A 55085-nucleotide genomic window follows, 5' to 3' on the forward strand; every position below is an offset into this window, starting at 1 on the left:
CGGACGTAAAAGTCCAAGGCCGCATCAACACCTCACGGATCCGGGAGCCTGCGTATACGCAGGCTCCCAAGTGAAAAGAGGCACGAACATCATAGCAAATGTTCGTGCCTCTCAATGTATAAGGCCGCCAAACTGGCGGCCTTTGTCTTTATATTGTTTTGGTATCGAACCAAAAGCAATATGATGGGGTCAATCAGGCGTTGCCAGCCGGCTGACCTTCCATCTTTTTGGCAAATTTCTTGCGGAAAAGATCAGCAAAATCAATCTGCTGCATCATCAGCGGCGGGAAGCCACCATCTGCAGTCAGGTCAGCGATGATCTTGCGGACATACGGGAACAGCAGGCGCGGAACTTCGATCATCAGAACCGGCAGGCGGTGTTCGTCAGAAACATTCAGCGTTACCACAGCGCCATACTGCAGTTCGGCGATGAAAGCCACCTTGTCGGCAACGTCGGCTTTGACATTGATCTTGATGGTGACTTCGTGAAGTTTCTGGTCCTGCGTGGTGCGGGCTTCAACATCAACGTCGATATTGATTTTCGGCTGCTGCTGCAGGGCAACGCTTTCCGGTGCGTTCGGGTTCTCGAACGACAGATCCTTGATGTACTGGGTGTGGATCGTGATCGGATTTGCGGCCGGCTGCTGCTGTTGTTCTGCAGCGCCTTCTGCACCGGTGGTATTCTCGTCGGCCATTAAAGTCTAGCTCCCTTAGAGGTCATTTCGTCTTGATCAGAAAAAAGCTTTCAGTGCGGCCATTGGCCGTGGCTGAAATGCTTGTTACTGACGCCGCCCCGTTGCGGCAGTTGAATTGGACTTGTTGGCCTAGCACGTCTGACACGGACGGGCAAGCCAATCAGAAGAGGCGCAAAGCCCTTATTTCTGCGGGTTTGCCTGATGTGATCCGGTCCCAGCCCCCCGGAATCAAAGAAGGTTGACTAGAGCACATCGCGTTTAATTTGCATCATTTTGTTTGATTTTGGCGTGCCGTTTGGCAAGGCACAGCGTGCAGAGCGATGCGGCGCATCGGTCAAACGTTGTAACACCGCGAAACGCCGCCAAAATCAAACCCTTCGGGCCGGGACAGTCTTTCGCCCCACTGCGTCAGGATCCTTGACCGTAGCCCCGCTACGCTCTGCGGATCTTTTCTTGTGCGACAGAAGACTGTCTCCGGCAAAATGGCGCAGATTAAACGCGACGTGCTCTAACATCTCGGTCAACCTTCTGATTTTGTGATTTTCCCGTGAATTCAGCGCGTCTCGTTTCGCGGGTCTTCTTTGGGTGGCAGATTGCGTGTGGTATCCGCGTTATCACCAGTGCCGGCGTCGTTGCCGGTATCATTGGACGGATCATGCGGGCTGACATCTTCGAAATCGCCATCAATGATCGGCCCCGACCCGCGCGGGCGTGATCCGGTACGTCCTGCAGCGCCGCCAGCCCCACCCGGGCGATGGCCACCACCCTGGGTGCCACCGGAATAGGTCGCGCCAAAGCCGCCACCCCCGAAATTGGTGCGGATATTACCCGACTGGACAAGCTTCATGATGACCTTGGCCCCGACCAGCTGACGCAGCGGCGGCACCAGCAGCAGGAAGCCGAACGTATCGGTGACAAAGCCCGGGGTCAGCAGCAAGACACCGGCGACCAGAATGCAGATGCCGTCAAACAGTGCGCCGATGGGCATTTCGCCCTGATCCATCTGGCTTTGCGCCTTGGCAAGTGTTTGCAAGCCCTGGGCGCGCATCAGCGATGTGCCAATGATGGCAGTCAAGACAACCACGCCAATGGTCGGCCATAGCCCGATCAGTTCGCCGGCCTGAATAAAGACCGCGATCTCGATGATCGGCATGGCGACGAATATCGCGAGAAAGTAAAAGCCCATTTCTTCTCCGTTTACTGGCGATTTTTTAGCATAGCGGCCCGCAAGTATCGCTTTAACACATCATGTTTACGGCCAAAGCTGACGTCTTGCTGAAACTATTGCAGAAAACAACTTGGTTTTCAGGCATTTCTCATTAATCTGCACACTTAAGTTCGTTGGTTAGTTGGTTAGTTGGTGGGAACGCTAATGTGACAACGCGACAAAAATGCGGCAGATCGTCATTTTCCGCTGAACCCCTGCCGTTGGTGCGGGCAAAGGTGAAGATGATCACATCTTCTGGCGCGATCGGCAGTTGCCCTTGCATTTGGTTAAGTTCATACCATCTCTCGACCACGGTTGTGATATAAGTGCAACCAGTTTGAAACCACTAGGATCAAGAGACCGGTCTTGCAGTATTTCGATATATTCTTATTCGCTCTGATTGCGGTTTTCCTTGTGCTGCGTTTGCGTGGCGTTCTGGGCCGGCGTACCGGCAATGAAAAACAGGGACCGTCCGATATCTTTGGCCGTCAGACTCATGACAATGAAGGTCAGAACGACACCGCTCCTCAGACCGATAACGTTTATCGCCTGCCGGACTCCGGTAACGATCAGGAAGACGCAAATGTTCCGTCCGGTACCTTTGCGACCCTGCAGCAGATCCAGAAACACGATCCGAACTTTACCCAGCAGGACTTCCTGAATGGTGCGCGTATGGCGTTCGAAATGATCGTCGAATATTTCGCCAAGGGCGACAAGGATGGTCTGAACCCGCTGCTTTCGGCCGAGGTTTACAAGAATTTCGCCGCCGCCATTGATGCGCGCGCGGAAAAGGGCGAGCATGAGGAAACCACCCTGGTCGGCATCAAGAGCGCATCGATCCACGATGCCAGCCTTGAAGGCCGCACCGCCTATGTCACGGTGAAGTTCGTGTCCGAGGAAGTCTCGGTCATCCGCAATGCCGAGGGTGATGTGGTGGATGGAGACCCCAATCAGGTGGTCGAGGCCGAAGACCTTTGGACATTCGCGCGCAACATCGAAAGCCGCGATCCGAACTGGCAGCTGGTGGCAACCGAAACTCCGGAAGAAGAAACCACCGACTGATCCGGGTTTCGTAAAGACCCAGCAGATATCAAAGGCGATCCGACAAACGGGTCGCCTTTTTTCATGTCCAGATAGCAAGGTGGGCGCGCAATTATCGCCTTGTTAAGCATGTCAGGGGCAAGATCGGGTTTTCGTAGAACTGTTCTGAAAAACGGATTCCATCTTGAAAAGACGACTGGTTTTATCGCGCAGCCTGTCCCTGATTGCCGTATTGGTAGGTGCCGGGGCGGCCCTGATCTGGATGTTCTGGCCTCAAATCACCGGACAGATCGAACCCCCGGCCGAGGTTGAAGACAAACTGACGCTCCGCCCGGCGAGCTATGCCGAATTGGATGGCTGGCAGACTGATGATATGCGCGGTTCCGTGCGTGCTTTTGCCCGGTCGTGCAAGGCGATGCTCAGACGTGATGATGACCGGGCCGTTGGCCCCGACCCGCGCATGGGAACGATTGGCCAGTGGCGCGATCTGTGCCAGACGGCGGTCACACTTGATGTCAAAAGCCTTCGCAAGGAAGACGCGCGCGCGTTCTTTGAAAGTGGCTTCAGACCGTATCTCAGTGGCAATCGCGATGAACCGGAAGGCCTGTTTACCGGCTATTACGAGCCGGAATTACAAGGCCAGCTGGCCCGTGGTGGGGCGTATCAAACCCCGCTTTATCTCAAACCAAATGACATGGTTTCAATCGATCTTGGCGAGTTTCGCGAGGATCTGAAGGGTACCAGGCTGGTCGGACGGATATCGGGTGATGCCGTAAAACCCTATTACGACCGCGAAGCGATCGAGGAAGGTGCGCTTTCCGACCGTGATCTTGAACTGGTCTGGGTCGATGACGCGGTGGATGCGTTTTTCTTGCAAATTCAGGGGTCTGGCCGAGTGGTTCTGCCTGATGAAAGTGTGCTTCGGGTGGGCTATTCCGCGACCAACGGCCATCCTTATTTCGCCATCGGGCGGGAATTGATTGCGCGCGGGGTGCTAACGCGTGAAACCGTATCGCTGCAATCGATCCGCAAATGGCTGCATGACAATCCCGATGAAGCCGATGCGGTGATGAATACCAACGCATCTTACGTATTTTTCCAGCCGCTTAAGGTCGATCCCAATGACCCCGAAGCCGGTCCGCTGGGATCGCAGGGTGTGCCGCTTGAACCGGGTCGGTCATTGGCAGTCGATCGGCGTTTCCACGCCATGGGCGTTCCGGTCTGGCTTGAAACCAGCGATCCGATGAATGAAGACCGCAAGTTCCGCCGTTTGATGGTCGCCCAGGATACTGGTGGGGCCATTCGCGGGCCGGTCCGCGGTGATATCTTCTTTGGCCCGGGCGAAGATGCCGCCCTTTTTGCCGGTCACATGAACCGGCAGGGCCGGAAATATGTGCTCCTGCCCAACAGCATTGATCCCGCAGGCTGGCAGACCGAGGACGCAACAGCAGGGAACAATTCATGATCCGTCATATCGTCCTTCTGCAGATCCCAAGCTACACCGACCCGGCCGAGGTCGAGACCATGATTCGTCAGCTTGAACAGGCCGCCCTTGCCGTTCCAGGCGCGTTGGCCTTTTGCGGTGGTGCGAAGTTGCCCGGAAGCGGATTGAGTCAGGGATTCACCCACGCGGTAAATATCGATTTTGTCGATGAGGCGGCACGCGATACCTATCTTGCGGAACTGGATCGTGACCGTGTGGGCGGCAGGCTGTCCGAGATGACCGAAGGCGGTCTTGGCGGCATCCTGATCATGAACATCAATATTGATAATATTAGTGCCCCGCAAAAGGGTACGGTTAAAAAGCCGCAACTGCGCTGGGAATAATAAAATAAAAACATTTGATTATTCTTAATTTGATTATATGACCAGAGATCAGCGCGTAAAATCCTGCTTTCGGGATATTTTGCTGATCAACCCGCTGATGCTGACGCTGCAATCGTCGCATCACGCGGTAACTGGATGACAAACCGCGTGCCTTCACCCGGTTTACTATCCACAGCCAGATTGCCGGAATGGTTCTTGCAAATAATCGCGCGTGAGATCGATAAGCCCTGCCCGGTACCCTTGCCGATCTCCTTAGTCGTATAGAACGGATCAAAGATGCGTTTTCGCACTTCTTCGGGCATGCCGGTGCCATTGTCAGTGACGACCATATAGACCGAATTTTCATCCTGGCAGGCGGTGATGGTGATGAGGCCATCTTGCGGGTCGCCTTGATCGCGTCGTTCCTTGATGGCATCGGCCGCGTTAATGATCAGATTGACCAGAACCTGTCCCAATTCGCCGGAATTGACGACAAGCGGGGCGATTGTGTCGTCAATCTCGGTCTTGAGTTCGGCGACATAACGCCACTGATTGGTTGTGACGGTGACCGCATTGCGGATCACTTCGTTAAGGTTGGTCAGCTGCGCGTTGCTTTGTCCCGGATGGGAGTAAATCTTGATCGCCTTGACGATATCGGTAATGCGCTTAAGGCCATCTTCGGTTTGCTCGAGCGCATCGGGCATTTCTTCGCGCAGGAAGTCGACATCATAGCGTTCATTGAGCGGGGCGATGACCGCTTGTCTTTTGTTTTTGATCAGCTCGTCCTCAAGCTCCTTGGCGTAGGACGACAAGCGGTTGGCAGCATCCTTGATAAAGCCGAGGTTGGAATCGACAAACTGGATCGGAGTGTTGAGCTCGTGCGCGATGCCACCCGCCAAGGTTCCGAGGCTTTCAAGACGTTGCTTGCCAAGCTCGGTGAATTCTTCGCGGCGGCGGTCTTCGGCCTTGCGATGCAGTTCCGACACATCGGTCGAGACAATCACCCGCCCGCCATCGGGCAAGCGGCACATGTGGTTGAGGATAATGCGTTGATCAAATAGCTGAAATTCCCATTGTGCCTGTTCTTCCAATCCTGCCATTTGTTCAAGTTGAATGCGGATGCGGTCTTCCTCAGACACCGTGCGGCTTTTAAGAGAGACATCGACAGACGGCATCAGACCAACATTATGGACCTGTTCGAATACCATCCGATCAAGCGGGATTGACATGCCTTCGGGGATGGCATCGAGTTCATACATCTCGCGACAGGCGCGGTTGATGTGGATGACCTGATCCACGCCATTAATAATGGTAACGGCTTGGGGAATGTTTTGCAGGGCGGCATACAGGCGATCTTCCGCCTGAACGCGGCGATTGTCGGTTTCTCGCAAGACATCTTCGGCCCGGTTGCGATAGGCCAGTAAGGCGGTCGACATGGTATTGAAACTGTGCGCGGTGTCAGCCAGTTCATCCTGTCCGCGCAGTTCCATGGTATAGCCGAAATCACCAGCTGCCACACGGGCGGCGGCATCCTGAAGCCGGCTAAGCTGGCGGGTCAGAAAACCGCCCAGCATGCTGCCAAATGCGGCAACCAGCAGGATTTCAGCCGCCGCGATGCCGAGCATCCATTCGCCAGCTTCGGCAAGGGTTTCATGAAGTTGTGTTGTCGACAGGCCAAGTTCGACCGTTCCAAAAACCGTACTGCCGATCACAATCGGGGACGAAACATCATAGATATTGTCGATTTCGGCATCAGCAATGGTTTGATCGGCAACAAACGGACGCTTGAGAATCATCGCATCGCCAGCTGACGCTAGAACATCCCCCTCGGCGTGGCGCACCCGGGCATAGGAAATGCCAGGATTATCAATCGCCTGGGTCACCAATTCGGTAATGGTTGCCAGATCAAGCGCCACGACTGCGTCGGTCGTCATGGTAGCAAGCAATTTTGATGATGTGCGCGCCTGTTCGATCAAACGGGCTTCGTTCGAGGAGCGTAGATAGCCAAGCCCGCTGACGACAAGAACTGCCAGCAGGACAATTTCGATAAGGGCGATGCCAATGACCGTTTTTAGTCGGAATGACATTGATTGCTGTCCTCAACAACGACACCGGTGTCTTTTTTCGTCAGGCCAAGCCCGCGAATATCATCCCAATCCCCATCAATACCTGCTTCGATCCCCGTCATCCCCAACGGGGCGAGGGTTTCGGCATCAAGGGTGGTCAAAGCATTGCCAAGTTTTGTCGCTTCATCCTCGCTGAGACGTCCATGAACGGCAAAGGCATGCGGGGAATAGGGTTCGGTCTGATAAAACACGCGCAACTGATCGCGGATGGCTTCGGGAATGGTGTTCCAGGTGCGTTTGACGCCACCCCCGGCAACGGTCAGACCATTGGCGACTGCCATATAGACTGAATCATGCGAGTTGACGTAGTTTTCACTGATGGAAATACCGCGTGCGGCAATTTCGGCACGGGGAATAACACTGGCGCCGAAGGCCGCCGGAGATGGAAAGGCAACTTCCTGACCGTCGAGATCATCAAGGGTTTCAATCGCGCTGTCCTTGCGGGTGACCAGAAGACCGCGCAGACGGTGATTCTGCTGGCGGCCAATGGCGCGATAGCCGCTGACATCGCTGAAAACCACATAATGATACGGGTTCATGTAGGCGACGTCATAGGCACCTTGGGCCAAGCAGGCCTCAAAGGTCGGAATGTCCTTGGCAGTGGCGAATTTTATGTTGTAACCGGCTTTCTGACCGAGCTTTTCAAGGATCGGCAACCAGATGCGAGCCAGACGGCTGGCCGACTGTTGCGGGACCACCCCGAAACTGAGCGATGTATGGTCATTTGCCTGCGCATCACTTGGCAGGGCGGTGGCAAAGGTCAGGGCAAAGGCCATAAGGGCGGTTTTACGAGCAGCCATTTCCGGTCTCCGACAGAGTTCCTTGATGGTGCTGAATTTACGACATGGGAAAATCGACCAATATCCCAATATGGGGAGTGTGGTTTAGCTGGTTTTTGACACGGTTGTGATCGGGTACGGAAACAGGCAGTCAAAAACAAAAAACCCGCTGTTTCCAGCGGGTTTCGTGTGATCGGTCTCTGCAGTCTTGGTTTACTGGGCCGCAACGATGTTTTCGTCACCGGCCTCAGCTTTGCCGCAACCGCCGACGCGTGATTTGCGCTGACGCTGGCTTTCGGATTTCAGCTGACCACAGGCGGCAAGGATATCGCGGCCGCGCGGCCAGCGGATCGGAGCTTCGTAGCCGTTATCAAGCAGGATCTGGGCGAACTTCTTGATATCGTTGGTCGGCGTGCATTCGTAATCCGAACCCGGCCATTTGTTGAACGGGATCAGGTTGAACTTGCAGTGAACGCCTTTGACCAGCTTGGCCAGCGCACGTGCATGTTCCGGTTTGTCGTTCACGCCTTTCAGCATGACATATTCCATGGTGATCGGACGCGAGTTGGACATGCCCGGATAGTTCCGGCAGGCATCCATCAGTTCTTTCAGCGGATATTTCTTGTTGATCGGCATGATTTCGTTGCGCAGATCATCATCAGGCGCATGCAGCGAGATCGCCAGACCAACGCCAAGGTCCTCGCCACAACGCACGATTTCCGGCACCACGCCCGAGGTCGAGAGCGTGACACGGCGGCGCGAGATCGAAATACCTTCGCCGTCCATGGCAATGCGCAGCGCATCGCGAACGTTTTCATAGTTAAACAGCGGCTCGCCCATGCCCATCATGACGATGTTTGACAGGCGGCGGATGCCATTGGCCGGGGTCGGCCATTCGCCGTAGCTGTCACGTGCAACCATGAACTGGCTGACGATTTCACCCGGGGTCAGGTTGCGCACAAGAAGCTGGGTACCGGTATGGCAGAACTTGCAGGTCAGCGTGCAGCCCACCTGGGACGAGATGCAGACAGCACCGCGATCTTCGTTGCGATCGGGGATATAGACCGTCTCGGCCTCGTTGCCGTCATGGAACTTCATCAGCCATTTATGGGTATCGTCCGAGCTTTTCTGATCGGCTGTCAGAACCGGGCGACCGACATAGAAGTCCTGGCTCATGCGGTCACGCAGCTTTTTGGAAATGTTGGTCATGTCCTCGATGTCGGTGACACCGCGGTTATAGATCCAGTTCCAGAGCTGTTTGACGCGGAATTTGCTTTCACCCATGCCGGCCATGATTTCGGTCAGCTCTTCGCGGGTGATGCCCACCAGATCACGACGTCCGTCGGCAGCCTGCCCACTGGCGGCGCGCGAAACGAAGTCGGACAGCGATGGCCCGTCCTGCGTGGCAGGGGCATCTGTCTGGGGTGCGTTTTCGGTCAGGACGTCGGTCATCCCGGGCTCTCTCTTTGTTTGGTGGTCTGGTTATTGCGTCATCAGGCCGATTATTTGCGGCATTCCGGGTTTTCCGGCGCGGCGGACTATACCAGAAAAAACGCCGGATGGCTTGGACGCGTAAATACTTGGCCCCGCATATAGCGGGGCCGGGTCGATTTAGAAATGATAAATTTCACATTGCTGCTATCACAGCACTGCAATCACGGTTGCAAAAAGGGCCGTGGCGGCCCCACCTGCCGGTTTGATCAGGCTTGTGATCAGTTGACCGGCTTGGTGTTGCAAGCCTTTGAAATCGCGTTATAGGCGGCGGTGAAGCCCGACAGCGAATAGGTGTCGGTAGTCTTGGTGCCGCGCGACGAATGACCCACCACAACCATGGTCGAACCCGATTTCATCGAACTGACCAGTTTGCGATCTTCCTCGCTGTTTACGGCCCAGGCGGAATCGTCATGGGTGAACAGCTTGAAGCGTTTGGAATCGATTCGAAGATCCACCTCGCTACCCGATTGATAGGTATAGCCGGTGATGAAGCTGACTTCATTGAGCAGCTTGAGCGCCGGGCGATGGGTGACCATGACATAGATTTTGCCGCGCTGGGTGTAGTTGCCTTTGGCCGAGGTCGGCTGGCTGCCCATATAGCAGACTTTCTGGCCGTCTTCGGAATAGGTGTAGGCTTCCCACTTGCTGTAAACGTCAATCAGCTGCGGGGAGTTTTGCGCCTGTGCGCCACTGGTCGGCAGACCAAGGGCAAGCAGGCAGGCAATGGCGCCAAAAGCGGCGGCAAACGAATTTCTGACGAGACGATGGGCGTGTTTTTTCATGGGGTCGCGTATCGTGTCTGAAGTTTCGGGATCGGTCCGGCGGACCGTGTTTGGACGCATAAAATCCAAAGGATATGGCAAATTTATGAGGCTCGTTTTCCGAGATTGCCGCCAAAAGGTAAAGATTAAACCAAGGAATGCATCACAGCGGGCATCCGGGCACGATTTTTACAGGTTAATGCGGGCATTCGGCCGGGAGCTGGTCGTGGGTGATGGGGTTTACACATCAGGACATGACGCTAAGGCTTTATGATCGTGAAGAAATCGGCAGGAAGGTGTTAGCCGCGTGCCAGATGCTTTTTGACGACCTGATCAAGGCAATCCTGGATCGAGATCGACTGATTGCCGCGCCGCATACGGGCCAGCATGTGACGAAGTTCACGTGGACTGCCCTCGGTCGCAGGAGCAAAGAAAGCATCAAACGAGCAAAGGTCCGAGCGATATTGCCAGACGCGGATTTCGCCCTCGCCGCGGATCATTTCCGGGGCGCCGATCTTGGCTTCGACTTCCGGCTCGGACAGGCCCTTGAGCGATGCGTTGGGGACCGGTTTGAACGGGATGGCAGCGGTTCTGCGCGTACGGGAATTTTCCGGTTTCTGGCGGGTATCGGGCTGGTTGGCGGTAACATTGCCCTGGGCATCAAGCTGCCCGTAATTGGCATTGGTCGAGCCCGGCGGCACCGATGCGCCGCCACAGGCCGAAAGACCGATGGCGATGAGGGCCAGAAGCAAAATCACCCCGAATGGACGGGGTACGTCTGTTCGGGGTGAGTATTTGTTCAGAACCATCATGCCGGCAATAATCAGGAATCGTCAGATTTGCGCGGGATGGTGATGGCACCGGTCGTGCCAGCACGGTTCAGGTTGGCATCCGAACCTTCGACATATTCCAGCTCGCCTTTGACCTGTGCGCCGTTCTCGATCTGAAGCGCGCCATAGGTGATCTTGCCGCTCATTTCAGCGGAATTGACCACAACCACACGGCCAGCCGTCAGTTCGCCTTCGAACTTGCCGCTAATTTCGGCCTCATCCACCTGGGCGGAACCGATGAAGCTGCCGCCATGGGAAACTTCGAGGCGCGAGCATTCCTTGATCTGGGCCTCAACAACGCCTTCGACGACCAGGATGTCACAGGAACCGATTTCACCTTTCAGGGTGATGTCGCGCCCAACCGTCAGCTTCTTGCCTTCGGTGTGGCTGCCCGAACCTGCCGGGCGACCGGAATTGCCGCGGGTCGGGATTTCAAGCGGGCGCTTCGGGATTTCCGGGCGGAAGTTGGTGAAGTGCGGTTTACTGGACATTTGCGGTTCATCCTTTGTGCGCGGTTGGGTGAAGAGCCGCGGCTCTGTTCGTTTTTCTGTTTTTTCGGACGTGCCGGTATCGGCGGCTTTGTCAGATGCAGGCTCGGAGGACGTGGTCATGGTCCCGGAAAGCGCGTCTGATCCATCCAGGCGAGATGTATCTGACGAAGTCGCACTGCTGTCGACTGTTTTATTGGCTTTTTTCTTTCCAAACATGGGATGACCAGATCCTTAAAGTTGCAGTTTCGATATTTGGTCTCGTGGTATGGCCTTGCGGTCACCGGTCAGGCGGTTTCGGGCACATAGGTGCCAAGACGCACAGAATAGTGGACCATAAAGGCCGTGGCGATGATCGGTGCGACCAGGTTGACCAGCGGAATGGTCATCAAGAAGGTCAGGCCGACCCCGGCAATCCAAAGCTTTTTCTGGCGGCTTTTGCGAATGGCTTCAACCGTTCGCGCATCATAGCGGCGTGCGGCAACCAGTTCAAAATATTCACGCGACAAAAGATAGCCATTCATGGCGTAAAACGCGATGACATAAAGCGGCCCAGCCAGAAGAAGCGGCAAAATCAGAATGTTAAGCGCCAAAGCCGTTAGCGCGAATTTAAGGCCGCTGATCAGGGCATCAACAATCGGCTGCGGACGGGTATCTGGCAGGGTCGGATAATGCTTGTCTTCGACTGCATCCGCGATCTGATCGAGCAGAAGGCTCGAGATCAGAACAGTGGCAGCCGGGAACAGCAAAAGCACCAGCAGGGTCAGGCCAATGCCCAGAACCCAGTCGACAGCGGTTTCAAGCCATCCGCCATCGGTAAAGAAGGTGATGGAATTCAGCCCAAACCAGATCATGACCCAAAGCGCGATAATGGTCGCCAGCGCACCGGCAACACCGATCAGCACGACTTTGCGAAAACGCGGGTCGGAAAACTGCGCAACGGATTTCAGAAAGTCATTGATCATGGAAGGTGTCGGCCTGTCTTCTCGTTTATTGAATGTGGTCCCGTCAGGGAATCATGCATCACTTTAGTAGGCAATTAAAATTAACAGCCTGTGAAATCATGTTTGGGATTCGCGGATTTCCCATGAATGCGAGACCTAATCTGAACAGACATTGTCGCAAGCATTGGGCAAAAAAAAGGCGTCCGGCCAGGGGGGAGAACCGGACGCCAGCGCTCCGATGATCTGGAGCGTGAGGAAAGGTAGGGGAGACCTTTTCCTCACACGGGGTTCCCGTCGTTTAGGGGAACCTTGTGACAGACTCACATATAGGAACAGTGCGGCTTTCCTGCCATGGGGGAAGGCCCGAAAACCCAACAAATTTTAAAACTTTATAATGATTCCAAACCGGCGATCACTTCATTACGAAACCACAATAAGATCGCGCGCCTGCCAAGCACTTGAATCAGAAAATATTCTTGATCCGAACGCCAATTTCAGACGGTTTTGCGATGTCGTACCGTGGTGGAAAAAATTCGGGCTTAGCTGCCGCGTTGCGGCCAGATGCGTTCAAATTTGAACAGCTCGGGATCAAGTTTCATGCCCTCTTGGGTGTTGAAAAGGGTCACGGTGGTTTCAATGCCGGTCGGGTCGGTCACGATCCACTGGCGCAGCTGCATCGGTTTTTCGGAAAAGACCAGGGTCACGCTGCCGGCACCGGGATCGGATTTGCGCACCAGTTCAATGCGCACGGTTTCGGCCGTGCGGCGATAATCGACAATTTTGACCTTGTCGGTCAGCGAGATGTTTTCGGCCAGAATGATACCAGCCGGGGTTTCATCAATGTCGAAATAGGTCGGCGCGTTGATTTCCTTGTCAAAATAGATGAAATCATGCCCGGTCGAGACCAGCAGGATTTGCGCCGGCGGGTTATATTCGAACCGCATCTTGCCCGGGCGTTCCATATAAAGATCGCCTTCGGCAGCACCGCCATCCGATGAAATCTGAACGAACTCGGCCTTAAGGGTGGTGATCCCGGCCAGATAATTTTCGATCTTTTCGATCATCTCAGGGCTGATCTGATCGCTTGATTGCGCACTTGCCGTGCCTGGCAGCAGGGTCAGACTGGTCACCGCACCCAGACCAATGGCCGTGGCAAGTGCACCGGCCGCCACAAAGGCGCGGGTCTTCATGCCAAGAGTTTTCCAACGGGTCTTTGGTTTCTGGGTCAAACGGGTCATATGCCTTGTTGCCTTGCCGGTCTTCATAACATTTCGTTGATCGCGATCATCGCGATTGCAGAAGGTGAATGGCGAATGATAAAAATCGTGCCAAATAGTAACCATCCACTGCGAATTACATATCGCATCATTTGGCCGGGAAGGCCAGCCGGGTCAAGCCATGCCCGCAAATGACCTTATTTGGCCGTTTTGGGCCTTAATTACGGGTTGTTTGACCACCGGCAAACAGGAGAACGCGTTTAATGAGCCGTATCGTCGCCATCCAGATGGACCCGATCGAGAGCATCGACATCAAGGGGGACTCCACCTTTGTCATCGGCCTTGAAGCCCAGGCGCGCGGATATGACCTTTTGCATTATCATCCCGATGACATGTTCTATGACCGCGGCCGGATCAAGGCGGAAGTCCGCCCGATGACCCTGCGCTATGAGCATGGCAATCACCATGATCTGGGTGAGGCCCGTGTGATTGATCTGGCCAAGGAAACCGATGTCATCCTGATGCGTCAGGATCCGCCCTTTGATATGAACTATATCACTGCAAGCCACCTGCTTGAGGCGATCCACCCGGAAACCTTTGTGGTCAACCATCCGGGCCATGTCCGCAATGCGCCGGAAAAGATCTTTGTCACCGAATTCCCCGATCTGATGCCGCCCACCCTGATCACGCGGTCCGGCGCACGCATCAAGGAATTCCGCGAAGAATTCAAGGACATCATCGTCAAGCCGCTGTTTGGCAATGGCGGGGCGGGTGTGTTCCACCTTAAACCGGGTGACGAGAACCTGAATTCCCTGCTCGAACTGTTTGCCGCGCAATCGCGCGAACCGTTGATGGTGCAGGCCTATTTGCCAGATGTCCGCAAGGGTGACAAACGCATCATTCTTGTTGATGGCGAACCGGTTGGCGCGATCAACCGCGTCCCGGCCGAGGGTGAGGCGCGATCAAACATGCATGTCGGCGGTGTTGCCGAGAAATCGATGCTGACCCCGCGCGAGCGCGAGATTTGTGATCGCATCGGCCCGGAGCTCAAGAAACGTGATCTGATCTTTGTCGGGATCGACGTGATTGGCGATTACATGACGGAAATCAACGTCACCTCGCCGACGGGCCTGCAGGAAATCAACCGTTTTGACGGCTCCAAACTTGAAAGCCTGATCTGGGATGCGATTGAAACGCGTCTTGGTTAAGCCGCTGATTTAAAAGTGCTGTGAAACGAAAACGGGCAGGTGATCAATACCTGCCCGTTTTGTTTTTAGCCTGATCAGGCCGCCTATTTGGCTTCGATCTCGACAAACGTGATCGGGAAATCATTTTCGTTAATCACGTTATGCGCCACCCCGGTTTTGCGGGAATAGGACTTGCCGGCGGTCATTTCCGAAGGAAACGTGGTGCCGTCATCGTTCACAATCGTCAGGGTTCCGGTCGTCATCGGTACGACGACATAATCCATGCCATGGACGTGATCACCGGTTTCTGATCCCGGGGGGAAGTGCCATTCGGTCACCCGGAAGGTGTCATCATCGACCTGAACGGTGGGAATGGCTTTGGGGCGCTCTGTCGTCATGGGGCTTTTCCTTTTGGTGGCGTTTGAAATGCGAGAGAGAAAAAAGACTAACGCATTGCAGCATTTAATCAATCGCCGGTCTTTTTGTTCGAAATTCTCGGCCCAATTGATTTTAATCGTGGGACGGATCGCACGCCCGGTGATCAGGGGTCAGGTCCGAGGGAACCAAAACCGCGATCAAACGTATGATTTAAGGACAAATTTGGCAGGTATCACACGCGCATGACCAAGACAGAGGCAGAGACAATCACTGATCATGAGTTTTTCGGGCCGTTCTTGTTTGCGCGCGGCGCGGATGAGAAAACCACCCGTCTGGCAGCGCTTGTTGTTGCCGATAGCACTCTGGACATCCCGGAATTCAAGGCCAATGGCAGCGATATCGTTGCCCCGGTCAAACTGGCAGAGCTGTTTGGCCGGACCTATTGGCGGTTTGAGTTCGATTTGCCGGCAAACACGAAAGCATCCTATAGTTTCGGTAGCGGAACATATGAGGTGTGCACGGATCTGAGCCGCGATCTTCGCATCGGCTTTGTGTCGTGTAATGGGCAGGAAGACGGCGATCTCGACCGGCCGCTTGAAGACCGCAATGTGCTTTGGGCGGATCTTGGCCGCGAACACGCCAAGCAGCCCTTCTCGCTTTTGCTGCATGGTGGTGATCAGATCTATGCCGACGGGGTCTGGGAATGCCATCCGGACATCATCGCCTGGGACGAAGCCGGGCGGAGCGCGCGGATGGCGACGGCCTTTTCCGATGTGATGCGTGATGCGGTTTTGAAATTCTATCTTGATCATTATCTGGCGATTTACGGCCAACCTCAGATCCGCCACATGCTGGCCCGGGTGCCGTCGCTGATGATGTGGGATGACCATGACATTTTTGATGGCTGGGGCAGCCACAAGAAATGGTTTCAGGGAACGGCGGTGGCCAAGGGCATGTTTGACTGCGCGCGCGAGGCCTTCTGCCTGATGCAGCTGTGCTGCGCGCCGGATGACTTGCCAGACATGGTGCTGGACCGTTCTGGCAAAAGCCTTGCCTGGCGCACCGATTTTCCCGGTGTCAGCATCATCGCACCGGACCTCAGGTCCGAGCGCACACCGAATGCCGTGATGGGCGAAAATGGCTGGCGCGACTTGCCAAAGGCGCTTGAAACGGTGCCCGAAGGTAACCGGATCTTGCTGATGTCGAGTGTGCCGGTGATTGGACCGCGGTTATCGCTGGTCGAGATGATGATGCATCTTTGGCCGAAGGCACAGAAATATGAAGATGACCTGCGTGATCAGTGGCAAAGCCGCTGGCACCGGCGCGAATGGTGCGGCTTCCTTGAGCTGATCGAAGAGATCGCCAACGAGCGCGATCATGAAATCACCCTGCTTTCGGGCGAGATTCACGTGGCAACCCGCGGGACCTTTGAAACCCGGGGCAAAACCATCCATCAACTGGTGGCATCGGGCATCTCGCATACCGCACCACCGGCCGCCTTTGCACGGGTTTTGGGGCTTCTGGCCTGGATCGGGGACAACCCGCTTCCGGACCGGCCAACAAAGTTAAAACCGCTGCCCGAACGCAAAGGTACCTATTGTGCGGCGCGAAATTACCTTACACTGTCACGCAACGACACCAACTGGCATGCCAATTGGCATCTCGAAGGGATCGGCTGGACGCCGGATTTACGTGTTTGACGGCCTCGATTTGCTCACGGGACATATGCCGATGGCAAGGGGCTTTGGATCATGATGCAGCTTTATTACGCACCAACTTCACCCTTCTCGCGCAAGGTGCGGGTTGTTTTGCGTGAACTGGGTCTGGAAAAACAGATCAGTGAAATCCTGATTGATCCCTGGACCGATCAGGCGCTGCGTGCCCATAACCCGCTGGCAAAGGTCCCGACCCTGATCCTTGATGACGGGATGGCGGTTTTTGAGTCCGCTGTGATCTGTGACTATCTTGATCAGCTTGCCAAATCCCAAGGCCTTTCGGGCGGTGTGATCCCCGAAAGCGGTCCGGGGCGCTTAAGTGCGCTTAAATGGCAGGGATTGGCCGATGGCATGATGGCGGCAACCGCGCGGCTTTATGCCGACTCACAACGCGCCGAAGAAGATCGTTCTGAGTCCGTAATGGAACGCCAGGCAGAAGCAATCACGTCGGGGATTGAGGCCATTCTGGAAGGTCTTCCGGGCCTTCGCACCGAGGAGCCGCATCTTGGCACCTGGTCGGTTTTGATCGCGCTTTATTACATTGATTTCCGCTGGCCGGACCGGCGGTTTGATATTCCGGTGCGCGTGCGCGACTGGATGGCGATCATGTCCGAACGCGAATGCTTTACTGAGACGACTTTCCACCTGCCCCATGATGATGACTGATCTGATCATCAGATAAAAAAGCACCGCCCGGGGACAACGGGCGGTGCAGGACAACGCAGGGATATGGCGCAGGGGGATGGGGAAAATCTGTCCACGCCAATACAATCGTGTGCGTTGATAACGGGTTGAGGCGGTCCGAAATCAGGCGGCTTTTGCGCCGGATTTTTCCCAGGCAAAACGCTGGAACGGTTCATCGACCGGGGTTTCGGCAACATGGTTGATGTAGTTCGACATCACTTTCTGAGCCAGACCCAGAATGATCTCAAGCACCTGCTGCTGACCGTAACCGGCCGCGTAAAAGGCATCGAGCTGATCGCTGGTGACATTGCCGCGACTGCGGGTCATGGCAAGCGTAAAGGTGCGAAGCGCTTCGAGCTTTGCATCGGCAAGCGGGGTTTCATCGCGCAGCGCATTGATGGTGTCGGCATCGACTTTCATCATATGCGCAATCGCGGTGTGGGCCGGAACGCAGTAATGACAGCCATGCTCGACATTGATCGTCATCCAGACAACGGTCAGTTCATTGGCATCGAAGCTTGTCTTCTGAAACAAGCTATGCAGCGCCTGATAACCTTCAAGCACAGCCGGAGCTTCGGCCATGACGCCGTGCAGGCCCGGGATCATGCCGAAGGCATCAAGGGAGTTCTGCAAAAGCGGCTTGGAATCGGCAGGGGCGGAATCTTTGTCGTAAATTTTGAAGTCGGACATGGCGGTATCTCCAGAATTGTTGAGTGATTGCTCAATAACGATGGGCCGACGCTACCTTGACGATTTGACCTTGGCAAGTTATTTTTGAGTGACTGCTCAATAAACAAGGAAATATCGTGGCGAGACCAAGCTCATTTGATCGTGAAGATGCCCTGGCAAATGCGCGTAACCTGTTCTGGCGCAAGGGATTTCATGCGACCTCGCTCAAGGATATCGAAGCCGCCCTGTCGCTTAAGCCCGGCAGCATCTATGCCGCCTTTGGCAGCAAGAAGGAGCTGTTTTCCGAGGCGCTGAACTACTATGCGCGCGGTGTAGAAGGCGAATTTCAGGCCTTTCTGGCGCAATCCGACTCCCCGCTTTCGGGATTGATCGGCTATGTGCGCAGCATCACGCAGGGTGGCCTGAACAAGATGCCGTCAAATGCCTGCATGGTGTTCAAGACAGCCCTTGAACTGGCCAATGACGACTCCGATCTGAAAAACCTGGCCGCACAGAAACTGGCCGGCATGGCCAAATTGTTTGCCGGGGCCTTTGAACAAGCCCGGGAAAAAGGCGAAATCGCCCCGGATGTCGACCCGCATCGCGCAGCGCTTAAACTGCAAACCAGCATTACCGGCCTGCGCGGTATGATCGAAAGCGGCCTCCCGGCGGGTGACGTACAGAACCTGATCGACGATATCATTGCGGATATGGAACGTTTGCGGGTGGCGCATTGAGTCCCCATCTGCATTGATTGGGTGCGACAAACGCTGCCAGACGTGCTATCGCCCCATCTTAACGCCCCATCCTGCGCCTGAACCGCGAACGGAACTGCAAACCAAATGACCGAACCGACCATTACCAAAGCCATGCGCGAACGCGCCTGGGTCCGCGCCGAACGGATTGAGGGTGAAGACCCCAAGGAAGTCCGCAAACACGCGGCCAGCGGCATTACCATGAAAAAGGCCAGCTTCGGCAAGTTCCGCAATTTCGGCTGGACCGTGGTGAACGAAGAAGCCGTGCCGTGCCGTAAGGAATTCCTGCCGCCGCGCGAAACGGATACCGACGCATCGGAATAACCGCCTATCGCAAATGTGATGGGTGATGCCGGCGTGCTGAATTGACACGGCCAGTGATCAAGGGCGCTATGAACCGATGGTTCTTGCGCCTTTTTTTAATGCCCCAACTGGTTTTGCCCGATGACTCCCCGAACTGACTCGATTTCGTTTGGACAACTTGACGATGTCGCGCCCGCAACCCTGATTGCCCATATGTCCGATCCGCGAATGGCTGCGCATATGCCGTTGCTTGAGGGGCCGTGGGGTCGGGATGACGTTGCGAAGTTTATAACGGCCAAGCAGGCCTGCTGGAAGCGCGATGGTCTGGGGCACTGGGCGATCTTTCACGACCTCGAATATGCCGGTTGGGGCGGGTTTCAGAAAGAAGGCGATGATTGGGATTACGGGCTGGTGCTCCGCCCCGAATGGTTCGGGCTTGGTATGGCGATCACTAAAAAGGCGCTCGATTTCGCCCGATCTGATCCCCGCATTGCTTCGGTGACCTTCCTGCTGCCGCCGACCCGAAGCAAGCTTGGGGCCCTAAGGCGCATTGGTGCTGTTGATGAAGGAACGACTTTTCTGCACGGGGCGTGCTTTCGCAAATTCAGGCTAAAAACCAGATAACATGATTGCGTGAAACAGAACTCGGACTTAATCACCCTGATCCTGAGACAGGTTGATTAATGCCGCGAGAAGCTGTTTCGGGTCGGAACCAGCAACCTGGTTTTCCAACTGATGCTGCGTTTCCTGCCAGATCGGAAAGGCGCGCGCCAAAAGCGCCATGCCATCCGAGGTCAATGCAAGAAGACGACTGCGTCTGTCATTGGGATCGGGGGCGATTGTTACCAAATCTCGCCGTTCAAGCGGTTTGAGGTTGGCGGTCAATGTGGTGCGATCCATCGCCAGCAGATCAGCAACATCTTTCATATGCGGTGGGTGCGGCCGGTTTAGCGACATCAAAAGTGAATATTGCCCACTGGTCAGATCAAGCGGGCGAAAGGCATCGTCAAACCGCCTGGCAATGGTGCGTGCTGCGCGCCGGACATGCAGGCAAAGGCAGGAGTCCCGAACCATTATGGTGTCGGCAAATGGGACCGTCTGATCGTTATGGTTGAAATCTTCTTTTGACATGGATAAATTATGTTGATATCAACGTATTTGTCAAACGGGAAAATCATAATTTTCTGATAAATGCGCCGTTTGATCGTCGCCGCCGAACAGGCACATTCTGCCAGGCAAGGAGGATGCCCCATGCAGAAGATCAGCCCCTTTTTGTGGTTTAACCAGACTGCAGAAGAAGCCGTGAATTTTTATGTTTCGGTTTTCGCCGATTCCAAAATCGGCAAAATCATGCGCGCAAGTTCCGCTGGTCCCGGCCCGGAGGGCAGCGTTCTTACCATTCGTTTTGAACTTTTTGGTCGGCAATTTACCGCCTTTAACTTTCCCTCAGATTTCGAGTTTACCGAGGCCGTTTCCTTTGTGGTCGATTGCAAGGACCAGGCAGAGGTCGATTACTACTGGGATTGCCTGTCTGAGGGCGGAGAGCCGCGCGATTGTGGCTGGGTCAGGGATCGGTTTGGTGTGTTTCGGCAAATCACCCCGACCCGCCTGATTGAGCTGATGACCGATCCCGACCCGGAAATTGCCGCACGCGCGGCAAGCGCGATGATGACCATGCAGAAAATTGATATCGCAGCACTGGATCATGCGGTCACAAACGGCTGACCGTCTCGGCCCGGTTTCGCTGCAAAGACCAAATCCCCCCGCACCACCATAGCCAGGATAATTCCGATGTCAGAAAAACAAGCCAAGGACCGCCAGGCGATTGCTAATCTTTTTGATCGTTGGGCGACGGCCAATCGCGACAAGGATATCGATGCGATCATGGAGCTTTATCACTCTGATCTTTGTTCCTATGACGCGGTTGGGCCTCTGCAATTTATCGGTGCCACCGATTATCGCGCCCATTGGGAAAAATGCCTGCCCAAGGACGCCGACATGATCGTCGAGATGCAAAAACCGACGATACGTGTTTCAGGTCATCTGGGTGTTGCGCATTTCCTGATCCGTTGTGGCATGCGCGCACAGGATGGCAGCGAACAGGCAAGCTGGATGCGTTCGAGCTATCAGCTTGAAAAGCGTGATGGTGAATGGCGCATCGCGCATGAACATTTCTCCGTGCCGTTTGATTTGGAAAACTGTCAGGTCCAGTTCGGGCTTGAGCCATAAGTCGCCCCCACCAATCTCCTCTTGCGAAGGAAGCCCCGATGAAAGTGATCAGCTATTTGAATTTTGATGGCAATTGCCGCCCGGCAATGGAGTTTTATCAATCTGTTCTGGGGGGTGAATTGATCGCCGTTCCCTATGGCGATACCCCGATGGCCGGTGACATGCCCGATATGGCCGACAAGATGGCACATGCCTGCTTGGTCGGTGATGGCTGGAACATCATGGCCTCAGACTGCCCACCGGGTAACTTTGAGGCAATGAAGGGCATGAACATCTCGATTCATGCGCCGACCGCTGCCAAGGCCCGCGAGTATTTCGATGGTCTTGCCGTTGGTGGCACTGTGATTATGCCGTTTGAAGAAACCTTCTGGTCGAAGGGGTTTGGTCTGGTGAATGACAAATTCGGTACGCCCTGGATGATCAATACCGATATGGCCCGGGCATAGGTGTCACTGTCTGCCAAGCCACTGTCGCTGAACGATATGTTGCCTTGATACCTATTTCCCGTCAAAGTAATGCAACTTTGGGTTACGGGGGCGGCGAATTGACAGCGCGGGTTACGACAGTTGCCTTTGCCGGGATTGAAACCATACCGGTCGACGTTCAGGTGCAGATGGCAAGTGGTCTGCCGGCCTTTACCGTGGTTGGCCTGCCTGACAAGGCGGTGTCCGAGGCGCGCGAACGGGTGCGATCTGCCCTTTCGGCCATGGGTCTGGCCCTGCCGCCCAAGCGGATCACCATCAATCTGGCCCCGGCTGACTTGCTTAAGGAAGGATCGCATTTCGATCTGCCAATTGCGCTTGGCATTCTGGCCGAGATGGATGTCATCGGCCATGACGATATCGAACGGTTCCTTGTGCTGGGCGAATTGGGGCTTGATGGCAGCATTACCAAGGTTGGCGGGGTTTTGCCCGCCGCCATGGAAGCCGGCATGCAGGAATGCGGGGTAATTTGCCCTGAGGCCAACGGGGCGGAAGCGCTTTGGGCCGGTGATCTTGAGATATTGGCGGCCCCCAGCCTTGTCCGGCTGATCAATCATTTCAAGGGAACGCAAATCCTGCCGCGGCCGATCCGCCGCGATGCGGATGAAATCAATGATTTCCATGGCGACCTGCGCGATATCAAGGGGCAGGAAAGTGCCAAACGCGCGCTTGAGATCGCGGCAGCCGGTGGCCATAACCTTCTGATGTCAGGCCCACCCGGATCGGGAAAATCGATGCTGGCCGCTCGATTGCCGGGTATCCTGCCCGATCTTGATGCCAGACAGGCGCTTGAAACCACGGTCATTCATTCGGTATCAGGCATGTTGCCCGAAGGCGGCCTTATCCGCACCCGCCCGTTCCGGCAGCCGCATCATTCGGCCTCGATGCCGGCCCTTGTCGGGGGCGGTCATCGAGTACGGCCGGGCGAGATTTCTTTGGCGCATAATGGCGTGCTGTTTTTGGATGAATTGCCGGAATTTCAGCGCAATGTCCTTGATGCGCTGCGCCAGCCGCTTGAAACCGGGCAGGTGTCGGTCGCGCGCGCCAATGCGCATGTGACCTACCCCGCACGCGTGCAGCTGGTGGCGGCCATGAACCCTTGCCGCTGCGGATATCTGGGCGATAACGAACTGGCCTGCACCCGCGCGCCACGCTGTGGCGAGGAATATCAGGCAAGGCTTTCCGGCCCGCTTCTGGATCGGTTTGATATCCAGATCGAAGTCCCGGCGGTCAAGCCCGAAGACCTTGATTTACCGGGCAAAGGCGAAACCAGCCAGACGGTGCGCGAAAGGGTATTTCTGGCACGCGAACTGCAAATGTTGCGATATAAAAACGAAAACATCTCAACCAATGCCGAGGCCGACGGTGAAACCCTGCAAAATGCTGCCGGGCTTGATGCGGATAGTCGCGGGTTGCTGCAGGATGCCGCACGCCAGATGAAGCTGTCAGCCCGCGGATATCACCGGATTCTGCGGGTTGCGCGCACAATCGCCGATCTGTCGGGCAGTGGCGCGGTCAAGCGCGGCCACATCGCCGAGGCGCTGAATTACCGCCAGATGGTCTATCGTCGTTAGGTTATTGATCAGGCGGTTTTGAGCACTTCCTGGCGGGACTTGCGTTCAATCTTGTAGACCGATGAGGGCGGGACATTGCGCACCGTGGTGCCGATGCGGGTGGCCTGCAGGTCCAGTCGGGCAAGGATGGCCGAGGGCATCGGGCAGCGTGGGCCATAGGTGAATTGGTAAAACGCGCCGTCGTCGCGCAGATATTCAAAGCTGCCCGATAAAATCCCCATGATCTGACGCGGCTTCATCGACAGAAGCGGCAGGCCGCTAATCGCACTTGCCAGTTCGCCCGGACCAAACAGGCCCTTATGACCAAGCCGGCAGGCATCCATCTGCAAAAAGCGGGCCCTGGGATAGCGTTCTGCCAACAGGCGGGAGAAATCCGGTCCGGCTTCGATCAATGTCAGATCATCCTGCGGCACACCGCGATCAAGTAAAGCGCGCGTAAACACGCCCGTTCCCGGTCCAAGTTCCAGAACCGGGGTGTTGTGCGCGGTGACTTCGGACGTGATCAGCTTTGCCAGCGCCGGGCTTGAGGGCGAAATGGCTGATACTTTTCTGGGATCGGTGACCCAGGCACGAATAAACGGCAACAAATCCGACATCGACTGGCCTGTTTTGGTTGCGAAGAAGGCGGCATTAGTGAGCGCGCCCTTTATGTCGCTACAGGTGCATGTTTGTGTTCATTTTGCGAAATGCCACCCCGCGGGTTGCAAGGTGGCATTTTTAAACACGTGATCAGGCAGCGCGATTGCGGCGCAGGATGTCGATGATTTCGGCCTTGTGCGGGTCGGCATGAAAGGCATCGGCCATGATCATGACACCCTTGGTGCCGTCATTGGCCTCGATCATGAACAGGGTCGCCTCGTCACCCGGATCGGTGCCGTGGTCAGTGCTGTTGGAATGGACAAGGCGCAGCTCGTCCGGGGTATAGAGCTTGCCGGTGCCGTCACTGCGCACACCGTCTTCCTCGGCCATGAAATGATGTTCAAAACCGTGGTCTTTTGCATTTGCCTGAAGATCAGCCAAGGTCATTGCGGGCCTCCTTGATCAAAATTCCTGATATCTAGGGAACGCAATGACCGGCTGCTTGTTCCGGGGGTCGTCGCGCTATCCTTGCTTGCGGCGCAAATGATCGACCAGTTCGGCCTTGTCCGGATCGGTGTGGAAGCTGTCGGGTACGATCAGCATGCCACGCGTGCCGTCCTTGGCCTCGATCATGTAAAGGGTGGCGTCATCGCCCGGATCGGTGCCGGCATCGACCGATCGGCAATCAATGATGGTCAGGTCATCAGCGTGATAGCGGGTTTCACGGCCATCACAGGTGACGTGATTGTCCGATGCGCTGAAAACATGGGAAAAGCCGCGTTCGCGGGCGAGATCCTGCAGTTCGATCAAATTCATGGGGGCCTCCGATCTTGTGCGTTGGGGTTAGAAAGCCATCCTAGCAAAGATCGGGGCCAATGGTATTGCGCAAGCGCAAAACAGTTTTCATGTGCGGGCGAAACCCGCCAAAACCCTTACGAAATCTGCATTTTCATGCCTTCGTGGCTGGCGACAAAACCAAGCCGTTCATAGAAGCGATGGGCATCCTTGCGGGTTTTGTCGGTGGTGAACTGCAAAAGCGCCGCGCCAAGTGATTTCGAAATCGAAATGGATTCAATGATCAGCTTTTCGCCGATCTTCTGACCGCGCGCAGAACTCCCCACCCGCACCCCTTCGATCTGGGCGCGCAGCTGTCCGCGCCGTGACAATCCGGCAATCAGGGTCAGCTGCAGGCAACCGACAATATCGCTGCCCTGAACGGCCAGCAGATATTTGTTGGGCAGCGCATCAGTGGATTGGGATTCCATACCATCAAACGCGGCGTAATAGGCATCGGGCAGCGGATCGGTAAATTCCTCGCGGGTTTTGCCTTTTTCATCATCGGCCAGAAGGGCGACGATGGCGGGCAGGTCATCGCGGGTGGCATAGCGAAACGTGATGTCAGCGGCTGCGGTGGTGTTTGACATTAAAATCCCTTTCCTGATGGCGGGACATCATGGGCAAAGCCTGATGATTGCACAAGTCGCCAAAGGTCTGGGATTGTTCACTTTTGGTGTATGGGGTAGCCGCCAAATGGCAATGATGCCGCCTGCTGGTGTGTCAGGCGACATCATTGCGTGTACTGCAGGAACCGTCAGAAAAAACCGGCACGGGGATGGGGGAATGATGCCGATTCCAAGCCAAGGATTCCCGCAATCATATGGGCCGAGGCAGCTTACGTTTTAAGCCAAGCCACCATTGGCGCGGATGGTCTGACCATCGACCCAACCGGAATCCGTTCCGGCCAGGAAGGACACCACACCTGCGATGTCACCCGGTTCACCAAGCCGTTCAAGCGGCGGCATTTTGGAAAACTGGGCGATCTGCTCATCGGTTTTGCCGCTGAGGAACAGTTCGGTTGCTACCGGCCCGGGGGCGACGGCATTGACCGTGATCTGGCGACCGCGCAGTTCCTTGGCGTAGACGGCTGTCATGGCTTCGACCGCGGCCTTGGTGGCGTTATAGACGGCATAGCCCGGCAGTTTGAGGTGCAGGGCCGTGGTCGAGAAATTGATCACCCGGCCATGATCACGCAGATGCTTGGCCCCTTCGCGCAGCATGTTGAAGGTGCCGCGAACATTGATGTCCATCATCGCGTCATAGGTCGCGTCATCCATGTCGGCAATCGGCGTGGTCATCATGACGCCGGCATTATTCACAATGACATCCACCCCGCCAAATTCGGCGATTGTCTTGTCAAACAGGACTGTGACTGCATCCGGACGGGCGATATCGGCCTTTACCGCAAGCGCCTTGTGACCTTGGGATTTCAGGCTTTCGGCCAGTTCTTCGGCGGCCTTGGTGGAATTGGCATAGTTGATGACAACGGCAAAGCCGTCAGCTGCCAGACGCTTGGCGAGCGCCACGCCAATACCGCGTGATGCGCCGGTGATGATGGCCGTTCTGTTTTCATTGGCAGACATTGCAAGTCTCCTGGGTGGTTAAGGGGGCCTCAAGGGCATGGCCCGACTATGCCCAAGATGACTTTTCGGATAATTAGCCTATATTGGAATTGATTATTCGAAATCAGATAACAATAGGCGTGTGGATGGACCGGTTTGAGGAAATGCGTAATTTCGTGCGTGTGGTGGAGCGCAAAAGCTTTACCAAGGCGGCCAGCGATCTTTTGATCCCGCGTGCGACCATGACCAATTCCATCCAGCGACTGGAAGAGCGGCTGGGCACCCGGTTGCTGGAACGCACGACGCGCACCGTCAACCCGACCCATGACGGAGAGGCCTATTATCAGCGCTGTATCAGGATATTGGCCGATCTCGAGGAAGCCGATGGCAGCTTTACCAATGCCGATCCCAAGGGATTGCTGCGGGTGAACCTGCAAGGCACTTTGGCGCGGACCTTTATCATCCCGGCCCTGTCTGATTTTCGGGATCGCTATCCGGGGATCGAACTGGTGCTGGCCGATGGCGACCGGTTTGTCGATCTGGTGCATGAGGGCTTTGATTGTGTGCTGCGCAGTGGCGATCTGGCGAGTTCATCCATGATCGGACGGAGGCTGGCCCTTTTGCATGAGGCGACTGTGGCAAGCCCCGATTACTTTGCGCGCGTTGGCATGCCGCAAACGATTGATGACCTTAAAACGCAGGGTCATCAGATGGTTTGTTTCCTCTCGGGTGCGGATGATCAGCCGATCCCGCTTGATTTCACGGTGGATGGCAAGGTGTGCGAGGTCATGCTGCCTGCGAGCATTTCGGTCACCGGGGCGGACAGCTATGCCGCTTGTGCACAAGCCGGATTGGGGATCGTGCAGGTGCCGCGTTATCGCGTGGCCGAGGACCTCAGATCGGGCAAACTGATTGAAATCCTGCCAGATTGCCCGCCGGATCCGATGCCGGTCTCGATCCTTTATCCGCAAAACCGGCAGCTTTCGGTGCGTGTACGGGTGTTTGTCGACTGGCTCAGCGCGCTTTTCGCGAAGATTGATTTCGCCGAGTCAGTCCGGGTTTGACTGGTTGGCAAGCAGTTTGATCCGGTTTCGCAATGATACCAGATGCGCCTGCCAGTAATGGGTCATCATCGGCTTGAAGCGGTTGTCATTGAGGCCATTGCGGCCGGGATGGGCCATGGAAAGCTTTTCAAGGCCCAGATGTTCAAGCGTGATGCGGGTGTAGTCGCCCTGAGCGGCAAAGCGGATATCAACCAGTGTCGCCGGTTCCTTGGGGTCGGCCATCGGCCATTGCCATTCGAAGGCCAGGCGCTTGCCCGGTTCCCACTTGGTGACCTTGCCAGCACGGACGATGAAATCGGGGCGGCGTTTATCGACTTCCTGCAAATAGCGCACGCCATCGCATTTGCCAAATTCCATGATGCCCGGACGATTGCCAATCAGGCGGTTGCGCGGCCCCTGCTTCCACCAGTGATCAATCTCGCCGGTGAACTGCTCAAAGGCGGTGGCGGCGTCACATTCAACGCGAAGCGCAACAAAGGTTTTGGCTGACATCGATCATCCTGTTTAACAGCAGCGCCAGTCATCCGGCGGCAACTGTCTTTCTTTTGCAGAAAGCCCGCATGCGGACAAGCAAAACCCGATCCGGCGGGAATTTTGCGCCGGGTCGGGTTTGATAAAGATCGGGATGTTCTGGTTGGAACGGTTTAGTAGCCGATCTCGCGATTGACCAGACCGCGCGGGGTTTCACCGCGTGCCAGACGATCAAGGTTTTCGGCAATCTGATCGACGGATTCTTCAAACCGGGTGGCCGCGGCAATGTGCGGTGTGATGCGGATTTTCGCATGATCCCAGAACGGATGGCTTTCGGGCAGCGGTTCGGTTGCCGCAACATCGAGAAATGCACCGCGCAGATGGCCGGTATCAAGGGCGCGCAGCAAATCGGCCTCGTTGATCATCGCCCCGCGCGCGGCATTAATGATCGCAGCCCCCTTGGGCAGGAAGGAGAGCGTGCTGCTGTTTAGCACATTTTCGGTTTCTGACGTGCGCGGCAGCAGGCAGATCAGGATATCGGACTGACCGAGGAATTCGGCGAGCGTTTCCTTGCCGGCATAGGTCGCAATGCCCTCGATCGCCTTCATCGAGCGGCTCCAGCCCGAGACTGAGAAGCCGAGATTGGACAGCGACACGGCAACGGCAGACCCCAGCGCACCCAGCCCCATGACGCCGACCCGGCATTGCGAAATGCGTGCGACGTCATGCTGGGTCCAGTTAGCCTTGGCCTGCTGGGCGCTATAAACATCAAAGTCGCGCATGAAATGAAGGGCTGCATAAAGGTGATATTGCACCATCTGATCGGCCATGCCGGCATCTTCCAGGCGAATGACCGGCAATTCTTTCGGCAGGCTGGGGGAGGAAACCACATGATCGACCCCGGCACCGAGCGAGAAGATGGCTTTCAGGTTCGGCAGCGTCTTGATCAGGCCCTGCGGCTGTTTCCAGAACAGGGCATAGTCAATCGTTTCAGGATCGTAACTGTCGTCCTCGGTCACGATATTCGCGTCCGGCAGACGATCGACCATCACGCTTTTCCACTTCTCATCATCGCCGGCAGCGGAAATCAGAATGTTGAGCGGGGCGTTGGTGGTCGACATCGGGGTCTCCTGGTCAAAGCTTCGTAAGTTGGGGCGAAAATCTGGGCTGCAAAACGGTTTGCACATATCAAACGCGCCAGAGCGCAAAGCGTTCCGGCGCGGTCAATACAGTCTGTCATGGACTGGCCCGTTTTCACAAGGCCGGTTGGGCGCTTTTAAGCGATATGATCAGTGGGCAAAGATCATGGCCGGATCGCGGAAGGTCTTGAATTCAAGGCCATTTCCTGCCGGGTCTTCGACAAAGAAGGTGCCCTGCTCACCCGGTTCACCCTTGAAGCGGATCTTGGGTTCGAGCAGGAATTTGACATTGGCGGCCTTCAGCTTGTCGGCAAGCTGATGCCATTTTTCCCATTCAAGAACCGCCCCGAAATGCGGGATCGGCACCGCATCCCCATCGACATCTCCCGATCCCTTGTTTTGGCCTGCTTCCGGGCGAACATGGGCGGAGAGCTGATGGCCAAAGAAATCAAAATCAATCCAGGCTTCGGTCGAGCGGCCCTCGTCACAGCCAAGAATATCGATATAGAACGCGCGGGTGTCAGATATCGATTTAATCGGGAAGGCCAGATGGAATGGGGGCAGTGACATGGATGTCTCCTAGATAATCTAATGCTGTGTTGTTAGAGCCAGTCTAAATCAGCATAATACCGGGCGTAAAATCAGAAGTTCTGAATTTATCATCAGGAAAGCTATTGCTATGGCCCTGCGCCCGACCACCCCGCCGCTGAATGCCCTGCGCGCTTTTGAGGCCGCCGCCCGGCTTGGCAGCTTTGCCCGCGCGGCAGAGGAACTTTCGGTGACATCGGGCGCCATCAGCCAGCAGGTCGCCAATCTTGAAGCCAGCCTTGGCATGGTTTTGTTCGAGCGCAATGGCCCAAAACTGAGCCTGCGCGAAGCAGGGCGGGCCTATTTGCCCAGTTTGCGCCGGGCGCTCGACGAGATCGAGGCCGCCACCCTTGATCTGGTCACTCATGGCGCGGGGGAACGGAAGCTGGTCATTGGTGCGCTGCATACATTGGCCAGCAGCTGGCTTATTCCAAAATTAAATCGACTCCAAAACAAACATCCCGATATCCGCCCAGTGATCGAGACCCTGGCGCTTAATTTCGCCACCCCGGAACGCAGTCCTGACCTTGGCGCGCGCCAGATCGATGTCGGGCTTTATTTTGGTGATGGTCGCTGGCCCGGAATGATTGCCGACAAGATTTTTGATGAAATTCAAGTGGTTGTTGGCAAACCCGGATATGTTGCTTCAGGTGATGAGACGGGCGAAAACAGCGCCATCGACCCTTCAGACCTGATCGGACGTTACCCAAGACTGGTCCACACCACCCGGCCCAAGGCATGGCATGACTGGGCGCAGGCCAATGGCGTTGCCATTACCGGGGCCCCCGGACCGGCGTTTGAGCACTTCTTCATGCTGATCGAGGCGGTCAAGGCCGGCATGGGAATCGCCCTGTTACCAAGGGTTTTGATCGAAGGACCGCTGGCGGATGGCAGCCTTGAAATCGTTAGCGATGCCCGCCTGAAATCACGTGGGGCATACTATCTGATCACACCGGAAACCCGTCAGGACGTGCCGGAAGTCCGTGCCTTTCGCGACTGGGTGCTTAGTTTGGCAAGTCAATCCGGTTTGTCAGAATAAGCCGACAAGTGTTTGAAAGTATGGATGGATGTTCCGCGCGTCTGGGCTCTAGGCGCGGTGATAGCTGCTGTGCAGCAGGTGATCTTTCTTCGGGCCGGTGATTTTTATTTTTGTTTCGAAATGATCCGGCCCGTTCCAGATCATGCAATGGTGATAAAAGTCCTCACCACAGGGGTGGATGTCGCGTGCACAGTAACCGGTTTCGCCTATTTCAGCCTCCTCGCCAAATTGCAGCAGCACATAGCGATTGCCGAAACTTAAGGGATCGCGAAACAGAAGCTCGACTGCGGCCGGGTCCTCGTGCAGGACGAAATCATATTCGCGGTAGCCGTCAAACCGCTTGCCATCCGGGCGGGTCAAAAACCCCTCCTCGCGATAGCGCAGCACATTGGGTTGGGCCGGATCGGCGGCATGAAACGTCACATCGCCGGTAAACTGCCCGGCCTCACCCAGATCGCGCATGAGCGTCCAGTTGCCGGTAAGGGCATGGAAAATCTCGGCTGCGGTGGGGATGTTGGATGCCATCGGTGTTCTCAGGTCCGTGTCGGGACAAAAAAGGCAGGGCGCAAAATGCGGTACCCTGCCTTTTTAATGGGATTTTGGTTGCTTAGGCGCCCGGCAGCATCCGCGGCAGTTTCTCACCGCCCAAGATATGCACATGCAGGTGCGGGACGTCCTGGCGGCCGTGTTCGCGGGTGTTGGCGATCAGGCGGTAGCCGTCCTCGACCACGCCGGCTTCCTTGGAGATTTTGCCGATTGCGCGGGTGTAAGCGATGATTTCGGCGTCCGAGGCATTGAGCGCAAAGTCGTCATAGCTGGTATAGGCACCTTTCGGGATGACCAGAACATGGGTCGGGGCCTGCGGCGCGATATCATTGAAGGCCAGCACATGGTCATCTTCATAGACCTTGGTGCACGGGATTTCACCGCGCAGGATTTTGGCGAAGATGTTTTCCGGATCGTAGGGCTGAACGGCCATGATGATGCTCCTGAACGCTATTTCTCAACTTTGATCGTCATATTGGACAGGCTTGCCGTCTGGTGCAATTTCGATTTTGCGAAAGTGCGACCATTTTCCAATTTCCGTCATTCCGGGCGGAGCAAGGCGGAGGCCCGGAATCCATGGTGGCGGTTGTGCCGATATGGATGCCCGCCTGCGCGGGCATCACGGGTGTTGGGGTAATCCTTAGTCGCTTTTGCGCGATGCCTTCTCAGTGATACCTGAAATGCCCTGACGCTCGGCCAGGATCTTCCAGACATCTTCGGGCTTAACCCCCTGATCGGCCCAAAGCACGGTCAGGTGATAAAGCAGGTCGGCACTTTCCGATGCGACCTTTTCCGGGCTTTCGGCCAAAGCGGCAATCACGGTTTCAACGCCCTCTTCGCCGACTTTCTGGGCGATTTTGGGTGTGCCCTTGGCAAACAGCTTGGCGGTATAGCTGGTTTCCGGGTCCGCACCCTTGCGCGCGGCAACGGTTGCGTAAAGCGCATCAAGGATATGTTGGCTTTTATCCGTATCGGGCATGATTTCAGTCCTCGCGCACCGGAATACCGGCCGCTTTCATGTGGTCCTTGACCTCGCGAATGCGATAGGTGCCGAAATGGAAGATCGAGGCGGCCAGAACCGCTGATGCATGGGCATCACGCACCCCTTCGACCATATGATCGAGCGTCCCCACCCCACCCGAGGCAATAACCGGCACATGCACGGCATCGGCAATGGTACGCGTCAGCGGGATGTTAAAGCCCGACTGGGTGCCGTCACGATCCATCGAGGTAACAAGAAGCTCGCCAGCGCCGTATTCGACCATTTGTTTTGCAAACGAAACGGCATCGATCCCGGTGGGCTCACGCCCGCCATGGGTAAAGATTTCGAACTTGTCCGGGCCGGTTGATTTGGCATCGATCGAGACCACAATGCATTGCGATCCGAACTTGCGCGCGGCTTCGCGTACGAAATCGGGGTTTTTCACCGCTGCGGTATTGATCGAAACCTTGTCAGCGCCAGCCAGAAGCAGCTTGCGGATGTCTTCAAGGGTGCGCACCCCGCCACCCACGGTGACCGGCATGAAGCAGGCCTCGGCCGTGCGGGCAACCACATCAAAGATGGTATCGCGGTTGTCACTTGATGCGGTGATATCAAGGAAGCAGAGCTCATCCGCGCCCTCGGCATCATAAATGCGTGCCTGTTCGACCGGGTCGCCGGCATCGATCAGATCAACGAAATTGACCCCTTTGACGACGCGGCCGTCCTTGACGTCAAGACAGGGAATGACACGGGTTTTCAGCATGGTCTGTTTCCTGTTGGGTCGGTTACGAAAGGGCCGCGATGGCCTCTGCCAGATCGATGCGGCCATCATAAAGCGCACGACCGGAAATCGCGCCATCAATGCCCGAACTTGTGTGTTTCTTGACCGCGATCAGATCATCGAGCGACGAAACCCCGCCCGAGACGATCACCGGCGTCGAGATTTCCGAAGCCAGGGCAACGGTTGACTCGATATTCGGGCCGCCCATCGCACCATCGCGGTCGATATCGGTAAAGATGATCGCAGCGACACCGCAATCTTCAAACTTCTTGGCGAGTTCAAGGGCAGTGACTTCAGACGTTTCCGCCCAGCCTTCAACAGCGACATAGCCATCACGGGCATCAATGCCGACCGCAACCCGGCCCGGCCATTTTGCACAGGCTTCCTTGACGAAGTCCGGATTGCGAAGGGCAACCGTGCCAAGGATCACGCGGGTGATGCCTTTATTGAGCCAATAATCAACCGTTTCCATGGTGCGGATGCCGCCACCAAGCTGCGTCTGGGCCTTACCCGATACGGCGGCAAGGATCGAATCCACTGCTGCACCATTGACTGGTTCGCCCGCAAAGGCGCCGTTCAGATCAACGATATGAACCCAATGGCAGCCTGCGGCGACAAATTCGCCGGCCTGTGCGCCCGGGTTATCGTTAAATACGGTTGCCTTGTCCATGTCGCCGCGCAGCAAGCGCACACAGGCGCCGTCTTTCAGGTCAATTGCGGGATAAAGGTTCACTGATCGGTGTCCTGTATTTTCTTGGTGTAGTAATAGCCTTCGACCATTTTGCCATCGACCATCGCGTAATAGGGGTTGATGCCCCAACGGACATATCCAAGCCCGTTATAAAGCGCGATGGCGGCCTGCTGGGTTTCCCGAAGGTCGAGTTTCAAAACGCTATAGCCCGCTTCACGGGCGAAATATTCAATCGAACGCACAATCGCCTTGCCGTTGCCACGCCCGCGCGCCCAAGGGGCGACGAAATGGCCGGAAATCTGGGCGGAATGGCGCTGTGCTTCGAGGTTGGCCGGTGTTTCGATCAACTGCGCGGCACCGGAAATGATGCCATCAACGCGCGACACAAACAGATGGCGACCCGGCATCAGCAAGACGCCGCGCCAGTATTTTTCCATGTCCGGACGGTCCGGCGGGGTGAGCCAGCCAAAGCCGCCGCCCTCGACAATCGCCTGGGTACAGGCATCGACAATGTCGGAAAGCTCGCCCGCGGTCAGTTCGGTAACGCGTTCGGCGCTTACACCCGGTTCGATGGTATCAGATGGTGCGATCATGGCTTCCACCCCAGGAAGTTCCCGATGATGGTAAGCCCGGTCTTCTGGCTTTTTTCCGGGTGGAACTGGGTGCCGATCATGTTGTCACGCCCGATCATGGCCGTCAGATCCCCGCCATAGGAAACCGATGCCAAACGCTGATCGGGGTTGGTGACATGCATGTGATAGCTGTGCACGAAATAGGCGTGATCACCATCCGAAATGCCGTTCAGCACCGGGTGCGCCTTGCCCGCCGGATCAAGCACCAGCTCGTTCCAGCCCATATGCGGGATTTTAAGGGTCGGGTCGCTGGGCTCGATCGCAACGACTTCGCCAGCAATCCAGTCAAGGCCGTCAGTGACTTCAAACTCGCGGCCGACGGTCGACATCAACTGCATGCCAACACAGATGCCAAAGAACGGCTTGCCGCCCTTAATCACCTGTTCGGTCAAAACATCAACCATACCGGCGACAGCATCAAGACCGGCCCGGCAATCGGCATAGGCACCAACGCCCGGAAGCACGATATGGCTGGCGTTGCGGACCTTTTCCGGGTCATCGGTGACAATGATCTCGTCAGAAAAGCCGGTTTCACGCGCAGCACGCTCGAACGCCTTGGCGGCAGAGCGCAAATTGCCGGAACCGTAATCAATAATCGCAACACTCATGGGTAGGATGGGCTCCCGGTTGAGGGGGTGGAGGTAAGGCCAGCTGCGGAGTGTGGGACGCGCAGCCGGGAATTTTTCGAACGCTCAAAGCAGCGATGTTCGGCGTCAGATTCATCATGACCCGCAATGATATCGACCATCTGCCAGCCTTTGGCGGCCAGTTTGCGACGACGCAGGTCATTGGCAATCAGGCCAAAGCCGATCCCGGTCACAAGCGCCAGGGCAAAATCCATTTCCGGCCCGCCATCAAACAGCTCGACCGCAAAGGTGCACAGAAGCGACACCACGACCAGACCGATAAAGCCCAGCCACAGGCGATGATACAACGCCCAAAGGCCTGAGAGCAGAAAGGCCCAGAAGTTGAAGCCTTCGCGGATCAGGATGGCGTTCTCCATCGGATCGGCATCGCCGGGATGGGTATGGACTGTGTAAACCTTCATCGAAAACCGGTTCTTTGGACCGGCGGCAGTTTGGTATCAATTCTGCCACCGGTTATTTTCGATCAGACCGAACTGACCTGCTTACAAGGAGCCGCCAAGCGTGCCCTTGGTCGAGGGAATGGCATCGGACTTGCGCGGATCAATTTCGATTGCCACGCGCAGCGACCGTGCAAGCGCCTTGAAGGCACTTTCGATGATATGGTGGTTGTTCTCACCATACAGGTTTTCGACATGCAGCGTGATACCGGCCGCCTGGGCAAAGCCCTGGAACCATTCACGGAACAGCTCGGTATCCATATCGCCCAGCTTGTCGCGGGTAAACTCGACATTCCAGATCAGATAGGGACGGCTTGAAATATCAAGTGCGACACGCGTCAGCGCCTCGTCCATCGGCAGCAGGCAACTGCCATAACGCGTGATGCCCTTCTTGTCGCCAAGCGCCTTGGCAAAGGCTTCGCCAATCGCGATGCCGCTATCTTCGGTGGTGTGATGGAAATCAATATGCAGGTCGCCCTTGGCCCGGACTTTAAGGTCCATCAGGCTGTGACGCGAAAGCTGTTCGAGCATGTGATCAAGGAACCCGACCCCGGTCTCGACGTCATAAACGCCGGTCCCGTCAAGGTTCAGTTCAACCATGATCTGGGTTTCGTTTGTGTTACGCTCAACGCGGGCCTTGCGCATGCAAAGCTCCTTTCCTGCAGATATTGATGCATATGACGGGTCGTATGTAGCAATAAAGCTGCCCAAAAGCCAGTTTTAGGTGCCTACTTATTGGCCGCAATCATCGGTTTTTCCACCTGCATCGGACAGCTCATCGGGCTGTGCGGTGATCTTTGGGTTATTTCCGGGTCAGATGATTGACTTCATCCCAGTTTTTTTCTGGCGGATGATCGACAAATTCCCGGCATCTTTCGATATAGATTTCAACCAGTTTTGGTGTGGTTGCAGCACCCAGATGGGCCTTGAAGGCATCATGTGCGGCGGCCCATTTCTGATCGTGATAGAGATCCATACAGGCATCCCATGTCGCGATTTCGATTTCCTGTGCGGCGATATCGACAAGGGCATTGGTCGTATCATCCCGGTCCCCGATCAATTCATAGATATCAATCGGCAGGCTGGTGCCCAGCGGCACGACACGATCGACGTATCGAAGCAGGAAGTTATCGGATGCACGGTTTGCGATGGCCTCACTGACCAGGATGCGTGTGCCATAAATCTTGTTAAGCCCCTCGATCCGCGAGGCAAGGTTAACTGCCTCGCCAAGGGCGGTGTATTGCAGGCGATTCTCCGAGCCGACATTGCCAACAACCACATGGTCAGTGTGCAGGCCAAATCGGGTATAAAGCGGAAACAGGCTTGAGTCCTGCGAGATCGAATTAAGCCGCCTTCCGGCCAATCGGCATGCCAGCGCTGCCTTGCAGGCGTGATCGACGTGGTCGGGATCGCTTGTTGGTGCATTCCAGAAGGCCATAATGGCATCGCCGATATATTTATCGATGGTGCCATTGCCGTTGATCGTGATCTGCTGTTCCATCGCGGCGAAATAGTTGGAAAGCTCATGGGCCAGATCGGTTGGCGAATAGTTTTCGGTTTTGGCAGTAAAGCCCTCGATATCGGTAAACATGATCGACAATTCGCGGGATTCACCGCCGATTTCCACCGGGTTACCATTCGAGATGATTGATTTCACCAGATCGGCCGGGACATAGGCGCCAAAGCTTTTGAGGCTGAGCTTCATGTTCGCAACGGCCTTGGACAGGGCATCGACCTCGTAGATGTGCGATTCCATATCGAAATCACCGCCCAGATCAAACTGACCGATCTTTTCGGCTTCTGCGGCGACGGCATTGATTTGCCGGCTCAGCATCCGGGAAATGATAGCAATCAGAATGATGGTAAAGATCAGGATCGCGGTTGCGATTTTAAGCACATTTTGCGTAGTTGCCTTGATGTCGCCGACAAACTCGTTCTCCGGGACGATCAGGCCCAGAACCGGTGCCACGCCGAACGTTTCCGGGATTGCTGCAGCAGAAGCGAGATACTTTTTGCCATCCGTTTCATCGACGAATTCAAAGAAGGTGTCGGGATTGCTGGCCCAGTAGGTAATGGCACGACTGACAATCGGATCTTTGATCTCGCGATTGCCGATCTTAAAGAACGTCTCGTTTGTATTACTGCCATAGGGGCCGTTATAGGCCAGTACCCGGTTTTCCTTGCCGAGCATGAAGACCCGGCCCTCATCACCAATACGAATATCTCCCAGAATTTTCGTCACACTATCGAGTGTCAGGTCGACACCAACAACGCCCATTAGTGAGCCATCCGGGTTCATGACCCGCTTGGCAAAGGTCACACCTGGTTTGTTTGTACTGTTAAACGTATAGAACGGACTTACGAAAACGCCGTCCTTCTGTTTTGCACCTTCGTACCAGGTGCGGCTTCTGGGGTCATAGGTGACTTCGCTATATTCTTTGCCGGTAACGGTGCCCCAGTCCGATTGATAAATGTATGTATCGAGCTTGTCGCCCGACATTGCGTAATCAATCGTGCGATAGATGATCCGGCTTTGATCGGGTATGGGGCTATTGTTCGGGCCGAATGTTTTCAGCTCTTCGGGGATCTGGACAACCTGAAAGAACCGGCCATCGTCTTCGAACCCGAAAAACAAGCCGTAAATCTGTGACAGACCCTTGATCTGGCTCGCCATGACCGACCCGCCTGTGGGTTCGGAGATCGCACCGGGAAAGGAGTTGATCATGTCGGCTGTGGTGGTTACGACCTGTCCGACTGGCAGGATTACGTTGATCAGGCCATCAACGGTTTTTTGCCGGGCATTTTCCATTTCGGCACGGGCGGTTTGCAGGGCGAGATTGCGGTTGCTTTCGTACAGAAACGCGACCGTCACACCCAGCATCACAACCGCAATCGTCGTAAACGCTGCGGTAACGCCAATCTGAAGCCTGATTTTCACCTGATAGTATATCCACTAGGACTGGCGACAGGATGCCACCTAGTCATACAGTTATATCAGAAGATTAGACGGCTCTTGATGAAAAACAACATTACGTTGTTCTGGCGGGCGAAAAAAAAGCGTAATAGTTTCTTAGAGTTATTCTAAACAAAGTCGAATTTATCGACGTCAAACAGGCCGCGATCGGTCATTTTCAGGTGCGGGATCACAGGCAGCGCCAGGAAGGCGACCTGCAGGAACGGTTCAGGCAAGACACAACCGAGATCCTTGGCGGCCTTGCGCAGATCAATCAGGTGTTCTTCGACGGTTTCAAATGGCTCAAGGCTCATGAGCCCCGCGACCGGAAGCGCCAGTTCGGCGGTAACCTTGCCACCGTCAGCCACCGCAAAGCCGCCACCCATTTCAATCAGGCGATTGACGGCTGCGGCCATGTCGGCATCATCTGCCCCGACCACGGTGATATTGTGGCTGTCATGCCCGACGGAGGATGCAATCGCGCCGCGTTTCAGGCCAAAGCCGCGCACGAAGCTGCGCCCGATATTGCCATTGATACCGTGGCGTTCGACGACCGCGACCTTGATCACGTCGTTATCCAGATCGGGTTTGAGGCCATTATCACCAATTTCAAGCGTCGCTTCATCACGGAAGGTAAGGATAAGCCCCGGTTTGACCTTGATCACCGGGGTCTGGTTCTGGCCCGGTTTGGGATCGCAGGCAAAGGCCTCTGCCGAGACCCGGGTGGCCTTCATCGAGCTCAAACCGACCGGGTCGATGGTTTTGCGTTTGGCAAACAGGTCCTTGGTGACAAGTCGGCCACCGGCAATGACATCGGTAACATCGCAGGCATCAAGATCATCGAGAATGGCGATATCAGCCCGCCAGCCCGGACCGATCAGACCACGGTCACGCAGGCCGAAAATGCGGGCTGCCGAGTGGGACGCGGCGCGATAGGCGTGATGGATCGGGCAATTACGCGCCTTCAGATGACCGATCAATCGCGCAACAAGACTATCAAGATGACCTTCTTCGCCGATATCAAGCGGGTTGCGGTCATCGGTGCAGAGTGCCACGAAGCTTGAGCTGTTTTCATCGAGAATTTCGGCGAGCGCTTCAAGGTCCTTTGACACCGATCCTTCGCGGATCAGGATCGCCATGCCCTTGGCGAGTTTTTCGCGGGCTTCCTCGGCCGAGGTGGCTTCGTGATCGGTGCGAATGCCTGCGGCCATATAGCCATTAAGGTCCGATCCTCGCACCAGCGGTGCGTGACCATCAATATGACCATCCTGAAAGGCTTCGAGCTTGGCCATGATGCCCGGATCAAGGTTGAGCACACCGGGATAGTTCATCATTTCCGCCAGCCCGACGACCTTTTCATGCGAGCGGAACGGCAGAAGGTCTTCGATTTCAAGCCGTGCACCGGCGGTCTCGAACGCGGTGGCTGGAACGCAAGACGACAGATTGACCCGCACATCCATCACCGTCTGCTCGGCGCAATCAAGGAAGTATTTAATGCCCTCGGCCCCCAACACATTGGCAATTTCGTGCGGGTCACAGAGCACGGTGGTGACACCATGCGGCAGCACACAGCGATCAAATTCCAGCGGTGTGACGAGCGAGCTTTCGATATGCAGGTGGGTATCGATGAAGCCCGGGACGGCGAATTTGCCGGTGCAATCAATCTCGGTCTCGCCAGCATAGCTTTCATGGGTGCCAACAATCCGGTCGCCGACAATGGCGATATCGGTTTCGGTGACCTTGCCGGTGATGACGTCCAACAACCCGATATTGCGCAGGACCAGATCCGCCTTGATTTTGCCCTGACCGGCAAGGATGCATTTGCCAAGATGGGTTTGGGTAAGGTCGGTGCTGGTCATGGGTTCTGGTCCTGTCGTTCTTGAAATTCTTTTCTGACCCAAGGGTAAAGCATGTGGGGCGGGGATGCCTTGAATTTTTTGGGTATCGCGTCATTGAAACTGTGTTTTGCCCGTGATGAAGGTCGCAGGCCCGGCGGCAGGCGCAGGTGCGGGTGGCTTCTGCCCTTGACCGGGGCGTCTGCCGTGCTAACTCTTGGGCGAAGCAATCGAGAAGATTCAAGGATTATTCATGAGCGAACAACAAAGCTGGCATGGCACGACGATCCTGTCCGTGCGCAAGGGCAATGAAGTCGTGGTGGCCGGTGATGGTCAGGTCTCGCTTGGTCCGACGGTGATCAAGGGCAATGCGCGCAAGGTGCGCCGGATCGGCCAGAAGGGCGAGATCATGGTGGGCTTTGCCGGGGCAACGGCGGATGCCTTTACCCTGCTGGAACGTCTTGAAGCGAAGCTGGATCGTCATCCGGGCCAGACCATGCGTGCCTGTGTCGAACTGGCCAAGGACTGGCGGACGGATCGTTATCTGCGCAAGCTCGAAGCCATGATGGCCGTCGCCGACAAGGATGTGTCACTGGTTCTGACCGGCCAGGGCGATGTTCTTGAACCCGAAGATGGCATCATTGCCATTGGATCGGGCGGTAACTATGCGCTGGCCGCGGCCCGGGCCCTGATTGATCAGGATCTTAGTGCCGAGGAAATTGCGCGCAAGGCGATGGCGATTGCCGGTGAGATTTGCGTATACACCAACGGCAATGTCCTGCTTGAGAAAATCGATATCGAGGAAGCAAAGTAAGGCGCTGGTTGATCCGGGCCTTGCAACTGCCTCCGTCGCAAAAAGATACGGAATAAATTTATGACCCAACATTACAGCCCGCGCGAAATTGTTTCCGAACTTGACCGTCACATCATCGGTCAGAAGGATGCCAAGCGCGCGGTCGCCATTGCGCTGCGCAACCGTTGGCGCCGTCAGCAGCTTGACGAAACCATGCGTAATGAAGTGCTTCCGAAAAACATCCTGATGATCGGTCCGACCGGTGTCGGTAAAACCGAAATTGCGCGCCGCCTTGCCAAGCTGGCCGAGGCGCCGTTCATCAAGATCGAAGCGACCAAGTTTACCGAAGTCGGTTATGTCGGGCGCGATGTTGAACAGATCGTGCGTGATCTGGTGGAAGTTTCCATCGATCTGACCCGCGAAAGCATGCGCAAGAAAGTCCGCGCCAAGGCGGAAATGCAGGCCGAGGAACGCATTCTCGATGGTCTGGTCGGGGAAACCGCATCGCCGGAAACCCGTCAGAAGTTCCGCAAGATGCTGCGCGAGGGCGAGCTTCAGCAAAAAGAGATCGAAATCAACGTTCAGGAAAGCAGCACGGCCTCGATGCCGACCATCGACATTCCGGGCATGCCCGGTGCACAGATGGGCATGATGAACCTGAGCGATATGTTCGGAAAAGCGTTTGGCAACAACACCACGCCGAAACGCATGACGGTCGAAGAAGCCTTTGAACGCCTGATCGATGAAGAAGGCGACAAGCTTCTGGATAATGACAAGGTCACCGCCGAGGCGATCGAAAATGTCGAACAGAACGGTATCGTGTTCCTCGACGAGATCGACAAGATTACCGCGCGTTCCGAACGCGGCGGGGATGTATCGCGCGAAGGTGTTCAGCGCGATCTGCTGCCGCTGATCGAAGGCACCAATGTTTCGACCAAGCACGGCACGGTCAAAACCGACCATATCCTGTTTATCTGCTCGGGCGCGTTCCATCTGGCCAAGCCATCCGATCTTCTGCCGGAATTGCAGGGCCGTTTGCCGATCCGTGTAGAGCTGAAAGCGCTTACCGAGGGTGACTTCCGCCGCATCCTGCTGGAACCGGAAGCATCCTTGATCAAGCAATATATCGCGCTGATGAAGACCGAGGACGTCACACTCGACTTCACCGATGATGCGGTCGACGAGATTGCCCGGATTTCGGCCAATGTGAACGAAACGGTCGAAAATATCGGCGCACGTCGTCTGCATACGGTACTTGAAAAGCTGCTCGATGACATCAGCTTTACCGCCACCGACCGGGGTGGCGAGACGTTCAAGGTCGATGCCAATTATGTCCGCGAACAGGTCGAGGATCTGTCCAAGGATACCGACCTTTCGAAGTTTATTCTGTAATCGAAACGTTCGATCGGATCAAACTTGCAAAAGGCCAGCACGCTGTTGCTGGCCTTTTTAATTTAACCCTCAGCCGCCGAAATTTGGTCTATGCTAAGTTCTTGGGAATGCATCGATTTTGGGGGCGATCATGTCTTATGACGTCGTTTATCTGGCAGACAGACCTGATTGCGTAGACGCCTGTGCAGCTTGGGCATATGGGCGTTGGGGTGTGCAAAAGCCTGACAGCAGTCTTGAAAATGCCAGGGCGTACTTCGCCCAATGCCGTCGAAAAGATGCACTGCCTCTGACCCTGCTGGCAATTAACCGGGAAACCGATTTGCCAATCGGTATGGCAAGCTTATGGCCGCAGGATGGGACAGATTGGCCTGAAAAGACGCCATGGATTGCGGCTGTTTACACGCTGTACCGTTATCGCGGGATTGGTATCGCGAGATGTTTGGTGAACCGTCTGCTTGGTGAGGCAGAGCGTCTCGCGATTAAAACGGTGTATCTCAAAAGCGGTTCGGCTGCTGAGATGTATCGCGGTTTCGGCTTCGAGGAGCTTGATCGCCAGCCTTCATTGACGGCAGAAGCGGGCTATAAAACCCTGTTTTACAAGGACATCTGACTGCTATCCAAAGCAGATCAGGCGGTGTGGAGTTTCCGGACATTGTCGCCGGTTTTGGCCGGCAGATAGACCGTAAAGACCGATCCGACACCCTGTTCGCTTTCGATCTGCATGGTGCCCCGGTGGCGTTGCACCAGATGTTTGACGATCGCCAAGCCAAGGCCGGTACCGCCAACCGCGCGCGAACGGGCAGTGTCGACGCGATAGAAACGCTCCGTCAGACGCGGCAAGTGTTCGCGGGCGATGCCATCGGAATGATCGCGGATGGCAACGGCCATGATGCGGTCATGGCGGAAACGGGCTAGTGCACCCGGCGGGTTTTTGGCCAGGCTGATCGAGACTTCGACATCGGTGTTGGCGTGGCCGTATTTGATGGCGTTTTCGACCAGATTGACAAAGACCTGGGTGAGTTCCTTTTCCTCGCCAACCATTTCGGTGTCATCAAGTGTGCTGGTGACGCGGATATTCATGCCCTTGTCCTGCGCCTTCATGGCAAGGCTTTGGGCGACCTTGCCAATGATCTTGCCGACATCGCAGTCTTCAGAAGGCGGGGTATGTTCATTCAGCTCAATCCGGGCAAGCGACAGCAGATCTTCGATCAGATGCTGCATGCGCTGGGCCTGATCGCGCATGACCGGCAGGAACTGGTTGAGCGCATCCGGATCGTCCTTGGCCGGGCCTTCCAGCGTTTCGATAAAGCCAAGCAGGACCGAAAGCGGGGTACGGAGTTCATGCCCGGCATCGGTTGCGAAGTCTGCGCGCATCTGCTCAAGCTTGCGAAGCTCGGTCAGGTCGGAAAATGTCAGAACATAGTTCCGATCCCCGGTCGCGGCTGGCAGGCGCGCGGTCAGCACGTCAAAGTGACGGTGCGCGTCAGATGCCAGAACAAATTCCGCATGCTTCATGGTTTCGCGTTCATTGGCGACATCATCAAAGGCATCAAGCAGGATCGGATCGCGAATAAAGCGCGTCAGGTCACGACCGGTTTCAAGGTTGTGAAACAGTCCCTTGGCCGCCCGGTTAAAGCCGGTGACGACACGCTGGCGATTGACCATCACCACCGGGTTGGGCAGGTGATCAAGGATTTCGGCATCGGTGCTGGTCTGGGCTTCGAGAAGGGCGATGCGATCGCGGAAGGCCGCGGCAATCTGGGTATAAAGCGATGAAAGTTCGGACGCGGCCGCAAAACTGATGTGCTGCGGCGGGGTGCCCTTATAGCGGTCGCGCAGGTCGGTGGCATAGCGGGCCACGCGGCGCAGATCGCCAAAATAGATGCGCAACATCGCCACCACGCCAAGCCAGGACAGCAGTGCCGACAGGATCGCCGTTCCCACGCCGAGCTGCCCCATCGACGCAAGGACGATGAAGACGATGCCGACTGGAAAGGCAATGGCCAAAGCCGTAAGTATCAATTGGCGGAAACCCAATTAACGCTCCTGTTTAAACGAGGTGGTGGGGGTTTATCACGCGTGTTGTAAAAAGTGGACCTAAAATGGTTATGCGCCGGTAAAGATCAAATAAAAGTTTGATGACAGTTTTCTAAGCCCTGAAGTGATTGAAAATATCTGTCGGGTGCGTGGTGAACCCGCCATCTGCAGCGATGTAATCGGGCAGATGTGTCATGTGGGGAGCGGATCGGACTCCGCCAAGCGGCAGGCCATTGGTTAACGGCCCGCCGCTTGGGGATATTGTTCGGTACTTTACACCCGTGATCAGATGATCTCGGCACCCTGATCGAAGCTCAGACGTGGCTGACGCGGGAAAAGCTTGCTGCCATCGCCATAGCCGATATTAAGCAGGAAGTTGCTTTTGTACGTGGTGCCGGCAAAGAATTCGGCATCGACCTTTGCGTTGTCAAAGCCCGACATCGCGCCGCTATCAAGGCCAAGGGCGCGCAGGGCGAGGATGAAATAGCCTGCCTGCAAGGTGCCATTGCGAAACGCGGTGGTTTTGATCGCCTCTTCCTTGCCGACAAACCAGGAACGGGCATCGGTATGGGGGAACAGATCGGGCAGTTTTTCGTAGAATTCCATGTCATGGGCGATGATCGCCGTCACCGGTGCGGTCATTGTTTTTTCGACATTGCCCGGTGCAAGGCAGGGTTTAAGCCGTTCGCGCGCAGCATCGGTGGTGACAAAGGTCACGCGCATCGGTTCGCAGTTCGCACTGGTCGGTGCCAGAACCGTCAGGTCCCAGGCCTGTTTGAGCAGAGCCGGATCAACCGGTTTGTCCTGCCAGACATTGTGGGTACGGCTATTACGGAACAGAAGGTCAAGTCCATCGGAATTAAGCATGGGGCCTCTTCAATGAAGGTATTAGTCAGACTATCGATATAGATAGTTCATCAGTTATGACGCAATGCACAATTGGCAAGACCGCATATGAACTGTGGAAAAACAATCAGTTCACTGGTATTTTCGACGTCAAAATGACCCTGCATAACGCTCTGCGTTGGACAGGGGACGGGTTTTCTACTGGGGGGAGACCCGAGGACGCAAATGGGTTGCGTCCCGGCGTGGGTGGATCGCAAATTACTGGAAACAGATATGGCAGTTGAGACCAAAGGGCACAGCGCGATTTTGACATCGATGCGGGCAAGGCCGTCACGCAGCTTGCAACGCCTTCTTGTGGGTGTCTCTTTCGCGGTTGGACTTACTTTTGGTGCGACAACCGGCTTTGCCCAGGTGGCTTCGGACCAAGCCCCGGCGACCGAGGATGCTGTTCAGGAAACACCAGCCGCTGCTCCTGCCGCTGATGAAGTCAAGGCAGAAACCCCCGAAGCCGACGTAGTGGAAACCGAAGCCCCGTCAAGCGAAACCCCGGCGACGGAAGCGACCGAGACAACTGCGCAGGACGCAGCACCGGTTGATGGGTCTGAGGAAGTGGTTGCGGCTGGTGGGGATGCGACCTCTGCCGTGGTCTTTATGTATCATCGCTTTGGCGAGGGGGAATATCCCTCCACCAACATCACGATGGAACAGTTTGCCGCCCATGTGAAAGAACTGACAAGCGGCCCCTATACCGTGATGGGTGTGCCCCAGATCGTCAGTACCCTTGCCGATGGGGCGGGCCTGCCGGATCGTACGATCGGCATTACGGTTGATGATGCTTATCGCTCTGTCTATGAAAAAGCTTGGCCGGTTTTGCGCGAGAACGACCTGCCCTTCACGGTGTTTGTATCCACCGAACAGCTTGATTCGGGTTATGCCAATTACATGACCTGGGACATGGTGCGTGAATTGTCCAAGGCGGGCGTGACCATCGGTGGCCATAGCCAGAACCATGCCCACCTGCCCGATTTTGACATTGATCGCGTCAAGGCGGAGCTTGCCAATTCCGCCGCCCGCTTTGAAGAAGAGCTCGGCTATGTGCCGGAAATCTTTGCGTACCCGTATGGCGAAGCCAATAACGAGGTGATCGCAGCGGTCAAGGAAGCCGGTTATCGCGCGGCCTTTGGCCAGCAAAGCGGTGCGATGCATACCAGTTCGGACTTCATGTATCTGCCGCGCTTTGCACTCAATGAGCATTATGGTGCTATGGATCGCTTTAATCTGGCGGCCAATTCCCTGCCGCTTGTGGTCAGTGACGTGACGCCGTCTGACTATACCCTGACCCGCAATCCGCCGGCATTTGGCTTTACGCTGGCCGAACCGGCGCCGTCGATGAATTGTTATCCGTCCGAAGGGACGCCGACCATGTCCCGTCTGGGTGAAGAGCGGGTTGAAATCCGCCTTGATGCCCCGGTTTCAAGCGGTCGCTGGCGGATCAATTGCACCGCCATGGGATCGGAATCACGCTGGCAATGGTTCGGGATGCTTTACACCGTTCCATAAGACAGGACAGGGTTTTGCAAAATCCTGTGGCTGAACGGAGCCCCTGAAATCGTAATTATATCAACGCCATGTCCGGATTTCGGGCGTGGCGTTTTTCGAAGATTGCGGCGGGCTTCATTGGGTTCTTGCGCGCGCTTGGGGGACAATGTAGGTTAACCACACTTCTTACCCGTAATTAATTGGTAATCACAGTGTCAGGTGCCTTAAATCGAAAGAGTGTCCTTCTGATCATCTCGGGTGGCATTGCCGCCTATAAGGTGCTTGAGGTGATCCGTCGGTTGCGCGATCGCGGGATTGATATCCGCGCGATCCTGACCAAGGGCGGGGCAGAATTCGTGACCCCGCTTTCGGTCGCGGCACTGACCGAAAACAAGGTCTATCAGGATCTGTTTTCCCTGACCGATGAAGCCGAAATGGGCCATATCCGCCTGTCGCGCGAGGCTGACCTTGTTCTGGTTGCACCCGCCAGTGCCGATATTCTGGCCAAAATGGCGACAGGCCAGGCCGGTGATCTGGCGACCACGGCGTTACTTGCGACCAACAAGCCGGTGATGATTGCGCCGGCGATGAATGTCGAGATGTGGAACCACCCGGCGACACAAGCCAATATCGCAACCCTTGAAAGTCGTGGCGTGATCCGTGTTGGCCCGTCTGCGGGCGATCTGGCCTGTGGCGAAACCGGATCGGGCCGTTTGGCCGAACCGGCCGAGATCATCGCAAGTGTTGTTGATTTCCTTGAGGCGCAAGACGCGCCAAAGCCCCTTGCCGGCAAAAAGGCTGTCGTAACCAGCGGTCCGACTCATGAGCCGATTGATCCGGTGCGCTATATCGCCAACCGGTCCTCGGGCAAGCAGGGCCACGCCATTGCCGAGGCGCTGGCACAGGCTGGGGCGGATGTGACGCTGGTGACGGGTCCTGTGACCCTGCCCGATCCGGCCGGTGTCAAGGTGGTGCGCATTGAAACCGCGCGCGAGATGCTCGGTGCCGTGCAGGCAGCTTTGCCAGCCGATATTGCCGTTTGTGCCGCCGCAGTAGCCGATTGGCGCACAGCCGATGAAGCCGGCCAGAAGCTTAAGAAAGATGGCTCGGGCGTCATCCCGGACCTGAGGCTTTCGGAAAATCCCGACATTCTGGCGACCATCTGCAAGGCCGGGGCAACTCGCCCGGGACTTGTCATCGGGTTTGCCGCCGAGACCGAAAATGTCACCGATCATGCGCGGGCAAAACGGGCGCGCAAGGGCTGTGACTGGATCCTTGCCAATGATGTGGCACCGGCAACCGGCACCTTTGGTGGCGATGACAACGAGATTTGCCTGATTTCAGGTGACGACGAAACAACTGATGAACGTTGGGAACGCCAGAGCAAGACCGGGGTTGCCCGTGCTTTGAGTGCGCGGATCATCAAACATTTTTCCTGACGGGTCCGCCCTGACGACAAACATAAGTGCGAAACCGGCAGATGATCCTGCCGGGTAAAGACAAGGATAGAGAATGTCGCTTTTAAGCGTTGATTTGAAACAGCTTCCCCATGGCGCGGATCTGCCGTTGCCGGAATATGCCACCGCGCAGTCAGCAGCCATGGACTTGCAGGCCGCAATTGACGGGAAGCTCGTTTTGGAGCCGGGCAAGCGGGCCATGGTTGAAACCGGGATTGCCATTGCCCTGCCCGCAGGCTTTGAGGCGCAGGTGCGTCCGCGTTCAGGCCTTGCGGCAAAGAACGGGATTACGGTTTTAAACAGCCCGGGCACGATTGATGCCGATTATCGCGGCGAGATCAAAGTCATCCTGATCAATCATGGTGACGCAGCCTTTGAAATTGAACGCGGCATGCGCATTGCCCAGCTGGTTGTCGCCCCGGTGACGCAGGTCAGCTGGAATGCCGTAGAAGACTTGGATGAAACCGCGCGCGGTGCAGGTGGTTTCGGTTCGACTGGAACAGCCAGCCCGGCCAAATAGGCCCAGGGAAACAGTGCTGGTCAATCAGGTTTGACGCTATCTGGTTCTGTCGTCTGGGGGGATGGCAGAACCGCAAGGGGAGTTGAGTGAAAAGATGCTAAAGCTTTCTAAGAAGATGCTGTTTGCGATCGAGGCGGTCGTGGACATTGCCTATAACGCGGCGGGTGAGCCGGTTCAGAGCCGGGACATCACTGCGCGTCAGGGCATTCCGAAACGCTATCTCGAACAGACCCTGCAGCAATTGGTGCGTGCAGACATTCTGGTCGGTGTGCGTGGTCCGCGCGGTGGATATCGCCTGGCGCGCGAACGCCGTCGCATTACGCTGGCCGACATCGTGTCCGTCATCCGGTCGATGGAAACTTCCGACGACCCGATCGAGGATCCGGCAGGATCGCCATTGGGCAAGGAAGTCGTCCGGCCGCTGTGGCGGGAATTGCAAGACGAAATGATGAAGCAGCTTGAAAAGATCACGGTCGAAGACCTGTGCAACCGCGCACGGGATGCCGGACTGCGCAGCGGGATTGAAGAGTCCCCGGATTTCATCATTTGATCTTATCGACCGGCGGCGGTTTGTTGTATCGTCATTCAACAAGAAACTGCTGCTATTGACGGTAAAACTACAAGTTTATGGAACGTTGCCGGGCACCGGACATGTAAAAAATCCTTCTATCCATTTGACCTGGATGAATAGCGAGATAAATACATGTTAAATATGTGCTTGAAGGCAAAAATACAGAAACGTGCGAGGAAAACATGACTGAGTTTCGCGGCAAGATTTACGACAGCATCATCGACACCATTGGCGCAACCCCGCTGGTGCGTCTTTCGCGCCTGGCAGAGGCCGAAGGTGTCAAAGCCGACCTGATCGGCAAGCTTGAATTCTTTAACCCGCTGGCCTCGGTCAAGGACCGTATCGGCCTTGCGATGATCGAAAATGCCGAGAAATCCGGCAAGCTCAAGCCGGGCGCAACCCTGGTCGAGCCGACCTCGGGCAATACCGGTATTGCGCTGGCTTTCGTTGCAGCTGCCAAGGGCTACAAGCTGATCCTGACCATGCCCGAAAGCATGTCGCTGGAACGTCGTAAGATGCTGATGCTTCTGGGCGCGCAGATTGACCTGACCCCGGCGGCCAAGGGCATGAAGGGTGCGGTTGCGCGCGCCGAAGAACTGGTATCGGAAATTGACGGTGCCATCATGCTTCAGCAGTTCGACAACCCGGCCAACCCGGACGTTCACCGCAACACGACCGCCGAGGAAATCATCAAGGATACCGCCGGCAAGGTGGATATCTTTGTTGCTGGTGTCGGTACCGGCGGGACGCTGACGGGTGTTGGTGAAGTGCTTAAAAAGCATAACCCGAACATCCAGATCGTCGCGGTCGAGCCGGAAGACAGCCCGGTCATTTCCGGTGGCGCACCGGGCCCGCATAAAATCCAGGGCATTGGTGCCGGCTTCATTCCGGGCAACCTCAATACAGATGTGATTGACACCGTCATGACCATTGGCAACGAGACCGCCTTTGCCACCGCGCGCAAGCTGGCATCGATCGAAGGCCTGCCGACCGGCATTTCGTCGGGTGCAGCCGTTGCAGCCGGGGTCGAGCTTGGCCAGAAGCCGGAAAACGAAGGCAAACGGATCGTTGTGATTATCCCGAGCTTTGCCGAACGCTATCTTTCGACCCCGTTGTTCGAAGGCCTGCAATAAGAATTTCAGCCAAAGCGCTGTTGATCAAAGGCCCGGTTTCGACCGGGCCTTTTTCATATCAATTTTCGGGTGCCTCTGGATGTTGAAAGACAGGGTCCCAATGTGAAAGGGTCCCAGAGGATAGATTTCCGGTGCACAGGGGAAGAACGGGTTTAGAGATAGCGACGATGTATTTGCTTCGCATCGCCTTTGCGATGGTCATCATATTTGGTTTCGATGTCAAAACGGGTCACGCCGACCATGGCGAAGATAGTCTTCGCATCGCGGTGGCTGACGATGTTCTTGAAGATTACAAACGGTTTCTTGATGGCCGTGATCCCCTTGATATCGAGACGTTTGAAGGCGAATACAGCCGTCGCGATGTTGTTGAAGTCGTTCTGATCCAGCAGGCCCTGCGTCGCGGCGGGTGGCGTGGCGATATCACCCTGATTGCCGGTGGCGGCTATGTCCGGATGAGGAAATTGCTTGCCGATGGCGATGCCGATATCACCGGATCGACCACCTGGCTGGATGATATCGAGAAAAAGGCAGGCGAGATTGCGCCATCGCGCGCAATGATCCCCAAGGGCCGGTTCGAAGCCGGCTTTTACATGCTTGCCGATAATCCCGAGCGATTGAAGATCAGAAATATCCGCGGCCTTCGCCTGTTGCGCGCGGCATCCAATCGCAACTGGGTGCCCGATTGGCAGGCGCTGGCGCGATTGCGTGTGGCCGATCTGATCAATGTGCCGTCATGGAAATTGATGGTCGAGTTCGTCGCCACTGATCGTGCAGACTTCCTGCTGGCACCGTTTCAGCCGGGGCCAGACATGGAGCTTGTCGTTGACGATGTCCGGATGTTGCCGATCCCCGATTACAAGATCGCCCTTGAAGGCAGCCGCCATTATGCGGTCAGCGGTGTCCAGCATTATAGCGACACCCTTTTGACTGCGATTGATCAGGGGCTTCTGGAGCTTGATCGCATCGGCCGGGTTGAGCAGGCCTATCGTCAGTCGGGCTTTTTCCACCCCGGGGTCACGGACTGGACCATGATTGGTCTCGACGGGGTCGGACAATCGCATCTGATGCCTGAACGGCAGGCGGGCCCGCCTCACATTTACGTGGAAAACCAAATCTTTTCCTTGAGCGATGCCATCCGCAGGCTATATCCAGAAACAACTGCCTTCTAGTCCGGCCTGACAGGATACATAGACCGCGTGAGTGATTTCGATTTCAGCGAAAATGAAGTGCAACGTTATGCCCGCCATATCGTCCTTAAGGAGGTTGGCGGCACGGGGCAGATGAAGCTCAAGCGCGGGCGGGTTCTGATCGTCGGTGCTGGCGGGCTGGGATCGCCGCTTGCGATGTATCTCGCGGCCGCCGGGGTGGGCACTATCGGGATTGTTGATGCCGACACGGTCGAGCTTTCCAACCTGCAACGCCAGATCGCCCATGGCATGAAGGATATCGGTACCCCCAAGGTCGACAGTGCCAGGGCGACGATGACCGATATGAACCCGGAAGTGACGGTTCATGCCCATAATACCCGCCTTGATGCGTCCAATGTCATGGATCTGATTGCCGGGTATGACTTGATTGCCGACGGGTCGGATAATTTCGATACGCGGTTTTTGCTTAATGATGCCTGCTATCTTGCTGGCAAGACGCTGGTTTCCGGTGCTGCCCTTCGTTTTGACGGGCAGGTTTCGACCTTCAAGGCCCATTTGGGCGCCCCCCATCCCTGTTATCGCTGCATCTATCATGCACCGCCGCCCGAAGACGCCATTCCGTCCTGCGCGCAGGGTGGTGTTCTGGGATCGGTTGTTGGCATGGTCGGCGGTGTTCAGTCGACCGAGGTGCTGAAAGAACTGATGGGCATCGGCGATAGCCTGTCGGGGCATCTTTTGATCATGGATGCCCTGTCGGCATCCTTCCGCAAGATCAAGGTGCCTCGCGATCCGGGCTGCCCGACCTGTTCAAAAAACGCCACAATCAAGGACCTTTCAATCCATGAGCACTGAGCTTGATACGCCTAAAAAACTCTCCCTCGTGGTGTTTTCCGGATCTTACGAAAAGGTTCATTACGCACTCGTAATGGCATCTGCGGCACTGGCTTCTGGGCGCGAAGTCACCCTGTTCTTCACGATGGAGGCCAGCCGGGCCTTGTTTGCCCCATCGGGCTGGCGTCATTTGCGCACTGAGGTTGACGGGGCGACCGCGACCTCGATTGATCTCAGCTACTCGACGCGCGGCATCGGCACGTTTGAAGAATTGCTTTCGGCCTGTGCCAGCCTCAATGCCAAATTCATGGTCTGTGAAATGGGCCTGCGCGCCCTTGGACTGGAAGATCAAGCCAAGCGCGAAGACCTGTCGATTGAGACCGGTGGCGTGGTGACGTTCCTTAATGACGCCAAACAGAATGGCGAGATGCTGTTTATCTGAGAATGCGTGCTGTCAGCTTGAAAGCAGTTTGACGCCAAGTCCCGCCAGACAAAGTCCTGCACCGCGTTCAATCCATATTTTGAGCGTTGCAATGCGGGCCTGCACAGATGGCAGGGTGAGCGCAATCGCCACCAGTGCAAACCAACCCATGTGACAAGCCGCGATATAAAATCCATAACCGATTTCCAGAACCAGTTCTGTGTCTGGTGAGATCACCTGACTAAATAGCGAGACGATAAACAGCATCGTTTTCGGATTAAGCGCATTGCAGGCAAATCCGATCCAGAAGGCTGATCCATCACGCTGTTCCTGAAATTGGTCAGGTTGCGTCGCGCGGTTGTCGCGGACATCCTGGTTTTTCCAGGGCTTGGGAGCGATAAACACCGCCCGGATATCTGGCCACAAGGCTGAAATGCCAAGCCAGATCAGATATGCTGCACCAAGATAACGTAGCGTACTCAGCACCCAGACATTATTGGCAAATAACACGCCCATGCCGAACAGCGTATAGGCTAGGTGGACCGAAACCCCGCTTCCGATTCCAAGGGCACATAGCACACCAGCGTGCCGCCCGCGCGCCAGCGCAATACGAGTGACCATTGCAAAATCGGGCCCCGGACTGATCACGGCCAGAATGGTAATGATGCCAACAGCAATGATTTCGATCGACAGGACGTCCGACGTGCCTTCAAACATGATATTGATCCGATTTCGTCTTGATCTGTGAATAAATTCAGTATCAACCTGTATTTCAGACCAGAAAATCGAAAATTATTGGTATTTATTGTGAGTGATATTCACAGAAAACGCAGCCTGCCACCGCTGGCAGCCCTGCCCGCGTTTGAAGCGGCTGCCCGCCACCAGAGCTTCTCGCGCGCAGCAGAAGAACTGAACCTGACGCATGGGGCGGTCAGTCGGGCTGTGGCGCAGATTGAAGAGCGCCTTGGGATTCAGTTGTTTGTACGGCGTAATCGGCGGGTATGGTTGACCACGGCGGGGGAACGGCTTTTGCGGGCAACTGGTAGCGCGCTTGATGATCTTGAGCACGCTGTCGAGGATATCCATCGCCACGACGGAAATTCGCCAATCCTTACAGTGTCTTGCGAGCCCAGCCTGGCGATGCGTTGGTTGATGCCGCGCCTTGGGGCATTTCGCGAAGCATATCCGGACTTGAACATTGATCTGCGCATGGCTGGGGGGGCTGTGGATTTGCTTTCAGATGGCTGCGACGTGGCCATTCGCCGGGCCGATTACGGTATTTCCGATCATTACATCACCACCCATCTTTGGTCCGAATATGCTGGCCCGGTCTGTGATCCTGAATGTTGGGAAACCATTTTGGACCGGAATCTGTCAAATGCGCGTTGGTTGCACACCCGGACACGTCCGGAAGCGTGGGATGACTGGAAACGCACCAGTGCAAGTCAAGCAACCCCGGCGAGTGAGCAGTATTTCGACCATTTCTTTTTCGCTCTGCAGGCGGCGGTCAACCGGCTCGGAACAGCGATCGGTCCCCTGCCGCTGGTGGCCGATGACCTTAGAGACGGGCGTTTGATCGCACCGCTTGGCATGGTAGCGACCGGATATGATTATGTGTTGATCACGCTCGATGCCCCAAAGCGTGACCCGCGGATTGCGGTGTTTTTTGATTGGTTGATGACGACAGCCCGCGAGATGGGGATGCCACCAAAGGCCAGATAACCGTTGCCAGCCGGAACATTCACCTGATTTCAGGCGTTCAGGGAGTTCCTGAAACCAGACAGGCCCGGACATGTTGACCGACCTTCCCTATTTCGCGACGGCGGAAAAATATTTCGATATTGGCGTGATCGATATGATCGCGCGCCTGTGCGCGGCCACGGTCATTGGCATGTTGATCGGGCTGAACCGCGATGTGAATGGCAAGCCGACCGGGATGCGTACCTTGGCGCTTGTGTCACTTGGTGCGGCTGTTGTTGCGGTGGTCGCCGTTCATTTTCAGGATCTGATTGATCATCCCGATGCGCTTTCACGCGTTGTTCAGGGGATTTTGCAAGGTGTTCTGACCGGTATCGGCTTTATTGGTGCGGGTGTGATCCTGCGCCAACCCGAAAGCATGTCGGTTTCCGGCCTGACGACGGCGGCGACCGTCTGGATTACCGCTGCACTCGGCATAGCCTGCGCGCTTGCCGCCTGGCACATCGTGGTGATTGCGACTGTTCTGACCTTTATTGTCCTGATTGCACTTAAG

General features: G+C 55.9%; 63 protein-coding genes (1 of these 63 running past the window's edge). 28 read left to right on the top strand and 35 right to left on the bottom strand.

Translation table 11 applies throughout. The annotated features are described in order from the left end of the window. Positions 1 to 193 precede the first annotated feature (193 nt). Entirely contained in the window at positions 194 to 694 is a 501-nt protein-coding gene (gene secB / locus UF64_RS17745) for a protein-export chaperone SecB (protein ID WP_044829974.1), read from the bottom strand. Positions 695 to 1247: 553 nt separating this feature from the next. After that, positions 1248 to 1880 (bottom strand): FxsA family protein, encoded by a 633-nt coding sequence (locus UF64_RS17750; protein WP_044829975.1) that lies wholly within the window; start codon positions 1878 to 1880, stop codon positions 1248 to 1250. Positions 1881 to 2267: 387 nt separating this feature from the next. On the opposite strand from UF64_RS17750, the gene UF64_RS17755 reads away from it, so the two are divergent. The 3 genes from UF64_RS17755 to UF64_RS17765 all read left to right on the top strand — a co-directional run bounded on the left by UF64_RS17755 (position 2268) and on the right by UF64_RS17765 (position 4769). Further along, complete coding sequence (locus tag UF64_RS17755; protein WP_044829976.1) at positions 2268 to 2963, top strand: Tim44/TimA family putative adaptor protein; 696 nt, start codon at positions 2268 to 2270, stop codon at positions 2961 to 2963. Positions 2964 to 3126: 163 nt separating this feature from the next. Further along, positions 3127 to 4407 (top strand): murein transglycosylase A, encoded by a 1281-nt coding sequence (locus UF64_RS17760; protein WP_044829977.1) that lies wholly within the window; start codon positions 3127 to 3129, stop codon positions 4405 to 4407. After that, the gene (locus UF64_RS17765) at positions 4404 to 4769 is read left to right on the top strand and encodes a Dabb family protein (protein ID WP_044829978.1); all 366 of its coding nucleotides are present in this window, start codon (positions 4404 to 4406) and stop codon (positions 4767 to 4769) included. Before UF64_RS17760 ends, UF64_RS17765 begins: the two co-directional genes overlap by 4 nt. A gap of 86 nt (positions 4770 to 4855) precedes the next feature. Here UF64_RS17765 and UF64_RS19805 read toward each other — a convergent pair whose 3' ends face one another. From UF64_RS19805 to UF64_RS17805, 8 genes are all read right to left on the bottom strand, one after another. After that, entirely contained in the window at positions 4856 to 6835 is a 1980-nt protein-coding gene (locus UF64_RS19805; protein ID WP_052657697.1) for an ATP-binding protein, read from the bottom strand. Next, on the bottom strand, positions 6820 to 7674 hold the full coding sequence (locus UF64_RS17775) for a phosphate/phosphite/phosphonate ABC transporter substrate-binding protein (RefSeq protein WP_200892699.1): 855 nt from the start codon (positions 7672 to 7674) through the stop codon (positions 6820 to 6822). Before UF64_RS17775 ends, UF64_RS19805 begins: the two co-directional genes overlap by 16 nt. A 192-nt stretch (positions 7675 to 7866) precedes the next feature. Beyond that, the gene (gene rlmN, locus UF64_RS17780; protein WP_082049881.1) at positions 7867 to 9105 is read right to left on the bottom strand and encodes a 23S rRNA (adenine(2503)-C(2))-methyltransferase RlmN; all 1239 of its coding nucleotides are present in this window, start codon (positions 9103 to 9105) and stop codon (positions 7867 to 7869) included. 260 nt (positions 9106 to 9365) lie between these two features. Then, positions 9366 to 9929, bottom strand: coding sequence for an invasion associated locus B family protein (locus UF64_RS17785; protein ID WP_052657718.1), 564 nt, complete (start codon positions 9927 to 9929; stop codon positions 9366 to 9368). A gap of 278 nt (positions 9930 to 10207) precedes the next feature. Next, a complete protein-coding gene (locus UF64_RS17790) occupies positions 10208 to 10720 on the bottom strand; it encodes a hypothetical protein (RefSeq protein ID WP_235285143.1) in 513 nt (170 codons plus the stop codon). Positions 10721 to 10731: 11 nt separating this feature from the next. Beyond that, the gene (locus UF64_RS17795) at positions 10732 to 11229 is read right to left on the bottom strand and encodes a polymer-forming cytoskeletal protein (protein WP_235285144.1); all 498 of its coding nucleotides are present in this window, start codon (positions 11227 to 11229) and stop codon (positions 10732 to 10734) included. Between the two features lie 284 nt (positions 11230 to 11513). Beyond that, the gene (locus UF64_RS17800) at positions 11514 to 12191 is read right to left on the bottom strand and encodes an EI24 domain-containing protein (RefSeq protein ID WP_044829981.1); all 678 of its coding nucleotides are present in this window, start codon (positions 12189 to 12191) and stop codon (positions 11514 to 11516) included. Between the two features lie 518 nt (positions 12192 to 12709). Further along, positions 12710 to 13408 carry an outer membrane lipoprotein carrier protein LolA gene (locus UF64_RS17805; RefSeq protein WP_044830244.1) on the bottom strand — a complete coding sequence of 233 codons (699 nt, stop codon included), beginning with the start codon at positions 13406 to 13408 and terminating at the stop codon, positions 12710 to 12712. A gap of 242 nt (positions 13409 to 13650) precedes the next feature. Between UF64_RS17805 and gshB the strand changes: the two genes are divergently transcribed. After that, positions 13651 to 14595 (top strand): glutathione synthase, encoded by a 945-nt coding sequence (gene gshB / locus UF64_RS17810; protein ID WP_044829982.1) that lies wholly within the window; start codon positions 13651 to 13653, stop codon positions 14593 to 14595. 83 nt (positions 14596 to 14678) lie between these two features. Here gshB and UF64_RS17815 read toward each other — a convergent pair whose 3' ends face one another. Next, a complete protein-coding gene (locus tag UF64_RS17815; RefSeq protein ID WP_044829983.1) occupies positions 14679 to 14972 on the bottom strand; it encodes a cupin domain-containing protein in 294 nt (97 codons plus the stop codon). Positions 14973 to 15194: 222 nt separating this feature from the next. On the opposite strand from UF64_RS17815, the gene UF64_RS17825 reads away from it, so the two are divergent. Then, on the top strand, positions 15195 to 16652 hold the full coding sequence (locus UF64_RS17825) for an alkaline phosphatase D family protein (RefSeq protein WP_044829985.1): 1458 nt from the start codon (positions 15195 to 15197) through the stop codon (positions 16650 to 16652). Positions 16653 to 16703: 51 nt separating this feature from the next. Continuing rightward, positions 16704 to 17333, top strand: a complete 630-nt coding sequence (locus UF64_RS17830) for a glutathione S-transferase N-terminal domain-containing protein (RefSeq protein WP_052657698.1) — start codon at positions 16704 to 16706, stop codon at positions 17331 to 17333. A gap of 141 nt (positions 17334 to 17474) precedes the next feature. On the opposite strand, the gene UF64_RS17835 is transcribed toward UF64_RS17830, so the two are convergent. Continuing rightward, positions 17475 to 18041: a carboxymuconolactone decarboxylase family protein gene (locus UF64_RS17835; protein ID WP_044829986.1), complete on the bottom strand. Its 567-nt coding sequence runs from the start codon at positions 18039 to 18041 to the stop codon at positions 17475 to 17477. A gap of 116 nt (positions 18042 to 18157) precedes the next feature. Between UF64_RS17835 and UF64_RS17840 the strand changes: the two genes are divergently transcribed. From UF64_RS17840 to UF64_RS17850, 3 genes are all read left to right on the top strand, one after another. Further along, a complete protein-coding gene (locus UF64_RS17840; protein ID WP_044829987.1) occupies positions 18158 to 18757 on the top strand; it encodes a TetR/AcrR family transcriptional regulator in 600 nt (199 codons plus the stop codon). A gap of 105 nt (positions 18758 to 18862) precedes the next feature. Continuing rightward, positions 18863 to 19099, top strand: coding sequence for a hypothetical protein (locus tag UF64_RS17845; protein ID WP_044829988.1), 237 nt, complete (start codon positions 18863 to 18865; stop codon positions 19097 to 19099). A gap of 120 nt (positions 19100 to 19219) precedes the next feature. After that, positions 19220 to 19702 (top strand): GNAT family N-acetyltransferase, encoded by a 483-nt coding sequence (locus UF64_RS17850; protein ID WP_044829989.1) that lies wholly within the window; start codon positions 19220 to 19222, stop codon positions 19700 to 19702. A gap of 27 nt (positions 19703 to 19729) precedes the next feature. On the opposite strand, the gene UF64_RS17855 is transcribed toward UF64_RS17850, so the two are convergent. After that, a complete protein-coding gene (locus tag UF64_RS17855) occupies positions 19730 to 20209 on the bottom strand; it encodes a MarR family winged helix-turn-helix transcriptional regulator (RefSeq protein ID WP_200892700.1) in 480 nt (159 codons plus the stop codon). A gap of 120 nt (positions 20210 to 20329) precedes the next feature. Here UF64_RS17855 and UF64_RS17860 point away from each other — a divergent pair, with 120 nt between their 5' ends. The 4 genes from UF64_RS17860 (at position 20330) to UF64_RS17875 (ending at position 23363) form a co-directional block, all read left to right on the top strand. Continuing rightward, entirely contained in the window at positions 20330 to 20803 is a 474-nt protein-coding gene (locus tag UF64_RS17860) for a VOC family protein (RefSeq protein ID WP_044829990.1), read from the top strand. A gap of 66 nt (positions 20804 to 20869) precedes the next feature. Next, the gene (locus UF64_RS17865; protein WP_044829991.1) at positions 20870 to 21307 is read left to right on the top strand and encodes an SgcJ/EcaC family oxidoreductase; all 438 of its coding nucleotides are present in this window, start codon (positions 20870 to 20872) and stop codon (positions 21305 to 21307) included. A gap of 38 nt (positions 21308 to 21345) precedes the next feature. Continuing rightward, positions 21346 to 21753, top strand: coding sequence for a VOC family protein (locus tag UF64_RS17870; RefSeq protein ID WP_044829992.1), 408 nt, complete (start codon positions 21346 to 21348; stop codon positions 21751 to 21753). Positions 21754 to 21851: 98 nt separating this feature from the next. Further along, entirely contained in the window at positions 21852 to 23363 is a 1512-nt protein-coding gene (locus UF64_RS17875) for a YifB family Mg chelatase-like AAA ATPase (protein ID WP_044830247.1), read from the top strand. A gap of 8 nt (positions 23364 to 23371) precedes the next feature. Here the strand turns inward: UF64_RS17875 and UF64_RS17880 are convergent, their stop codons facing one another. From UF64_RS17880 to UF64_RS17905, 5 genes are all read right to left on the bottom strand, one after another. Beyond that, positions 23372 to 23959, bottom strand: a complete 588-nt coding sequence (locus tag UF64_RS17880; protein WP_044829993.1) for a class I SAM-dependent methyltransferase — start codon at positions 23957 to 23959, stop codon at positions 23372 to 23374. Between the two features lie 133 nt (positions 23960 to 24092). Beyond that, positions 24093 to 24389, bottom strand: a complete 297-nt coding sequence (locus UF64_RS17885) for a hypothetical protein (RefSeq protein ID WP_044829994.1) — start codon at positions 24387 to 24389, stop codon at positions 24093 to 24095. 75 nt (positions 24390 to 24464) lie between these two features. Beyond that, positions 24465 to 24758, bottom strand: coding sequence for a hypothetical protein (locus UF64_RS17890; protein WP_044829995.1), 294 nt, complete (start codon positions 24756 to 24758; stop codon positions 24465 to 24467). Between the two features lie 116 nt (positions 24759 to 24874). Further along, positions 24875 to 25366, bottom strand: coding sequence for a GNAT family N-acetyltransferase (locus UF64_RS17895; RefSeq protein ID WP_082049885.1), 492 nt, complete (start codon positions 25364 to 25366; stop codon positions 24875 to 24877). 255 nt (positions 25367 to 25621) lie between these two features. After that, entirely contained in the window at positions 25622 to 26362 is a 741-nt protein-coding gene (locus tag UF64_RS17905) for an SDR family oxidoreductase (protein WP_044829997.1), read from the bottom strand. A gap of 125 nt (positions 26363 to 26487) precedes the next feature. Here UF64_RS17905 and UF64_RS17910 point away from each other — a divergent pair, with 125 nt between their 5' ends. Further along, positions 26488 to 27405, top strand: a complete 918-nt coding sequence (locus tag UF64_RS17910; protein WP_044829998.1) for a LysR family transcriptional regulator — start codon at positions 26488 to 26490, stop codon at positions 27403 to 27405. Here UF64_RS17910 and UF64_RS19810 read toward each other — a convergent pair. The 3 genes from UF64_RS19810 to UF64_RS17925 all read right to left on the bottom strand — a co-directional run bounded on the left by UF64_RS19810 (position 27391) and on the right by UF64_RS17925 (position 29585). Next, the gene (locus UF64_RS19810; RefSeq protein WP_052657699.1) at positions 27391 to 27897 is read right to left on the bottom strand and encodes an SRPBCC domain-containing protein; all 507 of its coding nucleotides are present in this window, start codon (positions 27895 to 27897) and stop codon (positions 27391 to 27393) included. The two genes, UF64_RS17910 and UF64_RS19810, sit on opposite strands and share 15 nt — an antisense overlap. A 152-nt stretch (positions 27898 to 28049) precedes the next feature. Then, entirely contained in the window at positions 28050 to 28997 is a 948-nt protein-coding gene (locus UF64_RS17920; RefSeq protein ID WP_044829999.1) for a glyoxylate/hydroxypyruvate reductase A, read from the bottom strand. Between the two features lie 168 nt (positions 28998 to 29165). Continuing rightward, a complete protein-coding gene (locus UF64_RS17925) occupies positions 29166 to 29585 on the bottom strand; it encodes a VOC family protein (protein WP_044830000.1) in 420 nt (139 codons plus the stop codon). A 109-nt stretch (positions 29586 to 29694) separates the two neighbouring features. Between UF64_RS17925 and UF64_RS17930 the strand changes: the two genes are divergently transcribed. Continuing rightward, entirely contained in the window at positions 29695 to 30642 is a 948-nt protein-coding gene (locus UF64_RS17930) for a LysR substrate-binding domain-containing protein (protein WP_044830001.1), read from the top strand. 48 nt (positions 30643 to 30690) lie between these two features. Here UF64_RS17930 and UF64_RS17935 read toward each other — a convergent pair whose 3' ends face one another. From UF64_RS17935 to ade, 11 genes are all read right to left on the bottom strand, one after another. Further along, positions 30691 to 31167 carry a DUF6314 family protein gene (locus tag UF64_RS17935; protein ID WP_235285145.1) on the bottom strand — a complete coding sequence of 159 codons (477 nt, stop codon included), beginning with the start codon at positions 31165 to 31167 and terminating at the stop codon, positions 30691 to 30693. An 82-nt stretch (positions 31168 to 31249) separates the two neighbouring features. Beyond that, positions 31250 to 31621 (bottom strand): histidine triad nucleotide-binding protein, encoded by a 372-nt coding sequence (locus tag UF64_RS17940; RefSeq protein WP_044830002.1) that lies wholly within the window; start codon positions 31619 to 31621, stop codon positions 31250 to 31252. A 207-nt stretch (positions 31622 to 31828) separates the two neighbouring features. Further along, the gene (locus UF64_RS17945; RefSeq protein ID WP_044830003.1) at positions 31829 to 32167 is read right to left on the bottom strand and encodes a phosphoribosyl-ATP diphosphatase; all 339 of its coding nucleotides are present in this window, start codon (positions 32165 to 32167) and stop codon (positions 31829 to 31831) included. A 4-nt stretch (positions 32168 to 32171) separates the two neighbouring features. Continuing rightward, entirely contained in the window at positions 32172 to 32933 is a 762-nt protein-coding gene (hisF, locus tag UF64_RS17950; protein ID WP_008888819.1) for an imidazole glycerol phosphate synthase subunit HisF, read from the bottom strand. Between the two features lie 22 nt (positions 32934 to 32955). After that, on the bottom strand, positions 32956 to 33684 hold the full coding sequence (gene hisA / locus UF64_RS17955) for a 1-(5-phosphoribosyl)-5-[(5-phosphoribosylamino)methylideneamino]imidazole-4-carboxamide isomerase (protein WP_044830004.1): 729 nt from the start codon (positions 33682 to 33684) through the stop codon (positions 32956 to 32958). After that, a complete protein-coding gene (locus UF64_RS17960; protein WP_044830005.1) occupies positions 33681 to 34235 on the bottom strand; it encodes a GNAT family N-acetyltransferase in 555 nt (184 codons plus the stop codon). The genes hisA and UF64_RS17960 overlap by 4 nt, the downstream gene beginning before the upstream one ends. Next, positions 34232 to 34882, bottom strand: a complete 651-nt coding sequence (gene hisH / locus UF64_RS17965; RefSeq protein ID WP_044830006.1) for an imidazole glycerol phosphate synthase subunit HisH — start codon at positions 34880 to 34882, stop codon at positions 34232 to 34234. The genes UF64_RS17960 and hisH overlap by 4 nt, the downstream gene beginning before the upstream one ends. Next, positions 34879 to 35322, bottom strand: a complete 444-nt coding sequence (locus UF64_RS17970; protein WP_044830007.1) for a DUF2628 domain-containing protein — start codon at positions 35320 to 35322, stop codon at positions 34879 to 34881. The genes hisH and UF64_RS17970 overlap by 4 nt, the downstream gene beginning before the upstream one ends. Before the next feature lie 81 nt (positions 35323 to 35403). Then, a complete protein-coding gene (hisB, locus tag UF64_RS17975; RefSeq protein WP_008888824.1) occupies positions 35404 to 36003 on the bottom strand; it encodes an imidazoleglycerol-phosphate dehydratase HisB in 600 nt (199 codons plus the stop codon). Positions 36004 to 36160: 157 nt separating this feature from the next. Beyond that, a complete protein-coding gene (locus tag UF64_RS17980) occupies positions 36161 to 38296 on the bottom strand; it encodes an adenylate/guanylate cyclase domain-containing protein (protein WP_044830008.1) in 2136 nt (711 codons plus the stop codon). Positions 38297 to 38439: 143 nt separating this feature from the next. Next, on the bottom strand, positions 38440 to 40170 hold the full coding sequence (gene ade / locus UF64_RS17985) for an adenine deaminase (protein WP_044830009.1): 1731 nt from the start codon (positions 40168 to 40170) through the stop codon (positions 38440 to 38442). A 229-nt stretch (positions 40171 to 40399) separates the two neighbouring features. On the opposite strand from ade, the gene hslV reads away from it, so the two are divergent. The 3 genes from hslV (at position 40400) to UF64_RS20055 (ending at position 42941) form a co-directional block, all read left to right on the top strand. Then, complete coding sequence (gene hslV, locus UF64_RS17990; protein ID WP_044830010.1) at positions 40400 to 40960, top strand: ATP-dependent protease subunit HslV; 561 nt, start codon at positions 40400 to 40402, stop codon at positions 40958 to 40960. Between the two features lie 60 nt (positions 40961 to 41020). Next, on the top strand, positions 41021 to 42331 hold the full coding sequence (gene hslU / locus UF64_RS17995) for an ATP-dependent protease ATPase subunit HslU (RefSeq protein ID WP_044830011.1): 1311 nt from the start codon (positions 41021 to 41023) through the stop codon (positions 42329 to 42331). Between the two features lie 211 nt (positions 42332 to 42542). Further along, positions 42543 to 42941, top strand: a complete 399-nt coding sequence (locus tag UF64_RS20055; RefSeq protein ID WP_161794637.1) for a GNAT family N-acetyltransferase — start codon at positions 42543 to 42545, stop codon at positions 42939 to 42941. A gap of 17 nt (positions 42942 to 42958) precedes the next feature. Here the strand turns inward: UF64_RS20055 and UF64_RS18005 are convergent, their stop codons facing one another. Then, positions 42959 to 44368 carry an ATP-binding protein gene (locus tag UF64_RS18005; protein ID WP_044830013.1) on the bottom strand — a complete coding sequence of 470 codons (1410 nt, stop codon included), beginning with the start codon at positions 44366 to 44368 and terminating at the stop codon, positions 42959 to 42961. 285 nt (positions 44369 to 44653) lie between these two features. Then, on the bottom strand, positions 44654 to 45235 hold the full coding sequence (locus UF64_RS18010; protein WP_044830014.1) for a malonic semialdehyde reductase: 582 nt from the start codon (positions 45233 to 45235) through the stop codon (positions 44654 to 44656). Between the two features lie 252 nt (positions 45236 to 45487). Here UF64_RS18010 and UF64_RS18015 point away from each other — a divergent pair, with 252 nt between their 5' ends. The 8 genes from UF64_RS18015 to UF64_RS18050 all read left to right on the top strand — a co-directional run bounded on the left by UF64_RS18015 (position 45488) and on the right by UF64_RS18050 (position 52855). Then, positions 45488 to 46774 carry a polysaccharide deacetylase family protein gene (locus UF64_RS18015; RefSeq protein WP_044830251.1) on the top strand — a complete coding sequence of 429 codons (1287 nt, stop codon included), beginning with the start codon at positions 45488 to 45490 and terminating at the stop codon, positions 46772 to 46774. 191 nt (positions 46775 to 46965) lie between these two features. Beyond that, on the top strand, positions 46966 to 48192 hold the full coding sequence (coaBC, locus tag UF64_RS18020; protein WP_044830015.1) for a bifunctional phosphopantothenoylcysteine decarboxylase/phosphopantothenate--cysteine ligase CoaBC: 1227 nt from the start codon (positions 46966 to 46968) through the stop codon (positions 48190 to 48192). A 73-nt stretch (positions 48193 to 48265) separates the two neighbouring features. After that, entirely contained in the window at positions 48266 to 48730 is a 465-nt protein-coding gene (gene dut / locus UF64_RS18025) for a dUTP diphosphatase (RefSeq protein ID WP_044830016.1), read from the top strand. Positions 48731 to 48824: 94 nt separating this feature from the next. Further along, entirely contained in the window at positions 48825 to 49280 is a 456-nt protein-coding gene (locus UF64_RS18030; RefSeq protein ID WP_008888834.1) for an Rrf2 family transcriptional regulator, read from the top strand. Between the two features lie 203 nt (positions 49281 to 49483). Further along, complete coding sequence (gene cysK, locus UF64_RS18035) at positions 49484 to 50434, top strand: cysteine synthase A (RefSeq protein WP_044830252.1); 951 nt, start codon at positions 49484 to 49486, stop codon at positions 50432 to 50434. Between the two features lie 167 nt (positions 50435 to 50601). Next, positions 50602 to 51603: a hypothetical protein gene (locus tag UF64_RS18040; protein WP_044830017.1), complete on the top strand. Its 1002-nt coding sequence runs from the start codon at positions 50602 to 50604 to the stop codon at positions 51601 to 51603. A gap of 27 nt (positions 51604 to 51630) precedes the next feature. Beyond that, complete coding sequence (locus tag UF64_RS18045; protein WP_044830018.1) at positions 51631 to 52434, top strand: molybdopterin-synthase adenylyltransferase MoeB; 804 nt, start codon at positions 51631 to 51633, stop codon at positions 52432 to 52434. Further along, positions 52424 to 52855: a DsrE family protein gene (locus UF64_RS18050; protein WP_044830019.1), complete on the top strand. Its 432-nt coding sequence runs from the start codon at positions 52424 to 52426 to the stop codon at positions 52853 to 52855. The genes UF64_RS18045 and UF64_RS18050 overlap by 11 nt, the downstream gene beginning before the upstream one ends. A gap of 12 nt (positions 52856 to 52867) precedes the next feature. Here the strand turns inward: UF64_RS18050 and UF64_RS18055 are convergent, their stop codons facing one another. Then, positions 52868 to 53551 (bottom strand): LysE family translocator, encoded by a 684-nt coding sequence (locus tag UF64_RS18055; protein WP_044830020.1) that lies wholly within the window; start codon positions 53549 to 53551, stop codon positions 52868 to 52870. A gap of 90 nt (positions 53552 to 53641) precedes the next feature. On the opposite strand from UF64_RS18055, the gene UF64_RS18060 reads away from it, so the two are divergent. Next, a complete protein-coding gene (locus UF64_RS18060; protein ID WP_044830021.1) occupies positions 53642 to 54556 on the top strand; it encodes a LysR substrate-binding domain-containing protein in 915 nt (304 codons plus the stop codon). 70 nt (positions 54557 to 54626) lie between these two features. Then, positions 54627 to 55085, top strand: the 5' portion of a protein-coding gene (locus UF64_RS18065; RefSeq protein ID WP_044830022.1) for an MgtC/SapB family protein. It continues 93 nt past the right edge of the window; 459 of the gene's 552 nt are visible here — the first part of the coding sequence; its start codon is at positions 54627 to 54629; its stop codon lies beyond the right edge, outside the window.

Origin of the sequence: Thalassospira sp. HJ (assembly GCF_000948415.1) — a bacterium.
Taxonomy (GTDB): Bacteria; Pseudomonadota; Alphaproteobacteria; order Rhodospirillales; family Thalassospiraceae; genus Thalassospira.

What these genes read in the sequence shown, in the direction of transcription:
- UF64_RS17825 (WP_044829985.1), top strand. Translation starts at nt 15,195, where the DNA reads ATGACCAAGACAGAGGCAGAGACAATCACTGATCATGAGTTTTTCGGG.
- UF64_RS17855 (WP_200892700.1), bottom strand. Translation starts at nt 20,209, where the DNA reads ATGTCAAAAGAAGATTTCAACCATAACGATCAGACGGTCCCATTTGCC.
- UF64_RS17790 (WP_235285143.1), bottom strand. Translation starts at nt 10,720, where the DNA reads ATGATGGTTCTGAACAAATACTCACCCCGAACAGACGTACCCCGTCCA.
- UF64_RS17765 (WP_044829978.1), top strand. Translation starts at nt 4,404, where the DNA reads ATGATCCGTCATATCGTCCTTCTGCAGATCCCAAGCTACACCGACCCG.
- hisF (WP_008888819.1), bottom strand. Translation starts at nt 32,933, where the DNA reads ATGCTGAAAACCCGTGTCATTCCCTGTCTTGACGTCAAGGACGGCCGC.
- UF64_RS17910 (WP_044829998.1), top strand. Translation starts at nt 26,488, where the DNA reads ATGGACCGGTTTGAGGAAATGCGTAATTTCGTGCGTGTGGTGGAGCGC.
- secB (WP_044829974.1), bottom strand. Translation starts at nt 694, where the DNA reads ATGGCCGACGAGAATACCACCGGTGCAGAAGGCGCTGCAGAACAACAG.
- rlmN (WP_082049881.1), bottom strand. Translation starts at nt 9,105, where the DNA reads ATGACCGACGTCCTGACCGAAAACGCACCCCAGACAGATGCCCCTGCC.
- UF64_RS17830 (WP_052657698.1), top strand. Translation starts at nt 16,704, where the DNA reads ATGATGCAGCTTTATTACGCACCAACTTCACCCTTCTCGCGCAAGGTG.
- UF64_RS17935 (WP_235285145.1), bottom strand. Translation starts at nt 31,167, where the DNA reads ATGGCATCCAACATCCCCACCGCAGCCGAGATTTTCCATGCCCTTACC.
- UF64_RS17785 (WP_052657718.1), bottom strand. Translation starts at nt 9,929, where the DNA reads ATGAAAAAACACGCCCATCGTCTCGTCAGAAATTCGTTTGCCGCCGCT.
- UF64_RS17920 (WP_044829999.1), bottom strand. Translation starts at nt 28,997, where the DNA reads ATGTCGACCACCAACGCCCCGCTCAACATTCTGATTTCCGCTGCCGGC.
- UF64_RS19805 (WP_052657697.1), bottom strand. Translation starts at nt 6,835, where the DNA reads ATGTCATTCCGACTAAAAACGGTCATTGGCATCGCCCTTATCGAAATT.
- UF64_RS17880 (WP_044829993.1), bottom strand. Translation starts at nt 23,959, where the DNA reads ATGTCGGATTTGTTGCCGTTTATTCGTGCCTGGGTCACCGATCCCAGA.
- UF64_RS18055 (WP_044830020.1), bottom strand. Translation starts at nt 53,551, where the DNA reads ATGTTTGAAGGCACGTCGGACGTCCTGTCGATCGAAATCATTGCTGTT.
- UF64_RS17865 (WP_044829991.1), top strand. Translation starts at nt 20,870, where the DNA reads ATGTCAGAAAAACAAGCCAAGGACCGCCAGGCGATTGCTAATCTTTTT.
- hslU (WP_044830011.1), top strand. Translation starts at nt 41,021, where the DNA reads ATGACCCAACATTACAGCCCGCGCGAAATTGTTTCCGAACTTGACCGT.
- UF64_RS17960 (WP_044830005.1), bottom strand. Translation starts at nt 34,235, where the DNA reads ATGATCGCACCATCTGATACCATCGAACCGGGTGTAAGCGCCGAACGC.
- gshB (WP_044829982.1), top strand. Translation starts at nt 13,651, where the DNA reads ATGAGCCGTATCGTCGCCATCCAGATGGACCCGATCGAGAGCATCGAC.
- UF64_RS18030 (WP_008888834.1), top strand. Translation starts at nt 48,825, where the DNA reads ATGCTAAAGCTTTCTAAGAAGATGCTGTTTGCGATCGAGGCGGTCGTG.
- UF64_RS17895 (WP_082049885.1), bottom strand. Translation starts at nt 25,366, where the DNA reads ATGTCAAACACCACCGCAGCCGCTGACATCACGTTTCGCTATGCCACC.
- cysK (WP_044830252.1), top strand. Translation starts at nt 49,484, where the DNA reads ATGACTGAGTTTCGCGGCAAGATTTACGACAGCATCATCGACACCATT.
- UF64_RS17860 (WP_044829990.1), top strand. Translation starts at nt 20,330, where the DNA reads ATGCAGAAGATCAGCCCCTTTTTGTGGTTTAACCAGACTGCAGAAGAA.
- UF64_RS19810 (WP_052657699.1), bottom strand. Translation starts at nt 27,897, where the DNA reads ATGTCAGCCAAAACCTTTGTTGCGCTTCGCGTTGAATGTGACGCCGCC.
- UF64_RS17905 (WP_044829997.1), bottom strand. Translation starts at nt 26,362, where the DNA reads ATGTCTGCCAATGAAAACAGAACGGCCATCATCACCGGCGCATCACGC.
- UF64_RS17845 (WP_044829988.1), top strand. Translation starts at nt 18,863, where the DNA reads ATGACCGAACCGACCATTACCAAAGCCATGCGCGAACGCGCCTGGGTC.
- hisB (WP_008888824.1), bottom strand. Translation starts at nt 36,003, where the DNA reads ATGCGCAAGGCCCGCGTTGAGCGTAACACAAACGAAACCCAGATCATG.
- UF64_RS17930 (WP_044830001.1), top strand. Translation starts at nt 29,695, where the DNA reads ATGGCCCTGCGCCCGACCACCCCGCCGCTGAATGCCCTGCGCGCTTTT.
- UF64_RS17925 (WP_044830000.1), bottom strand. Translation starts at nt 29,585, where the DNA reads ATGTCACTGCCCCCATTCCATCTGGCCTTCCCGATTAAATCGATATCT.
- UF64_RS17805 (WP_044830244.1), bottom strand. Translation starts at nt 13,408, where the DNA reads ATGACCCGTTTGACCCAGAAACCAAAGACCCGTTGGAAAACTCTTGGC.
- UF64_RS17890 (WP_044829995.1), bottom strand. Translation starts at nt 24,758, where the DNA reads ATGAATTTGATCGAACTGCAGGATCTCGCCCGCGAACGCGGCTTTTCC.
- hisH (WP_044830006.1), bottom strand. Translation starts at nt 34,882, where the DNA reads ATGAGTGTTGCGATTATTGATTACGGTTCCGGCAATTTGCGCTCTGCC.
- UF64_RS17795 (WP_235285144.1), bottom strand. Translation starts at nt 11,229, where the DNA reads ATGTCCAGTAAACCGCACTTCACCAACTTCCGCCCGGAAATCCCGAAG.
- UF64_RS18015 (WP_044830251.1), top strand. Translation starts at nt 45,488, where the DNA reads ATGGCAGTTGAGACCAAAGGGCACAGCGCGATTTTGACATCGATGCGG.
- UF64_RS17940 (WP_044830002.1), bottom strand. Translation starts at nt 31,621, where the DNA reads ATGGCCGTTCAGCCCTACGATCCGGAAAACATCTTCGCCAAAATCCTG.
- UF64_RS17970 (WP_044830007.1), bottom strand. Translation starts at nt 35,322, where the DNA reads ATGAAGGTTTACACAGTCCATACCCATCCCGGCGATGCCGATCCGATG.
- UF64_RS17815 (WP_044829983.1), bottom strand. Translation starts at nt 14,972, where the DNA reads ATGACGACAGAGCGCCCCAAAGCCATTCCCACCGTTCAGGTCGATGAT.
- UF64_RS17850 (WP_044829989.1), top strand. Translation starts at nt 19,220, where the DNA reads ATGACTCCCCGAACTGACTCGATTTCGTTTGGACAACTTGACGATGTC.
- UF64_RS17945 (WP_044830003.1), bottom strand. Translation starts at nt 32,167, where the DNA reads ATGCCCGATACGGATAAAAGCCAACATATCCTTGATGCGCTTTACGCA.
- UF64_RS17885 (WP_044829994.1), bottom strand. Translation starts at nt 24,389, where the DNA reads ATGACCTTGGCTGATCTTCAGGCAAATGCAAAAGACCACGGTTTTGAA.
- UF64_RS17775 (WP_200892699.1), bottom strand. Translation starts at nt 7,674, where the DNA reads ATGGCTGCTCGTAAAACCGCCCTTATGGCCTTTGCCCTGACCTTTGCC.
- UF64_RS18010 (WP_044830014.1), bottom strand. Translation starts at nt 45,235, where the DNA reads ATGCTTAATTCCGATGGACTTGACCTTCTGTTCCGTAATAGCCGTACC.
- dut (WP_044830016.1), top strand. Translation starts at nt 48,266, where the DNA reads ATGTCGCTTTTAAGCGTTGATTTGAAACAGCTTCCCCATGGCGCGGAT.
- UF64_RS17870 (WP_044829992.1), top strand. Translation starts at nt 21,346, where the DNA reads ATGAAAGTGATCAGCTATTTGAATTTTGATGGCAATTGCCGCCCGGCA.
- UF64_RS18050 (WP_044830019.1), top strand. Translation starts at nt 52,424, where the DNA reads ATGAGCACTGAGCTTGATACGCCTAAAAAACTCTCCCTCGTGGTGTTT.
- hslV (WP_044830010.1), top strand. Translation starts at nt 40,400, where the DNA reads ATGAGCGAACAACAAAGCTGGCATGGCACGACGATCCTGTCCGTGCGC.
- UF64_RS18040 (WP_044830017.1), top strand. Translation starts at nt 50,602, where the DNA reads ATGTATTTGCTTCGCATCGCCTTTGCGATGGTCATCATATTTGGTTTC.
- UF64_RS17835 (WP_044829986.1), bottom strand. Translation starts at nt 18,041, where the DNA reads ATGTCCGACTTCAAAATTTACGACAAAGATTCCGCCCCTGCCGATTCC.
- UF64_RS17800 (WP_044829981.1), bottom strand. Translation starts at nt 12,191, where the DNA reads ATGATCAATGACTTTCTGAAATCCGTTGCGCAGTTTTCCGACCCGCGT.
- ade (WP_044830009.1), bottom strand. Translation starts at nt 40,170, where the DNA reads ATGACCAGCACCGACCTTACCCAAACCCATCTTGGCAAATGCATCCTT.
- UF64_RS17750 (WP_044829975.1), bottom strand. Translation starts at nt 1,880, where the DNA reads ATGGGCTTTTACTTTCTCGCGATATTCGTCGCCATGCCGATCATCGAG.